Source organism: Achromobacter sp. 413638 (assembly GCF_043119405.1).
Taxonomy (GTDB): Bacteria; Pseudomonadota; Gammaproteobacteria; order Burkholderiales; family Burkholderiaceae_B; genus Achromobacter.
Map to the genome: position 1 here is coordinate 1 of NZ_JBICCO010000011.1, position 55,877 is coordinate 55,877.

The following is a 55,877-nucleotide window of genomic DNA, read 5'->3' on the forward strand; positions in this document are numbered from 1 at the left end:
CCAGGCGTTCCAGCACGGCCACCGACGCATCCCAATCGATGCAGCCGTCGGTGATGCTCTGGCCGTAGACCAGCGGCGTGCCCGGCACCATGTCCTGACGGCCGCCCAGCAGATGGCTTTCGATCATCATGCCGACCAGGCGCGCGTCGCCCGCTTCCATCTGGCGCGCCACGTCTTCCGCGACCAGCGGCTGATTCTCGGGCTTCTTGCTGCTGTTGGCGTGGCTGGCGTCGATCATGATGCGCTGGGCCAGGCCGGACTTGGCCATGTCCTGGCAGGCGGCGTCGACGCTGGCCGCGTCGTAGTTGGGCGTCTTGCCGCCGCGCAGAATCACGTGGCAGTCCTCGTTGCCGGCCGTCGAGACGATGGCGGAATGGCCGCCCTTGGTCACCGACAGGAAATGATGCGGCTGCGAGGCGGCCTTGATCGCGTCCACGGCGATCTTCACATTGCCGTCCGTGCCGTTCTTGAACCCGACCGGACACGACAGTCCCGAAGCGAGTTCGCGGTGCACCTGGCTTTCGGTGGTGCGAGCGCCAATGGCGCCCCAGGACACCAGGTCGGCGATGTACTGCGGCGTGATCATGTCCAGGAATTCGCAGCCGGCCGGCAGGCCCAACGTGTTGATGTCCAGCAGCAGCTCGCGCGCCACGCGCACGCCCTTGTTGATGTCGAAGCTGCCGTCCAGCTCGGGATCGTTGATCAGCCCCTTCCAGCCCACCGTGGTGCGCGGCTTCTCGAAGTACACGCGCATGACGATTTCCAGGTCGGCGCTCAGGCGGTCGCGCACGGGCTTCAGGCGCTTGGCGTACTCGATGGCGGCGCGCGTATCGTGGATCGAGCAGGGGCCGATCACGACGATCATGCGGTCGTCCATGCCGTGCAGGATGCGGTGCATGGCCTGCCGGGCGGCGAACACGGTGTCGGACGCCTCCTTGGTGCAGGCGAATTCGCGCATGACGTGCGCCGGCGGATTCAGCTCCTTGATTTCTCGGATGCGAAGGTCATCGGTATTGTGTGACACGGTACTGCTCCTGGGTTGCCCGCCAGGGGATGGTTCCCTCTGGATGTCCCCCACGGGACGATTCCCGAGGGGGGGTTCCGGACCTGGCGGCGCAAAAAAAGCCGCCAGTTCGCTGGCGGCTTTTTCGGGGGATTCTTTCCAAACTTCAGATTGAGCGCGTCCCTTCCTCCGCCAGCGGCTTCAGAAAACCATAAAAATAAAAGTAAAAGGCGGGGGACGCGAATTTCATGGGAAACGACTCTAGCACAATTTTTTTTCACCGTCACGCGGGTTTATCGGGACGGAACCGCCCGCCATGACGACAATCAAGCGGCGCGGCAACGCGCGGCGGGACCAGGCGCGCGCCCTGCCCCGCCGGCCCGATCCGGCTCAGGCCGTGCCGCCCACCGTCAGGCCTTCCATGCGGACCGTGGGCATGCCCACGCCCACCGGCACGCTCTGGCCATCCTTGCCGCAGGTGCCGACGCCCGAGTCCAGCTTCATGTCGTTGCCGATCAGCGTGACGCGGTTCATGGCGTCCGGACCGTTGCCGATCAGGGTGGCGCCCTTGACCGGATAGGTGATCTTGCCGTTCTCGATCATGTAGGCCTCGGAGGCCGAGAACACGAACTTGCCGTTGGTGATATCGACCTGGCCGCCGCCGAAATTCACCGCGTACAGGCCGCGCTTGACCGAGGACACGATTTCCTCGGGCGGGGTCTCGCCCGCCAGCATGTAAGTATTGGTCATGCGCGGCATGGGCAGGTGCGCGAAGGACTCGCGGCGGCCGTTGCCGGTGGCGGCGGTCTTCATCAGGCGCGCGTTCAGCGTGTCCTGCATATAGCCGCGCAGGATGCCGTCCTCGATCAGCACATTGCGCTGGGTGGCGTTGCCCTCGTCGTCGATGTTGAGCGAGCCGCGACGGTCGGGGATGGTGCCGTCGTCGATCACGGTCACGCCCTTGGAGGCGACGCGCTCGCCAATGCGGCCCGAGAACACGCTGGAACCCTTGCGGTTGAAATCGCCTTCCAGGCCATGGCCCACGGCCTCATGCAGCAGGATGCCGGGCCAGCCGGATCCCAGCACCACGGTCATCTCGCCAGCCGGCGCCGGGCGCGCTTCCAGGTTGACCAGCGCCTCATGCACGGCGCGTTCCACGTAGCCTTGCAGCATCTCGTCGGTGAAATAGGCCAGGCCCAGGCGGCCGCCGCCGCCGGCATGGCCCATTTCGCGGCGTCCGTTGCGCTCGGCGATGACGGTCAGGGACAGGCGCACCAGCGGACGCACGTCGGCGGCCAGGCGGCCGTCGCTGCCCGCCACCAGCACCACGTCATACTCGGCGCCCAGGCCGGCCATGACCTGGATCACATGGGGATCGCGCGCCCGCGCCATGCGTTCGATGCGTTCCAGCAGCGCGACCTTTTCGGGAGCGCTGAGGGTCGCGACCGGATCGATATCGGCATACAGGCTGCGGCCGTGTTCGGCTTCGACCTGGGCCGCGACCTTGACCTTGCCGGCGCCACGGCGGGCAATGCCGCGCACCGCGTGCGCCGACGACAGCAGCGCATCGGCCGACAGCGAATCGGAATAGGCGAAGGCGGTTTTCTCGCCGCTCACGGCGCGCACGCCCACGCCCTGGCTGATGGAAAAACTGCCGGTCTTGACGATGCCCTCTTCCAGGCTCCAGCCTTCGCTGCGGGTGTATTGGAAATACAGGTCGGCGTAATCGACCTTGTGCGTGAAGATCTCGCCCAGCGCGCGCGCCATATCCGCCTCGGTCAGCCCCCAGGGGTCGAGCAGCAGCGATTTGGCGGTGGCCAGGGAAGCAATAGCGGGGTCGGTGATTTTCATGTGTCTCTGGGTTCTTCCGGGGCGCCGGCGCGCGTCTGCGCAATGGCGCTCAAGCCTCTATCGTAACGCCGAGTCGCGCCTCGCGTCGCGCATGCGCGATGCTTGCCACAAGGACGGCGATTCAATTGCGCAAATGGGCGGAAAAGCCCGCGACAGCGCCGGGCTGGCCCCGTATTTCCCTATCCAGTTAAGCAATTCCGCGCGGCAATTCCGCGCGCGCTTATTTATCCGCCGCGGAACCGGACGGCGACGGATATTTTGCCGGCGCGCACGCCATGCAATCTTCTTACATGTATAAATTTATTTACAAAGTCGTCTGACAAGCTTTCATGAAGTTGCCATATGCGAGAGACCGATCAACAGGCGTGCACCCTTTTCCTTTCGCTTTGCCCAAAGCGAAAATGCCTGGCTCAAATGCGGCGCGCGTCCTCGAATAGCACTCGGCCAAGACAGCCGTGCGCCGGACATACTTGACGCGGCAAAAGAAGAACGGATGACGCCCCCCGCCAAAACCCTATTCATATCAAGGGATTACAAAACCGGGACCGCGCAACATCTGTGCATCACATGAAACAAACAAGAGCCATTGCCACGACTCGGCCCGCCGATTGACACGCCGATTGAATCAAAGTACGCTGTCTTTCAATTCGTCCTAGATTTGAGAATGGTATTCCCAATACTTGTTCCAAGCCGAAACCCGCACGGCTGAAGGCATCCGGACGCTTTTGATACAAAGTAATCAGTCTGAAAACCGGGAAATGTGTACGTAATTTGGGTATTATGCGGGGCATAACAAATAACAAGTCTTCGCCGGCGAATAAAGCAGTTCCATAATCAGGAATAAATCATGGCCCGAGAAACCTACGCAGCACTGCAAGCAAAGATCGAGAAGGAAATCAACAAGCTCCAAAAGAAGGCTGAAGTCCTGCAAACGAAGCGCCGCAAGCCGGTGATTTCGTCGATCATCACGTCGATGCGCGAGTACGACATTACCCCCGAAGAAATCGCCGCCGCCTATGGCGCTGGCGCGAAGCCCGCTCGTGGAGCCGCCCGCCGCAAGACCGGCGCCGCGGCCCGCCCCGCCAACGCCGCCAAACGCGCCGTTGCGCCCAAGTACCGTCATCCCCAAACCGGGGAGACCTGGAGCGGTCGAGGCAAGGCCCCCCGTTGGCTCGCCGCGGAAGAAGCCGCCGGCGCGGCACGCGAGAGTTTTCTCATCAAAGAATAAGAAAACCTATTCTTTAGTATGAAATAAAAATCGGCGCACCAAGATGGTGCGCCGATTTTTTATTTTCAGTATTTACTGTCGATGCCCGCTTTATCGCACCGGGAATTGAATCTCGCGTTCAGCGCCGTTATTGCCAGGGAAATTGTCGAATATCGCGCGGACCAGATATGGCATGGTGCGCAGCAGATTGTCGCCCTCGCTCAGCACATAGGCGGTTGAACGATAGACCTCGGCGCCGCCCCGCTGGACGTCCCGGATCTGCAGGCTCAGGGAGTTGCGCTGCACGACCATGGGCACGTCCACCCAATCCGGGCCCCAATAACCGAAACCGCCGCCCCAAGGACGCGGACCGTAATAGCCGCCATGGCCGTAGCCATAACCGCCGTAGAAACCCGGATCATACGGACGGCGGACCATGACCTGGGTCTGCGACGTGCCATATGTGAATGACACATCGAAACGCGGTTTGGCGCCGGCTTGCGCCTCGACCAGGCCGGTGGCGCCGATACCGGCTCGGACCATGTCCTGGAACGACTGGTATTCGAGATTATTGGTTTGCGAGGCGTCGGCCGGCACGAACTGGTACGACTGCCCCTCGACGCCGGCGGGCCATTGCTGGAATGAGGTCACCCGCGCCGCCACGGTCGGGGCCGCGCAGCCGCTCAGGAGCATGGCCCCCGACACGGCGAAAAGGCCGGCCAGGCGGCCCATGTTGAAAATCGATGTCCCGGACATTTGCAGCTCCTCTACGCACTACGGCGCCATGATACTGACATTGGACTATGGCAGACGCCGAAAGTTTGCGGAGTCAGGCCTTGCCGAGGCAGCCCATGCCGGCCGCCGCCCCTTGGGGCATGCCCAGCCACTACAATAGGCGCTTGTTCACAAAGGACTGGGATCCCATGCGCACTGACACGCCCGTAACCGTATACCGCAAGGATTATCAGCCCTACCCCTACGATATTCCGGAAGTCTCGCTGGGCTTCGACCTGGCGCCCGAATCGACCGAAGTGCGTTGCGTGATGCAGGTGCGGCGCAAGCCCGGCGCCAGCGCCGACGCGGCCCTGGTGCTGGACGGAGAAGAGCTGGAACTCGTGTCGGTAGGCGTGGATGGCAGCCCGCTGCCCGCCGACCGCTATCATCTGGCCGAGCACAGCCTGGCGCTGTACGGCCTGCCCGAAACGGCCACGGTCGAGATCGTCAGCCGCTGCAAGCCGGCCGCCAACTCCACGCTGATGGGCCTGTACGTATCGGGCGGCAACTTCTTCACCCAGTGCGAGGCCGAGGGCTTTCGCCGCATCACCTGGTTCGCCGACCGCCCCGACGTGATGTCGCGCTACCGCGTGACGCTGCGGGCCACGGCCGATTACCCCGTGCTGCTGTCCAACGGCAACCTGCTGGCCTCGCGCCAGCTGGCCGACGGCCGCAACGAAGTCGAATGGGAAGACCCCTTCCCCAAGCCCTGCTACCTGTTCGCGCTGGTCGCGGGCAAGCTCACGCACCGCGAAACCACCGTGCGCACCGCCAGCGGCCGCGACGTGTTGCTGCAGGTCTACAGCGATCCCGGCTCGGAAGACAAGACCGAATGGGCCCTGGATTCGCTGGTGCGCGCGCTGCGCTGGGACGAGACCCGCTTCGGACTGGAGCTGGACCTGGACCGCTTCATGGTCGTGGCCGTGCACGACTTCAACATGGGGGCGATGGAGAACAAGGGCCTGAACATCTTCAACGCGGCCTATGTGCTGGCCGACTCCCAGACCGCCACCGACGCCAACTATGAAGGCATCGAATCGGTCATCGGCCACGAGTATTTCCATAACTGGACCGGCAACCGCGTCACCTGCCGCGACTGGTTCCAGCTCAGCCTGAAGGAAGGCCTGACCGTCTTCCGCGACCAGGAATTCAGCGCCGACATGATGGCGCAGGGCATGGACGAGGCCGCCGCCGCCAGCGCCCGCGCGGTCAAGCGCATCGACGACGTGGTGGCGCTGCGCGCCGCCCAGTTCCCCGAAGACGCCGGTCCCATGGCCCACCCGATCCGCCCGGAAAGCTACCAGGAGATCGGCAACTTCTACACCGCCACCGTGTACGAAAAGGGCGCCGAGGTCATCCGCATGCAGCACACGCTGTTGGGCGAGGCGGGCTTTCGCGCCGGCATGGATGAGTACTTCCGCCGCCATGACGGCCAGGCCGTGACCTGCGACGACTTCGTCGCCGCCATGGAATCGGTCTACGTGCGCCAGCATCCCGGCCGCGACCTGTCGGTGTTCCGCCGCTGGTACCGTCAGGCCGGCACGCCGCGCGTGACGGTCAGGCTGGAACACGACGCCGCCGCGCAACGCTGCACGGTCACGCTGAGCCAGGAATGCGCGCCCGTCGGCGTCGAAAAGAAGGCTGGCGCGGACTACGTCAAGGCGCCGTACCACATTCCCTTCGCTATCGGGCTGCTCGACGCCCAGGGCCGCGCCCTGCCGCTCAAGCACGACGGCAAGGTGTCGGATACCGCGCTGCTGGAGCTGACCACGCAAAGCCAGCAATGGACCTTCGACGGCATCGCCGAGCCGCCCGTGCCGTCGCTGCTGCGCGACTTTTCCGCGCCGGTGATCGTCGAGTACGACTGGACCGACGCCGAGCTGGCCCTGCTCTCGGCCCATGACGCCAACCCCTTCGCGCGCTGGGAAGCCGGCCAGGAACTGGCCACGCGCCAGATCCTGGCGCTGGCCGAGGCGCGCCAGGCCGGCCGCACGCTGCATGCCGACCCCGCCTTCATCGACGCCTGGCGCGCGCTGCTGACCGATCCCGCGATCGACGCCGCGTTCCGCGCCCGCGCGCTGGCCCTGCCCTCGGAAAAAACGCTGGCCGAACGCATGGCCGCCGTCGATCCCCCGGCGCTGTCGGTGGCCCGCGACTTCCTGCGCGCCGAACTGGGCCGCCAGCTGGCCGCCGAATTCCGCGCCGCCTTCGACGCCAACCAGACGCCGGGCGAATACAGTCCCGCGCCCGAACCCGCCGGCAAGCGCGCGCTGAAGAACCTGGCGCTGGCGCACCTGATGGCCGCCGGCGACCAGGACGCCCAGCGCCTGGCCGAACAGCAGTACGCGTCGGCCGACAACATGACCGACAGCATGGCCGCGCTATCCGCGCTGATCAACTACGGCCAGGGCGACTATCCGCAGCAGGCGCTGGCCGCCTTCTACGACAAGTGGCGGGACAACCCGCTGGTGATCGACAAGTGGTTCGCGCTGCAGGCCACGGCCCGCTCGACCACGGTGCAGAACGCGCGCGAGCTGATGGCGCATCCCGCCTTCACCTTGCGCAACCCGAACCGCGCCCGCGCGCTGGTGTTCCAGTTCTGCCTGAACAACGCCCGCGGCATGCACCACCCGGACGGCTCGGGCTACGCGTTCTGGGCCGATCAGGTGCTGGCGCTGGACGCGCTCAACCCGGAGATCGCCGCCCGCCTGGCGCGCGCGCTGGACAACTGGTCGCGCTACGTGCCGGCGCTGCGCGCGCCCATGAAGGAAGCATTGCAACGCGTGCGCGCGCAGGACGGCCTGTCGCGCAACGTGCAGGAAATCGTATCCAAAGCCTTGGAATTCGCAGCATAGGGAGACCCTCTTGAAACGCAAAACCCTTACCCAATACCTGGTGGAGCAGCAGCGCTCCGCCCAGGCCCTCGCGCCCGAGGTGCGCCTGCTCATCGAAGTGGTGGCGCGCGCCTGCAAGGCCATCAGCCACGCGGTCAGCAAGGGCGCGCTCGGCGGCGTGCTGGGCAGCCTGGACAGCGAGAACGTCCAGGGCGAAGTGCAGAAGAAACTGGACGTGCTGTCCAACGAGATCCTGCTTGAAGCCAATGAATGGGGCGGCCACCTCGCGGCCATGGCCTCGGAAGAGATGGAAACCATCCATCCGATCCCGAACCGCTACCCCAAGGGCGAATACCTGCTGCTGTTCGATCCGCTGGACGGCTCGTCGAACATCGACGTGAACGTGTCGATCGGCACCATCTTCTCGGTGCTGCGCGCCCCGCACCACGTGGCCGGCGCCCCGGTGACCGAAGCGGACTTCCTGCAGCCCGGCAAACAGCAGGTCGCGGCCGGCTACGCCGTCTACGGCCCGCAGACCATGCTGGTGCTGACCATCGGCAACGGCGTGGTCGGCTTCACGCTGGACCGCGAGATGGGTTCCTGGGTGCTGACGCACGAGGACATCTGCGTGCCCGAGGACACCAAGGAATTCGCGATCAACATGTCGAACATGCGCCACTGGGCCCCGCCGGTCAAGCGCTACATCGACGACTGTCTGGCCGGCAAGACCGGTCCGCTGGGCAAGGACTACAACATGCGCTGGATCGCCTCGATGGTGGCCGACGTGCATCGCATCCTGACCCGTGGCGGCATCTTCATGTATCCCTGGGACGCGCGCGAGCCCGGCAAGGCTGGCAAGCTGCGCCTGATGTACGAGGCCAACCCGATGAGCTTCCTGATCGAGCAGGCCGGCGGCGCGTCGATCAACGGCACGCAGCGCATCCTCGACATTCAGCCCGACCAGCTGCACCAGCGCGTGAGCGTGATCCTGGGCTCGAAGAACGAAGTCGAGCGCGTCGGCCGCTACCACGCCGAGGACGCGGCGCAGGGCTGAGCGCCTGACGACCGTCCGCGCGCGTCGCCTCGCCCATGCATCCCGTGCGGCGCGACGCGAAAATGACTAAGCCCCGGCCTGGCCGGGGCTTGGTCATTGGGGCTGCGTCATCGAGGCCGGCTCGGCAAGGCCTGGCCATCGAGGCGCGAATCGCGCCCTTGCCTACTTCACTTCTTCGATCGACTTCACGTCGTCCTTGTTGATCTGTACCTTGCGGCCGTCCTTCTCATACTCATAAGTGCCCGACTTCTTGTCGTATTCGGGCTTGTCGGACGTCACGGTCGAGCTGCCGTCTCGCTGATTGATCACCGAGGGCGTGGAGCAGCCGGCCAACACCGCGAATCCGGTCATCGCCAGAGCCAGGGCCATATTCTTGATTTTCATGAGCGTGTTCTCCGAGAATGGCAAGAGCATTCACTCTACCGTCCCGAACACGCTCAGCCGGTGACGGGATGTGGCGAAAATGCATACGAACGTAATATCCGTTCGACGCCCCGGGACCGCCGCATCGCCCGGCCTTTTCCCAGGGGAAACACCGAAAAAAACCCCTCGCGGGACGCGCCCGTGAGGGGTTTTCAAGGACTTACATGCCGCAAGCAGCCATTACAGGGCTGGCGGCATCCGGCATCACATCTTGGCGTGGGCCTCGAGGTAGCGCCGCACGGCGGCCGCGTCGCAGTCCATGACCTCGACGCGCTGCGGCAGCGATTCCAGATCCGCCAGATTGCCTGGCGGCACGGCCGGACGGCCCAGCGCTTCCTCGATGGTCTCGGAGAACTTGGCCGGCAAGGCGGTTTCCAGCACCAGCATGGGCACGCCCGGCTCGACGAACTCGCGCGCGACCTTGACGCCGTCGGCGGTGTGCGGATCGACCAGCACGCCGGACTCGTCGTACACCGAACGGATGGTGGCCAGGCGGTCGGCGTGAGTGCTGGCGCCCGACACGAAGCCGTAGCGCGATTCGAACTCGGGCTTGAGCGCCGACAGGTCGAAGGCGCCGTCGCGCGCCAGGCCGGCCCACAGCGCCTGCACGCGGGCCGGGTCGCGGCCCACCAGATCGAACACGAAGCGCTCGAAGTTGGATGCGCGCGAAATGTCCATGGACGGGCTGGACGTGGCGTAGGTCTGCTCGGCCGGACGCGGACGGTAGACGCCGGTGCGGAAGAACTCTTCCAGCACGTTGTTCTCGTTCGTGGCCAGCACCAGCCGGCGCACCGGCAACCCCATGCTGCGGGCGATGTGGCCCGACAGGATGTTGCCGAAGTTACCCGAGGGCACCGCGAACGAGACCTGGTCGCCAGCCTTGGACGTGGCGCGCAGCCAGCCGTGGAAGTAGTACACCACCTGGGCGGCGATGCGCGCCCAGTTGATGGAGTTCACGGCGCCCAGGCGGTAGCGCGTCTTGAAGTCCAGGTCGCCGGCCAGGGCCTTGACGATGTCCTGGGCCTGGTCGAACACGCCGCGCACGGCGATGTTGTGGATGTTCTCGTCCTGCAGCGAATACATCTGCGCGCGCTGGAAGGCGCTCATGCGGCCGTGCGGCGACAGCATGAACACCGACACGCCGCGCTTGCCGCGCAGCGCGTACTCGGCCGCCGAACCGGTGTCGCCGGAGGTCGCGCCCAGGATGTTCAGCGTGGCGCCGCGCTTGCCCAGCACGTATTCGAAGACCTGGCCCAGGAACTGCATGGCCATGTCCTTGAACGCCAGCGTCGGGCCCTCGGACAGGCCCAGCAGCGACAGGCCGCCGGCCAGCGGGCGCAGCGGCACGATGTCCTCGCTGCTGAACACCTGCGTGTTGTAGGCCGCGCGCGTCAGGCGGCGCAGGTCCTCGGCCGGGATATCGGTGGCGAACAGCGACAGCACCTCGAACGCCAGATCGGCATACGACAGGCCGCGCCAGGACTCCAGCGTCTGCGCCGACACCTGCGGCAGTTGCTCGGGCACGGCCAGCCCGCCGTCCGGCGCCAGGCCTTCGAGCAGGATGTCCGAGAATTCCAGCGCGGCCATGCCGCCACGTGTGGAGATATATTTCATATCAGTGCTCCATGGCGTTGCCGCGCCAACCGCAACGGTTGCCGCCCCATCGGGATGCCGCGGAGCCGGCTTTGCCGGTCCGCAGGCATGCCCCCTTGAGGGGGAAGCGCGTAGCGCTTCGGGGGTGGGCCTGTCTCTTCATGCCAGGTGCTCCACGCGCAGGCGGGTCACTTTCGAACGCACGAACGGCAGCGACTCGATGCGTTCGATGGCCTGGTTGACATTGCCTTCCAGCGCCTCGTGCGTCAGGAAGATGATGTCGGCGCCGCCGATGCTGGACGGCTGCTGGATCATCGAACCGATCGAGATCGAACGGTCGGCCAGCAGGCGCGCGATGTCGGCCAGCACGCCCGGCTGGTCGTCCACGCGCAGGCGCAGGTAGTACGAGGTGCTGACCTGCTCGATCGGCAGGATCGGCGTGTCGGACATGGCGTCGGGCTGGAAGGCCAGATGCGGCACGCGGTTGCCCGGGTCGGCCGTATGCAGGCGGGTCACGTCGACCAGGTCGGCCACCACGGCCGAGGCGGTGGGCTCTTCGCCCGCGCCCTGACCGTAGTACAGCGTCGGGCCCACGGCGTCGCCCTTGACCAGCACGGCGTTCATCGCGCCCTCGACATTGGCCAGCAGGCGCTCGGCCGGCACCAGCGCGGGGTGCACGCGCAGCTCGATGCCCTCGGCGCGGCGCTTGGTGATGCCCAGCAGCTTGATGCGGTAGCCCAGGCGCTCGGCCAGCTCGATGTCCTCGGCGGCCAGCTGCGAGATGCCTTCGATGTAGGCGCGATCGAACTGCACCGGCACGCCGAAGGCCAGCGAGGCCAGCAGGGTCAGCTTGTGCGCCGCGTCCACGCCCTCGACGTCGAAGGTCGGGTCGGCCTCGGCATAGCCCAGGCGCTGCGCCTCGGCCAGCACGTCGGCGAAGGGCAGGCCGCGCGTGCGCATCTCGGACAGGATGAAATTGGTGGTGCCGTTGATGATGCCGGCGACCCACTGGATGCGGTTGGCGGTCAGGCCTTCGCGGATGGCCTTGATGATGGGGATGCCGCCGGCCACGGCGGCCTCGAAGGCCACCATCACGCCGCGCTCGTGCGCGGCGGCGAAGATCTCGTTGCCATGCTTGGCCAGCAGCGCCTTGTTGGCGGTGACCACGTGCTTGCCGTTGGCGATGGCCTCGAGCACCAGCTCGCGGGCCAGCGTGTCGCCGCCGATCAGCTCGACCACGATGTCGATGGCCGGGTCGCGCACCAGCGCGTGCACATCGGTATCCACCGGCAGCGTGTCGCCCACGCGCGAGCGCGCCTTGGCCACGTCGCGCACGGCGGCGCGGGTCACTTCAATGCGGCGGCCGGCGCGGCGCGCGATTTCCTCGGCGTTGCGCGACAGCACCGTCCAGGTGCCGCCACCGACCACGCCCAGGCCCAGCAGGCCGACTCTCATGGGATTCATCGCGGCGCCCTCGGCGGGCGGGCGTTGAGGGGAATTCATTGTATTTCTCCAATATGCTGCGTCATGGCCACCGTCACCGGCGTCGCTGCGCTGGGCCGCGCGGAGCCGGCTTTGCCGGTCCGCCGCGGCGCCCCCTGGGGGGAAGCGCGCAGCGCTTCGGGGGGAGCCTCTATTTCAGCAGTCCGTCTTTACGGAACATGTCCTTGATGCCGCGCACCGCCTGGCGGGTGCGCTGCTCGTTTTCGATAAGAGCGAAGCGCACGTATTCGTCGCCGTACTCGCCGAAGCCGATCCCGGGGGAAACGGCCACCTTCGCATCCGACAGGACACGCTTGGAGAATTCCAAAGAACCCATCGCCCTGTAGGGTTCGGGGATCTGCGCCCAGATGTACATGGACGCCTTGGGAATCTCCACATTCCAACCTGCTTCATGCAGACCGCGCGCGAGCACGTCGCGACGGCTTTGGTATTGGGCCACGATCTCGCTGACGCAATCCTGCGGGCCGTCCAGCGCGGCGATGGACGCCACCTGGATCGGCGTGAACGTGCCGTAGTCGTGATAGCTCTTGATGCGCGCCAGCGCGCCGACCAGCTCGCGGTTGCCGACCATGTAGCCGATGCGCCAGCCCGCCATGTTGTAGCTCTTGCTCATCGTGAAGAACTCGACGGCGACATCGCGCGCGCCGGGCACCTGCATGATGGACGGCGCCACGTAGCCGTCGAAGGTGATGTCGGCGTAGGCCAGGTCATGCACGACCAGGATGTCGTGTTCCTTGGCCAGCGCCACCACGCGCTCGAAGAACGACAGGTCCACGCACTGCGCGGTGGGGTTGCTGGGAAAGCCCAGCACCATCATCTTGGGCTTGGGAATGGACTCGCGCACGGCGCGCTCCAGTTCCTCGAAGAAATCCACGCCCGGCGTCATGCGCACCGAACGGATGTTGGCGCCGGCGATGACCGCGCCGTAGATGTGGATGGGGTAGCTGGGATTGGGCACCAGCACGGTGTCGCCACGGTCCAGCGTGGCCAGCATCAGGTGGGCCAGGCCTTCCTTGGAGCCGATGGTGACGATGGCCTCGGAATCCGGATCCAGCTCGACCGCGTAGCGGCGCTGGTACCAGTCACAGATGGCCTTGCGCAGGCGCGGGATGCCCTTGGACACCGAGTAGCCGTGCGTGGTCGGGCGGGTGGACGCTTCCACCAGCTTGTCGACGATGTGCTTGGGGGTCGCGCCGTCCGGATTGCCCATGGACATGTCGATGATGTCTTCGCCGCGCCGCCGGGCCGCCATCTTGAGCTCGCCGGTAATGTTGAAAACGTACGGGGGCAGGCGCTCAATGCGGGAGAACTTCCTCATGATGGGAATCCTTAGGGGGCGAGGGGGCGAAAAAATCCAGGGCGCGGATGCGCTCGGGTGAAAACGGGACCGCAGGCCGCGCGCGGACACGATTGCAGCGCAGCAAAACCCTGTAATCTAGCGCAAGCGCGCCCAGGCGGCAAATGGCGAAAAAACGGGGCCTGCTCCCCCGTTTTTCCCAGGGAAACCGCCGGCCCCGGCCGACCCTTCCCGATCCGGTCCGGCGACCGTGGATACCCTGCAACATGCCGTCATTCCGATGCGCTATCATCGGGTACACCAAGCCGGAGTTTTTATTGAAGCTGCATACCGATCCTGCGACGGCCGCCCTGAATACCGTCACCGCTTACGGTGATGGCTACATCGAGGTCAACCAGGTACGTTTTTCCTCCTCGGTCGCTTTCGGACCCGAAGGCGAAGTCACCACCTGGCCCGTGCAGTCGCCGGCCGACATCACCTCAGCCCTGCTGCGCCAGGCCGCCGGAATGGTCGAGCCCGTGCGCGACCCGCTGGCCTTCCTGGACGAACCCGAAGCCGCCCCCGGCCGCCCGGCCAACGCGCCCGAGGTGCTGCTGGTGGGCACGGGCGCGCGCCAGCGCTTCCTGCGTCCCGAGGTCTTGCGTCCCCTGTTGGCCATCGGCGTGGGCGTGGAAGTGATGGACACCCACGCGGCCTCGCGCACCTACAACATCCTGATGGCGGAGGGCCGGCGCGTGGTCGTCGCCCTCATCCCCCCGAACGGAGATTCCCCCGAATGACGCCGAGCATAGGCAAACCCGCCCCGCTGTTCACGGCCGAGAGCACCATCGGCCCGATCAGCCTGGAGCAGTGCCAGGGCCGCGCCGTGGTCCTGTACTTCTACCCCAAGGACAACACCCCTGGCTGCACCACTGAAAGCCAGGATTTCCGCGACCTGCACGCCGAGTTCCTGTCGGCCAGCGCGGTCGTGGTCGGCATCTCGCGCGATTCGCTGAAGTCGCACGAGAATTTCAAGGCCAAGTACGAGCTTCCTTTCCCGTTGATCTCCGACGCCGACGAAACCGTCTGCAACCTGTACGGCGTCATCAAGCAGAAGAACATGTACGGCAAGCAGGTGCGCGGCATCGAGCGCAGCACCTTTCTGATCGACGCCTATGGCGTGCTGGTGCAGGAGTGGCGCGGGGTGAAGGTCCCGGGCCACGCCAAGGAAGTCCTGCAAGCCGCCAAAAGCATCGGTTAGCCGTGCGAGCAAGACCCGTCAGGCGCCATAGCCAGCCGGCCCACACTGGAGAGTGACTCATATGCCGCTTCCGAAGTTGCCTACCCGCCCCGCAGCTATCCTGACCTTCCCCTCGGGCGAGAACGCCCGGGCGCAGGGCCGCAGCACCAAGACCGCCGCTGCGCGGTCCAACACGCAAGCCGCCCTTGCCGAGGACGACGACGACCTGCTGGTCCAGCCCGAGCTGGACGGCATGGCCGCCCCGGCCGCCCGTGGCAAGTCCCAGATTCCCGCGCCCGCCCGCCAGGTGCCGCCGCCCGCCCCCGCGGCGCCGGCCGCCCGCGCCGAGCGCCCCGTCAAGGCCGCCCCGGCGCCGGCCAAGCGCGCCAAGGCGCGCGCGCAGAACGCGCCGCGCAAGCTGTTCGTGCTGGACACCAACGTGCTGCTGCACGATCCCAGCTCGCTGTTCCGCTTTGAAGAGCACGACATCTTCCTGCCGATGATGACGCTGGAAGAGCTGGACCACCAAAAGAAGGGCATGTCCGAAGTGGCGCGCAACGCGCGCCAGGTCAGCCGCTCGCTGGACGCGCTGGTGCAGGACGCCAAGCAGCTGGACGACGGCCTGGAGCTGTCGGCGCTGGGCAACAAGGACGCCACCGGCCGCCTGATGTTCCAGACCACGGCCATCCACAGCACCCTGCCCTCGGACCTGCCCATGGGCAAGGCCGACAACCAGATCCTGGGCGTGGTGCGGGCGCTGCAGGAGAAGTACCCGCAGCGCGAGGTCGTGCTGGTGTCGAAAGACATCAACATGCGCCTGAAGGCCCGCGCGCTGGGCATGGCGGCCGAGGACTACTACAACGACCACGTCCTGGAAGACTCGGACCTGATGTACTCGGGCGTGATGCAGCTGCCCGAGGACTTCTGGAACAAGCACGGCAAGAACGTCGAATCCTGGCAACAGGGCGGCACCACGTTCTACCGCATCCACGGCCCGCTGTGCGCGCAGTTCGTGGTCAACCAGTTCGTCTACTTCGAAGGCCAGATGCCGCTGTACGCGCAGGTGCGCGAGGTCAGCGGCAAGACGGCGGTGCTGGCCACGCTGCGCGACTACACCCACGGCAAGAACAATGTCTGGGGCATCACCGCGCGCAATCGCGAGCAGAACTTCGCCATGAACCTGCTGATGAACCCGGAATGCGACTTCGTGTCGCTGCTGGGCCAGGCGGGCACCGGCAAGACGCTGCTGGCGCTGGCGGCCGGCATCACCCAGGTGCTGGAGACCAAGCGCTACACCGAGATCATCATGACCCGCGTCACGGTGCCGGTGGGCGAGGACATCGGCTTCCTGCCGGGCACCGAAGAGGAAAAGATGCTGCCCTGGATGGGCGCCCTGGAAGACAACCTGGACGTGCTGAACATGGGCGAAGGCGAAGGCAACGGCGATTGGGGGCGGGCCGCCACCATGGACCTGATCCGCTCGCGCATCAAGGTCAAGTCGCTGAACTTCATGCGCGGCCGCACCTTCCTCAACAAGTACCTCATCATCGACGAGGCGCAGAACCTGACGCCCAAGCAGATGAAGACGCTCGTCACGCGCGCCGGTCCCGGCACCAAGGTGATCTGTCTGGGCAACATCGCCCAGATCGACACGCCCTACCTCACCGAGGGCAGCTCGGGCCTGACCTTCGTGGTCGACCGCTTCAAGGGCTGGCCGCACGCGGGCCACGTCACGCTGCAGCGCGGCGAGCGCTCGCGGCTGGCGGACTACGCGGGCGACGTGCTCTGACCTGGCGTTCCGTCTGGCAACAAAAAAGCCCCTTGATCCGCTCAAGGGGCTTTTTCTTTGAAGCCGCGTCCAGGAGAGCGGGCGCGGCGGCCGCCGGCTTACTTCTCGGCGGCGTTGGTGATGGCGTTGCCGGCCCGCGACACGTCCTTGCCCATGCCGGCCATGGTGTTGCACCCGGCGAGCACGAAACCGAACACCACGAAGGCGGTCAACACAATCTTCCCGCGCATGCTGGAACTCCTGATCAAGTGAAAGGGAAACGGCGCCCAGCTTAAACGATCTGCACGCGCAGTTCGCCCAGCCCCTCGATGCCGCCGGTGATGACATCGCCCTTGACGACGGCGCCCACGCCCTCGGGCGTGCCGGTGAAGATGATGTCGCCCGGCTGCAGCTCGAACAGGCCCGACAGGTAGGCGATGCTTTCCGGCACGTTCCAGATCATCTGCGAGATGTCGCTGGACTGCTTGCGCTGGCCGTTCACGTCCAGCCAGATGGCGCCCTTGTCCAGCGTGCCCACGGCGCTGCGCGGATGGATGGGGCCCAGCGGCGCGGACTGGTCGAAGGCCTTGCCCACTTCCCAGGGGCGGCCCTGCTTCTTCATTTCGCCCTGCAGGTCGCGGCGGGTCATGTCCAGGCCCAGCGCATAGCCCCAGACGCAGTCGTTGGCCTGCTCGACCGGAATATCGCGGCCGCCCTTGCCCAGCACCACGACCAGCTCCATCTCGTAGTGCAGGTTGGACGTCTTGGGCGGGTAAGGCATCTTGCCGGTTTCGCCGTCGGCCACGTTCAGCACGGCGTCAGCGGGCTTGCAGAAGAAGAACGGGTCTTCGCGGCCGGTGAAGCCCATTTCCTTGGCGTGCTCGGCGTAGTTGCGGCCGACGCAATAGACACGGCGCACCGGAAAGCGCGCGCTGCTGCCGACGACGGGAACCGAGGTCTGCGGGGAAGGAGGCAATACGTAGTCCATGCTGACTCAACCTATGACGAGCGCGCGGCCGGGTATCGGCGCGCGGATGACGGAACCTGAGGAAATGGCCGCCGCTCCGCTCTGGGGTTACAGCGGGGCGGCGCGCGAAACATCCGGAAGTTTATCCCTTTCCGGCCAGGGCGGAAGCGCTCATGCGGGCGTTTTGAACCCAGGGATATCCCCATCGAACACCACCAGCCGCGCGATGAAACCGGCCATGTAGGCCTTCATTTCCTGGTGCGCGGACGAGACCTGGTAGCGGTCGTGCGCCGCGCTGTCGGCAAACGCGGCGACCACCGCGTGCGTCAGCCCGTCGGCGCGCGAGGCCTCGTTGGCGCGGAAGGCATAGGCCGCGACGCCGTCGCATTCGGCCAGGATGCGGCGGCAATAGCCCTGCACCCGTTCGTGGAAGCCCGTGTCCGCGTCGGCGGACAGGCTCAGCATGACGACATGAAGAAACATCAGGACTCCTTTCTGGATCGGGTTGCGGCCAGCCACAGACGCGAGATCAGGCCCATGATGCCGTCGCGCAGCAGCAGCACGCACAGCACGAAGATGGCGCCCTGCACGATCAGCACCCAGGACCCCAGCGGCGCCAGGTAGTTCTGCAGGGACACGAAGGTGAAGGCGCCGGCCAGCGGGCCGAAGACGGTGCCGATGCCGCCCAGCAGCGCCATCAGCACCACTTCGCCGTTGGCGTGCCAGTGCACGTCGGTCAGCGAGGCCACGCCGAACACCAGCACCTTCAGGCCGCCGGCCAGCCCGGCCAGCGAGGCGGACAAGGTGAAGGCCAGCAGCTTGTAGCGCGACGTGGAATAGCCCAGCGAGCGCGCGCGCTGTTCGTTGTCGCGCACCGAGCGTATGACCTCGCCGAAGGGCGAGTTCAGCACCCGCAGCACGAAGGCGTAGCCCAGCGCGAACACGGCCAGCGTGAAGTAGTACATGGGCATGACGCCGTCCAGGTCCCAGATCCCGAACAGCTTGCCGCGCGGCACGCTTTGCAGGCCGTCCTCGCCGCCGGTGAAGCCGGCCTGCACGGCGATGAAGTACACCAGCTGCGACAGGGCCAGCGTGATCATGGCGAAGTAGATGCCCTGGCGGCGGATGGCGATGGCGCCGAAGGCCAGCCCCAGCAGCCCGCCAGTCAACGCCCCGGCCAGCAGTCCCAGCTCGGGCGTGGCGCCCAGCAGCTTCATGACGATGCCGGTGGCGTAGGCCGCCGCGCCGAAGAAGGCCGCGTGGCCGAAGGACAGCAGCCCCACATAGCCCACCAGCAGATTGAACGCCGCCGCGAACAGCGCGAAGCACAGCACCTTCATCAGGAACGTGGGGTACACGAACCAGGGCGCGGCCAGCGCCAGCACCGCCAGCGCCGCCATGGCCACGCGCATGGCGCGCCGGCCCAGCTGCACCGGTTCGCGCGTGGCCTCGGCGGCCAGCACGTTCTGCACCTGCAAGGGCTTGCCGAACAGGCCCGCCGGCTTGCACAGCAGCACCAGCACCATGATGATGAAGATCGCCAGGTTGGCGGCCTCGGGGTAGAACACCTTGGTCAGCCCCTCGATCACGCCCAGGCCGAAGCCGCTGACGATGGCGCCCATGATGGAGCCCATGCCGCCGATCACCACCACCGCGAACACGACCACCACCAGGTTCGAACCCATCATGGGACTGACCTGGTAGATGGGCGCCGCGATCACGCCGGCCACCGAGGCCAGCGCCACGCCCAGCGCATAGGTCAGCGTGATGAGCAAAGGCACGTTGATGCCGAACGAGCGCACCACCACCGGATTCTCGGTGGCCGCGCGCAGCATGGCGCCGATGCGGGTCTTTTCCATCAGCGCCCAGACCAGCAGGCACAGCGCCAGCGACACCAGCACGGCCCAGCCGCGATACCAGGGCAGGAACATGAAGCCCAGGTTGACGCCGCCGGACAGCGCCTTGGGGATGGTGTACGGCAGACCCGACACGCCATAGGCCTGCCGCAGTCCGCCTTCGATCAGCAGCGCGATGCCGAAGGTCAGCAGCAGCCCGTACAGATGATCCATGCGGTAGGTGCGCGAGATCAGCAGACGTTCCGTCACGACGGCGAAGACGGCCATGATGAGCGGCACCAGCACCAGCGCCGCCCAGTAGTTCACGCCCACGTAGTTCAGCAGCATCCAGGCCAGGAAGGCGCCCGCGGTGTACTGCGCGCCGTGGGCGAAGTTGATGATGTTCAGCAAGCCGAAGATCACCGCCAGGCCGATCGACAGCAAGGCGTAGAAGGAACCATTGATGAGGCCGAGCAGCAGCTGGCCGAAGAGTGCCGTGGACGGCACGCCGAATATTTCGAACACGGAAATCTCCCCTCAGACACCCAGGCGGCGCGTGATCCGCTCCGGATCATTGCGCGCCTCGTCGGCCGACATCTGGTCAACCACGCGGCCATGCTCCATCACGTAATGGCGGTCGGCCACCTTGGTCGCGAAGCGGAAGTTCTGCTCGACCAGCACGATGGTGAAGCCGCGCTGCTTGAGCGTGCGGATGGCCTGCCCGATCTGCTGCACGATGACCGGGGCCAGGCCCTCGGTCGGCTCGTCCAGCAGGATCAGCTGGGCGCCGGTGCGCAGGATGCGGGCGATGGCCAGCATCTGCTGCTCGCCGCCGGACAGGTTGCCGCCCGAGCTGGCGCTGCGTTCGCGCAGGTTCGGGAACAGCGCGTAGATCTCGTCCAGCGTCATGCCGCCGTCGGCCAGCCTCGGCGGCAGCATCAGGTTCTCGGTCACGTTCAGGCTGCGGAACACGGCCCGCTCTTCCGGGCAATACACCACGCCCAGGCGCGGGATGCGGTGCGGCGCCATGGCGATGGTTTCCTGATCGTTCAGGCGGATCGAGCCGCTGCGCTTGTCCAGGATGCCCATGATGGCGCGCAGCGTGGTGGTCTTGCCGGCGCCGTTGCGGCCCAGGATGGTGACCAGCTCGCCGCGCCTGACCTCGATGTCCACGCCGTGCAGCACATGCGATTCGCCGTACCAGGCGTTGAGCTTGTTGATGGACAGCATCAGTGCGCCTCCTCTTGCGCGCCCATGTAGGCGGTGATGACGCGCTCGTCGCGCGACACGGCGGCGTAGTCGCCCTGGGCCAGCACGGCGCCGCGCGCCAGCACGGTGATGGTGTCGGACAGGTCCGCGACCACGGACAGGTTGTGTTCCACCATGAGGATGCTGCGCTTGGCCGACACGCGCCGGATCAGCGCCGCGATGCGCGCCACGTCCTCCTGCCCCAGTCCGGCCATGGGCTCGTCCAGCAGCATGATCTCCGGGTCCAGCGCCAGCGTCATGGCGATCTCCAGCGCGCGCTTGCGGCCATAGGGCAGCAGCGCGGCGATGGTGTCGGCCTGGTCATCCAACCCGACGGCGGCCAGCAGTTCCAGCGCGCGCGCGTTGAAGCGGTCCACGCTGCGGCGGCTGCGCCAGAAGCGCATGCCATCGCCATGCTGGCGCATCAGCGCCACGCGCATGTTCTGCAGCACGGTCAGGCCCAGGAACACGGCCGAGATCTGGAACGAGCGCACGATGCCCAGCCGGGCGATCTGCTCGGGCGCCAGCGACGTGATGTCGCGGCCCCGGTAGCGGATCTCGCCCTCGTCCGGCGACAGGAACTTGGTCAGCAGGTTGAAACAGGTGGTCTTGCCGGCGCCGTTGGGGCCGATCAAGGCATGGATGGAGCCTTCCCGCAGGGCCAGCGACACGCCGTCGACGGCGCGAAAGCCGCCGAAGCGCTTGACCAGCCCCCGGGCGGACAGCACGTTTTGTTCGCTCATGGCGGCCTCCCCTACATGCGCGCCAGCAGGCCGCCGTCGATCGCCAGCACCTGGCCGTTGACGAAGGCCGCGCCCGGCGCGGCCAGGTACACCACCGCCGGCGCGATATCGTCCGGCTCGGCCCAGCGTCCGGCCGGCACCGCCGTGGACAGGAAGGCCTGGAACTGCGGATTGTCCTGCAGCCCCTGCGTGAAATCGGTGCGCACGAAACCCGGCGCCAGCGCGTTGCAGGTGACGCCGCTGCCGCCGTACTCCACGGCCAGCGCCCGCGCGAAGGCGGCGATGGCGCCCTTGGCCGTGGCGTAGGCGGCGATGTTGGGCATGGTGGCCTGACCGGCCACGGACGACATCAGCACGATGCGGCCGAAGCCGCGCCGGACCATGCCCGGCAGCGCCGCGCGGGCGCAGTTGAAGGCGCCGTTGACGTGCACGTTCTGCAGCGCCTGCCATTCGGCCGGCGTCATCTCGACCACGGGCTTGCGGTTCTGGTTGCCAGCGTTGCTGACCAGCACGTCGGGCGCCCATCCGGCCGCCTCCAGCTCGCGCAGCGCGGCCGCGACGGCCTCGCCGTCGGCCACGTCGAACGGCGCGCCGCGCGCCGGGATGCCCGCCGCGTTCAAGCGTTCGCAGGCCGCGTCGCAGGCCTGCGCGGACAGGTCGTTGACGACCACTTTCGCCCCGGCCCGGCCCAGCGCCTGGGCAATGGCGTACCCCAGTCCCCGCGCCGCGCCCGTCACCAGCGCCACGCGTCCCCCCAGCCCGAAAGCCTGGTCCAGATAATCATTCTTCAAGCCATGTCTCCTTGTATGGAGCCCACCCCCGAAGCGCTACGCGCTTCCCGCAGGGGACGCGGCAGCGGACCGGCAAGGCCGGCTCCGCGCTGCCCCGATGGGGCGGCGCCCCATACCTGTGACGCCGCTGCCCCGAGGATGAGCATTGTTCGCCGGATCTTTATTCCTGCCGTGTCCGGTCATGCCTGCCGTCTGTTCTTCGACAAATCGGCGTTGACATAAATCTCAATATACGCGACTATTTTTAAACACTCAATAACAAGATTTTTGGTTTATCTTCCATAACGAGTTCTGGCTAGGAGACAACATGGCCCTCGAAACCCCAGGCTGCCCGGCAGCCAACGCACTGCCGCCACTGGCCTCGCGCTTCCTGAATGTCGATGAATTGCCCTGGAAGCCCACGCAGGTCGAAGGCATCGACATGAAGGTGCTGATGCAGGACAAGGAAAGCGGCCTCTTGACCGCCCTGTTCCGCTGGCAGCCCGGCACCGAGCTGCCGCTGCACGAGCACGTCGAGGTCGAGCAGACCTATGTGCTGGAAGGCTCCATCGTGGACGCCGAGGGCGAGGTCAGCGCCGGCAACTACGTGTGGCGTCCGCGCGGCAATCGTCACGTGGCGCGCGCGCCGCGGGGCGCGCTGGTGCTGAGCTTCTTCCTGAAACCCAATCTGTTCATCGAGGGCTACGCCGGCCAGACGCTGGAGTAACCCTTGTTGTTCCGACCGTCCGGCACAGGGCGGCGGATCCGGCCATGGCCGGCCGGCGCGCGGGCTTGCCGCCATCGTTTTTTCACGACTGGCAAGACGCGCGACGGCCACAAGGCATCGCACCCCCAAGAGGAGACAACCATGAAGCAAGCATTCAAACAGACCCTGGCCGCCTGCGCGCTGGGCGCGCTGGCCTGGTCCGCCCAGGCCCAGGTCTCGGACGACGTGGTCAAGATCGGCGTGCTGGGCGACCAGTCCGGCATGATGGCCGACCTGTCCGGCAAGTACGGCGTCGAGGCCGTGAAGATGGCGGTCGAGGATTTCGGCGGCACCGTGCTGGGCAAGCCTATCGAAGTGATCTCGGCCGACCATCAGAACAAGGTGGACATCGGCGTGGCCACCGCCCGCCGCTGGTACGAGAACGACAAGGTCGACATGATCCTGGACGTGCCCAACTCCGCCATCGCGCTGGCGGTGCAGGACCTGACGCGGCAGATGAAGCGCGTGGTGATCTTCACCAGCGCCGGCTCGGCCGACCTGACCGGCAAGGCCTGCTCGCCCAACGGCATGCACTGGACCTACGACACCTATGCCTACGCCACAGGCGTGGCCAGCGGCGTCATGGACGACGGCGGCAAGAGCTGGTTCTTCATCACGTCCGACTATGCCTTCGGCCACTCGCTGGAACGCGACGCGATGGCGGTGGTCAAGAGCAAGGGCGGCCAGGTGCTGGGCAGCGTGCGCCACCCCATCGCCAACGCCGACTTCTCGTCCTTCCTGTTGCAGGCACAGGCGTCCAAGGCCCAGGTGATCGGCCTGGCCAACGGCAGCGGCGACACCATCAACAGCATCAAGCAGGCGTTCGAGTTCGGCATCATGGGCGGCAAGCAGCGCGTGGCCGCGCTGTTCATGAGCATCGTCGACGTGCGCAGCGTGGGGCTGGAATACGCGCAGGGGCTGAACCTGGTCGAGCCGTTCTACTGGGACCTGAACGACCAGACGCGCGTCTGGTCCGAGCGCTACTTCAAGCGCACCGGCCGCATGCCGTCGATGGTGCAGGCCAGCAACTACAGCGCCGCCATGCACTACCTGAACGCGGTCAAGGCGGCGGGCACGGACGCGTCCGAGGCCGTGCTCAAGAAGATGCACGACACACCCATCAACGACTTCATGACCGAGAACGGCCGCATCCGCGAGGACGGCCGCGTGATGCGCGACCTGTACCTGTTCAAGGTCAAGTCGCCGGCCGAGTCCAAGCGCGACTGGGACTACTACAACCTGGTGCGCAAGATCCCCGCCGAGCAGGCATTCCGTCCGCTGGCGCAGGGCAACTGCCCGCTGGTGAAGCAATGAGCGGGGGCGTCCCGCAACTGCTGGCCGGCAAGCGCGCCGTCGTCACGGGGGGCGCCAACCCCCGTGGCATCGGCGCGGCGATCGTCCGGCTCTTCATCGAGCATGGCGCGGCGGTGGCCGTGCTGGACCGCGACTATCCGGACGATGACGCCGGCGGCCCGCAAGGCGGCGGCCCCGTGACGCTGCATTGCGACGTATCCAGCGGCGCGTCCTGCGAGGCGGCGATGGCGCGGGCGCAAGAGGCGCTGGGCGGCATCGACGTGCTGGTGAACAACGCCGGCATCGTCGCCGCCACCCGCATCTGGGACCTGCCCGAAGACGAGTTTCGGCGCATGGTGGACGTGAACCTGACCGGCACCTACAACGTCACCCGCGCCGCCCTGCCCGCCCTGCTGGCCAGCGAGCGCAAGCCGGCCATCGTCAACCTGGGTTCCACCGCCGCGCTGCGCGGCGGGGGGCTTCTGGGCGGCTCGCATTACGCCGCGTCCAAGGGCGGGGTCATCAGTTTCACCAAGGCGCTGGCCCGCGAACTGGGCCCGCGCGGGGTGCGCGCGAACTGCGTCGCGCCCGGCATCATCGAGACGGACATGACGCTGGGCAAATTCGGCGAAAATTGGGAAACAGAACTCAAACAAGGCATTCCGCTGCAACGCTTCGGCTCGCCCGCCGAAGTCGCCCAGGCCATTCTCTTCCTGGCATCGGACCTGTCCTCGTATTCCACCGGCATCGTGGTCGACGTCAATGGCGGCTTCCACATTCACTAGGCGCGCGCAGCAATGAGCACTCCAGACCGCATGTTGTCCATCCTCGACCTGTTCCGCGACGACACCACCGCCGCCTTCCAGGAAGACGTCATGGAGCATCTGGAGTGCTCGCGCGCGACCGCCTACCGCTACCTGAAGTCGCTGACCGAAAGCGGGCTGCTGGCCCCCACCTCGGGCGGCGCCTATGTACTGGGCTCGCGCATCATCGAGCTGGACCGCCACCTGCGCCAGCACGATCCGCTGATGCGAGCGGCCCGCGACGTGATGCGCGCCGCCGGCGACGAACTGCACGCCAACCTGATGCTGTGCAGCTACTACGGCGACAAGGTCATGTGCGTGGACCGCTACTGGACCGACGACTCCATCGAATCGAGCTACGCGCGCGGCCGGCCCTTCCCGATGTTCCGAGGCGCCACGGCCAAGCCCATCCTGGCCAATCTGCCGCCCTACCAGCTGCGCAACCTGATGCTGTGGCACGCGGCCGAGATCCGCGAGGCCGGCCTGGGCGAGGACTGGGATGAATTCCGCGCCAACCTGAAGCAGCTGCGCGCCGCCGGCGTGTGCGTCTCGCACGGCGAGGTCGATCGTGGCCTGATGGGCATCGGCGCGGCGATCTTCAGCCCCGACCAGAAAGTGGTCGGCAGCCTGGTGTTCATCGCCTCGCAGGCGCGCACCACGGCGCAGCGGCTGGAAGCGCTCAAGACCCGCATCCAGGCGGCGGCCGCCCAGGTGTCCGAGAATCTGCTGGCCCCGCAAAGCAACGGCGCGGCGGCGATCGGCATCATGCCGTCGCGGCCGCGCCGCATGCGGACACGGACCGGCGCGACGCCGGCCCGGACCAAACCCTGATCAGGCCTTGTTGTGGCGTTCGGCGCTCTTGAGGATTTCCTCGTGAGCGGCCGCCACGCCCTTCCAGCCCTTGACCTTGACCCACTTGCCCTTTTCCAGGTCCTTGTAGTGCTCGAAGAAGTGCTGGATGCGGGAGATGTCTTCCGTCGGCAGATCTTCGTAGGACTTGATGTTGCGGTACGGCGGGTAGAGCTTTTCGATCGGCACGGCCAGCAGCTTGGCGTCGCCGCCCGACTCGTCGTCCATTTCCAGCACGCCGATGGCGCGGCAGCGCACCACGGCGCCGATCTGGATCGGGAACGGGGTCACGACCAGCACGTCGGCGGGGTCGCCGTCTTCCGACAGGGTCTGCGGGATGTAGCCGTAGTTGCACGGGTAATGCATGGCCGTCAGCATGAAGCGGTCAACGAAGATCGCGCCCGTTTCCTTGTCGACCTCGTACTTAACCGGGTCGGCGTTCATGGGGATTTCGATGATGACGTTGAAGTCTTCCGGCAGCTTCTTGCCAGGGGAGACGCGATCGAGGCTCATGGTTCAACCTTGTGAGTGTCTGAGGAAATGATCAATGCTCGCCGTCGTTCTTGAACGGCGGCTTGGTGTCGGGCACGGGAGCGGCCGGAGCGGCCGCGGGCTTGGCAGCCGCGGGCGGCGCCGGCGCGTACGTGGGCACCGGGTCCTCGAAAGCGGCCGCCGGCAGCGGCGCGCTGTCGAAATACTCGTCGAAGTCGCTGGTGCCGCCGGCGAGCGGCGCGTCTTCGGGCGCCAGCGCGCGGTCGTGCTGTTCCTTGCTGACGCGGGCGTCGGGATCCAGCACATAGTCGGCGACGGTCGCGGCGGGCGGCAGGGCCGCGTAGCCGGAGACCGGGCCGGTCTCGTCGTCCAGGTCGGCGAGGCCCACCGCATAGCCGCCCTCGGCGTCCACGCGGTAAGGATCGGAACCCGTGTCGGCGGCCGGCAGCGCGGCGTCGGTAGCCAGCACCGGCAGCGCCATGCTGGCGGCCGTCGCCAGGCGCCAGTGGCGCACGGCGTCGGCCGGACGCTCGAGGCGGTCGTACAGGCTGCCCAGCAGCGCGTGGGTCTGCGCGTCGTTGCGGCGGCTGACGCTGCGCAGCAGATAGCGCTCGGCCTGGCCCCACAGCTGGCCGTTCAGGCAGAGCATGCCCAGGGCCGTCAACAGCTCGGGATCGGTCGGACGCGATTGCAGCCAGGACTCGGCGCGCGCCAGACGACGGGACACCTGCGAGGCGTCGCAGCGGGCGTAGGCCGCGACCAGCGCGGGATTGAACTTCACGGCGACCGCCGCTTCCAGCACGCGGGCAGCCTCGGCCGCCTCGCCCGCCGCTTCGAAGGCGGCGGCGCCGGCCAGCGCGATCTCGGGCAGCAGGCGCTCTTCGGCCTTCAGGTCTTTCCAGATGGCGCGCCAGCCGTCGTTGGCGGCCGCGGCGCGCAACCGGGCGGCGCCGGAAGCGTCGATCAGTTGATCGGCCTCCTGGCGCGGCAAGGCATTGCGGCGCACCAGCGCGCGCGCCAGCGAGAACATCTGGTCGTGGTGATTCAGCGCCGCATGCGCGCGCAGCAGCAGGCGCATGGTGTGCAGGTGGCGGGCGCCGCCGTCGGCCAGCGGCGCCAGCACGGCCAGCGCGCGCTCGGCGCGGCCCTGGTCCAGCAGCATGTCGGCGGACACGGTGGCGGTGGCTTCCAGCAGGCCGGGGTCCGTGCCGGCGTGTTCCTGGGCGCTGGCCAGGAAGCGATCACGGCGATCGAACTCGCTCAAGCCGTGCGCCGCGCGCGCCGAGGACAAGGCGGCCAGCACGCGGCGCGTCTGCACCTTGGTCTGGTCGAGCAGGCGGGTCAGGTCTTTCTCGGCTTGCGAATAGCGGCCTTCCAGCAGGCTGATCCAGCCGCGCTCGAGCAGTTCGTGGTCGCGCGCCTGGGCGCGCTTGCCGCGCCAGACCCGCACGCGGTCGGGAATGGCCAGCAGCCAGGCCAGCACGCGCAGGCCCACGTACAGCACGACGAAAGCGGCGACGATCAGCAGCACGGCCAGCGTCAGCGACATCTCGATGCGCCACGGCCATACCAGCAGCAGCACATTGCCCGAATGCGAGCGCAGCACCACCGCCAGGGCAACGGCGACGACGGCGAGCAGCAGGGTCCAGAACCAGGTACGCATAGGCCTTAGTCCTGCCCGCTGGTCTTGAAGCCGGCGGCGCGCAGGGCGGCCACGGCGTTCAGGCTGTCGGCCACGTCGGGCATGCGCACGGCGATGTCGATCTGGGCCAGTTCGCGCGCCACGTTCTGGGCGGCGACGGTATCGGGCGAGCGGCCGTCGAAATACTTGGCCAGCGCGCCGCCGACATGGTCGAGTTCGCTCTTCCAGACGGCGGGCTGGCGCATCAGCATGGCCAGTTGCACGGTCAGGAGACGCTGGCGCAGCGTGCCGCGCAACTGGTCGGCCTGTTCGGGCGACAGCAGCAGCGCGGCGGGTTCGTCCACGCGCTGGATAGTGATCAGGCCGCCCAGCTCATGCGCCAGGGCCGAGCCGGCGCGGCCGGGCCAGGAGGCGATCTCGGCGCGCCAGCGCTGCCACCAGGGCGCGTCGGCGGGCAGGCCGGCCTGCGGATCGACGGCGGGCGCCGAGGCGGCCACGGGCTGGCCGGCGGGCACCACGGCTTGCGCGGCCACGTCCGGCACCAGCAGCGGCGCCTTGCTGATCAGCACGCTCAGGCGCTCGATGCGGGCGGCCTGGGCGGGAATGTCGACGGTGGAGACCGCGCGCAGGCGGTCCAGGTCGCCGTTGATGGCCTGTTGCAGGCTGGAGAAGCGCGGACGGTCGGCGCGCGCCAGGCGCGCCTGGGCGGTTTCCAGCGCGACGATGGCGTTGGAGACGTTGCCGGCCAGGCGCAGCTGCTGGTTGGCCAGCGTCAGCAGGCGTTCGACATCGTTGGCCAGCAGTTCGTCGCTGGCGCTGTCGTTGAAGTTCTGCCAGGCCTGCTGCAGCGCGTGGTACTGGCTCTGGGTCTCGCGCACCGTGTCTTCCAGCTCGCCCAGGCGACCAGCCTGGGCCTGCGCCAGGGCCAGCGCTTCGCGCGTGTCGCGGCGCGCCTGCGCCAGATCGGAGGACAGGGTGTCGATGCGCTGGGCGACTTCGCGCCCGGCGCTCATGAATTGCGTGCGTTGCTGCCACAGCGCGTAGCCCAGGCCGGCGGCCAGCGCGATGGCGATGGCCAGGGCGGTGAGCATGGGGCCGTTGCCGCGCTTGGCCGGACGGACGGCGGAGGCTGTGGAGCCGGCTGGCGCGGAACTGGCCGGAGCCGACGCGGGCGCGCCGGCGCCCTGGACGGCCGCCTGGGCGGCCGGATCGGTAGCGGGAGTCTTCTCTGTCATGACGCGATTGTATTCGGTGTTGGTCCGAAGCAACGAATCAAGCGGCAACAAATGCCTGGAAAATCGAGTCGTCGTTGGGCAAGCAGATTTTTACCATCGCCGCGCCGCTCTCGTCATGACCAGGGCGGCCGACGCGCCTGGCCAAGGACGGATGCGTCAGCACGAAACCGCAGCCTTCCCACCAGGCTTGCAGGCCGGCGGCCCGCAGATTGGCGAGCGCGGCGTCGGCGCCCTCCCCGCTGGTGATGAGCCAGGTGGCGGGAAGCCCGGCTTCGGCCCTGCGCTTGAGCGGCGCCAGCGATTGCGCCTCCCAGACCGCGGGCTGCCGGTCGTAGGCGGCGTGTCGCGCCACCCGCACACCCTGCGCGGCCAGGGTGTCGCCCAGCCAGTCGCGGCCCTGCGTGCCGCGCACCAGCAAGGTGCGCGCGGGCAGCGCGGGCAGTCCTTGCAGCACGGCCCACAGGGCTTCGGAATCGTGGCTGGGCGCGTCGGCCGGCGGATGCAGGACTGTTGTATTCGCGCCAAAGCCGGGCAGTTCGCGCAGGCCTTGCGCGCTGGCCGGGCCGACAGTGGCGGCGATCACGGCCGGGGGCCAGGAAAAGCCGCCGCGCGCGCGGGTCAGCTGGTCCAGGTACAGGCGCGCCGCGTTGCCGCTGACGAAGACCACCATGTCGTAGTCTTCCGGCATGGGCAGCCCCTCCAGGCAATCCAGCGGAAGGATCTCCAGCGCGGGCAGCACGCAGGCTTCCCAGCCGTGCGCCCGCAGGCGCGCGGCCAGGGCCTCGTTGCGCCCCGAGGGCCGCGTCAGCACCGCGAGCGGCGGCATGGCGGCGCTGGGGTCGGCCATCACGCGGGCCGGTCGTCTTGCAGCAGTTCTTGAAGGATGGCGGCCGCGCCCGCGTCCAGCAGTTCGCGGGCGGCCGCCACGCCGATCGCCTCGGCCTCGGCCGCCGGGCCGCTGCGCTCGGCGCGCACCATGCGCACGCCATCCGGCGAAGCCACCAGCGCGCGCAGCGACAGCGCATCGCCGTTCAGTTCGGCGAAGGCGGCCAGCGGCACCTGACAGGAGCCGCCAAGCTCGCGCGACACGGCGCGTTCGGCCAGCACGCAGGCGCGCGTGCCGGCGCTGACCAGCGGCGCCAGCCAGGCGCGCATGTCGTCGCGGTCGTCGCGGATCTCGATGCCGAGCGCGCCCTGGCCCGCCGCCGGCAGGCTGACGGCCGGATCGAGCAGGCTGCGGATGCGCCCGCCCAGACCCAGGCGTTCCAGGCCCGCGGCGGCCAGCACGATGGCGTCGTAGTCGCCGCGATCGAGCTTGCCGAGCCGGGTGTCGAGGTTGCCGCGCAGCGGCTTGACCGCCAGCTGCGGATGGCGCGCGCGGATCTGCGCCTCGCGGCGCAGGCTGGACGTGCCTACGACGGCGCCCGCCGGCAGCTCGGCCAGCGTGGCGTAGGTGTTGGAGACGAAGGCGTCGCGCGGGTCGGCGCGCTCGAGCACGGCGCACAGCTCGAACGGGGCCTGCAGATCGACCGGCACGTCCTTCAGGGAGTGCACGGCCAGATCGGCGCGGCCGTCGAGCAAGGCGGTTTCGAGTTCCTTGACGAACAGGCCCTTGCCGCCCACCTTGGACAGTGTGCGGTCCAGGATCTGGTCGCCCCGGGTCGTCAGGGTGAGGAGTTCAACCGCGCACGCCGGATACAGCGTGCGCAGCCGGTCGCGCACATGCTCGGCTTGCCACAGGGCAAGCCGGCTGGCGCGGGTCGCGATGACCAGGCGTTGCGGTTGGGACACGAGTCATCAAACGAAGTTGGAGACGATGACCGTCGCAACCACGCCGATGATGGCCAGCACGAACAGGCCCTGAAGCAGGCTCAGGCCCGATTCGGATTGCTGGGGGTCGACAGTCCTACGCAGACTCATGTGCGGATTCCTTGCTTGCGGTTTTGCGGCTGGCCAGCCAGCGGCCGAGGCCGACCACGACCAGCGCGCCGATGATTTCAGCCGCAATTTTAACCGCAGTCGGCTGCTCGCCGAATTGATTCACGACAACCACGTCCGTGATCAGCATGCCGCCGGCGATCCAGCCCAGCAGCGCGGCGCCGAAAGTGACGACCAGCGGATAGCGGTCGATGAGCTTGAGCACCAGGGTGCTGCCCCAGATGATGATGGGCACGCTGACGATCAGGCCGAACACGACCAGGCCGATCTGGTGGTCGGCGTGCGCGTTCTGGGCGGCGCCGGCGATGGCGATGACGTTGTCCAGGCTCATCACGAAATCCGCGATGATGATGGTCTTGACGGCGGCGGCGATGGAGGTGCCGCCCTTGATGTTGCCATGCGCGTCATCCTCGGGGACCAGCAGCTTGACGCCGATCCAGACCAGCAGCAGGCCGCCGACGACCTTCAGGAAGGGAACGGCCAGCAGCGTGAGGGCGAAGGCGATCAGCACGACGCGCAGGATGATGGCGCCCGCGGTGCCCCACAGGATGCCCTGCATGCGTTGCTTGGGTTCCAGGTTGCGGCACGCCAGCGCGATGACCACGGCGTTGTCGCCGCCGAGCAGGATGTCGATGAGGATGATCTGGAATACCGCTGCCCAACTCAGCGTCTGGAAAAACTCAAGCACTTTGAACCCCCGAAGGCATTATTTGCACACAAAAGAATAGCCGGTCCCGGTCCGGCTGAACCCGCCGCGTCGATCGCGCGGCGGGGAAATTCAAAACAACAGATTATTGTAATTCAGCTTTCAGTCAGCTTTCCGCCGAGCCAACATGATTTTGCCGATGGCCAGCACCAGCAGCGCCCCCAGCACGCCCGCCATCAGCTCGAAGCTGTGCTGCGTGACGCCCAGCGCGCTGTCGATGCGCGCCACGGGTTCCTGCAGCGCCGGGTCGCCAACCAGCAGCTCGCCCGCGATGAAGCCCAGCAGCGCGGCGCCCACCCAGACGATGACCGGGAAGCGCTCGATGACCTTGAGCAGCAGCGTGCTGCCGAAGATGACCAGCGGAATGCTGATGGCCAGGCCCAGCACCAGCAAGGTGGTGTCGCCCATGGCCGCGGCGGCCACGGCCACCACGTTGTCCAGGCTCATCACCAGGTCGGCGATCATGATGGTGCGGATCGCGGTCAGCAGATTGCCTTGCGCATGGCCGCCGCCCTCGTCCTCGCCTTCCGGCAACAGCAGCGAGACGCCGATGTAGACCAGCAGCAGCGCGCCGATCAGCTTGAGCCACGGCAACAGCAGCAGTTTCGCGGCGACCAGGGTCAGCACGATACGCATGATGATCGCGGCGGCCGAGCCGATCACGATCGCTTTTTTCTGCTGCTGCGCAGGCAGCGAGCGCGCGGCCAGCGCGATCACCACGGCGTTGTCGCCCGACAGCAGGATGTTGACCCAAATGATCTGGAGCAGCGCTATCCAGAATGCCGCTGAACTGAGTTCCATACCCTCTCTTTCCTAGACGTGATCCCCCTAGGACAAACCAAATGAATGGATGAATGTAGACAAACAGAGCGCACTGACCGTCTCGGCGCGAGCCCGACGGCATTCTTGCTGGGTACGCAAAGGATTTCTTTCATTATAGTTTCGTTCAGCTTTCCGTATGTTTGGACGAACGCGGTTTGAACGGGGGGATTTCCCTAGGCAGCGCATCCTTTCATGCGGCGAGCGAACGAAAAAAAGCCCGCCGAGGCGGGCTTTCTTTCTACGCGCGACTGTAAGAGGCTTACAGCACCGACTTGAGCAGCTTGCCCATTTCGGAGGGGTTGCGCGTGGTGCGGATGCCGCAGGCTTCCATGACTTCCAGCTTGGCGTCGGCGGTGTCGGCGCCGCCCGAGATCAGCGCGCCGGCGTGGCCCATGCGCTTTCCGGGAGGAGCGGTGACACCGGCGATGAAGCCGACGACCGGCTTCTTCATGTTGTCCTTGGCCCACTGAGCGGCGTTCACTTCGTCCGGGCCGCCGATTTCGCCGATCATGATGACGGCGTCGGTGTCGGGATCGTCATTGAACATCTTCAGCACGTCGACGTGCTTCAGGCCGTTGATGGGGTCGCCACCGATGCCCACGGCGCTGGATTGGCCCAGGCCCAGTTCGGTGACTTGCGCCACGGCTTCGTACGTCAGGGTGCCCGAGCGGCTGACGATGCCGATGCGGCCCTTGCGGTGGATGTGGCCCGGCATGATGCCGATCTTGATTTCGTCCGGGGTGATCAGGCCGGGGCAGTTCGGGCCCAGCAGCAGGGTCTTGCTGCCCTTGGCCTTCATGCGGTTCTTGACTTCCAGCATGTCACGGACCGGGATGCCTTCGGTGATGCAGATCACCAGATCCAGTTCGGCCTCGACGGCTTCCCAGATGGCGGCGGCGGCGCCCGCGGGCGGCACGTAGATGACGGACACGGTGGCGCCGGTGTCGGCCTTGGCGTCCTTGACCGACGCGAAGATCGGCACGCCTTCGAAGTCCTCGCCCGCCTTCTTCGGGTTCACGCCAGCCACGAAGGCGGCCTTGCCATTGGCGTACTCACGGCACATGCGGGTGTGGAACTGGCCCGTCTTGCCCGTGATGCCCTGGGTGATGACCTTGGTGTCCTTGTTGATCAGAATCGACATTTGCAAATCCTTGGAATTACTTTTACCGCCGGGCCGCCCCAAGGTAAAAAGCGCCCCCTTGGGGGGCAGCTAGCCACGAAGGGGCGCGGCGTGGGGGCAATATTTACTTGACGGCGGCTACGACGCGGGTGGCGGCTTCGGCCATCGTATCGGCGCTGATGATCGGCAGGCCGGATTCGGCCAGCATCTTCTTGCCGAGTTCTTCGTTGGTGCCCTTCATGCGCACGACCAGCGGCACGTTCAGGTTGACGGCCTTGCAAGCCGCGATCACGCCTTCGGCGATGACGTCGCAGCGCATGATGCCGCCGAAGATGTTGACCAAGATGGCCTTCACGCTCTTGTTCTTGAGCATGATCTTGAAGGCTTCCGTGACCTTCTCGGCCGTGGCGCCGCCGCCGACGTCCAGGAAGTTGGCCGGCTCGCCGCCGAACAGCTTGATGGTGTCCATGGTGGCCATGGCCAGGCCGGCGCCGTTCACCAGGCAGCCGATGTTGCCGTCGAGCTGGATGTAGGCCAGGTCGAACTTGCTGGCTTCGATTTCAGCGGGATCTTCTTCGTCCAGGTCGCGGTAGGCGACGATTTCCGGGTGGCGGAACAGGGCGTTCGAGTCGAAGTTGAACTTGGCGTCCAGGGCGATGATGTTGCCCTTGCTGTCGCGGTTCAGCGGGTTGATTTCGACCAGCGAGGCGTCGGTGTCCATGTAGCAGGTGTAGAGCTTCTGGAACACGTCCACGGCCTGGGCGGTCGAGTCGGCGGGCAGGCCGATCGCGTTGGCGATCTTGGTGGCCTGCTCGGCGGACAGGCCGGTCAGCGGGTCGATGTATTCGGTGATGATCTTCTCGGGCGTGGAGTGGGCCACTTCCTCGATGTCCATGCCGCCTTCGCTGGAGGCGATGAAGGCGACCTTCTGGGTGGCGCGGTCGGTGACCAGCGACACGTAGTATTCCTTCTGGATGTCGGCGCCGTCTTCGATGTACAGGCGACGCACCTTCTGGCCTTCCGGACCGGTCTGGTGCGTGATCAGCTGCATGCCCAGGATTTCCGAGGCCAGCTTGCGCACATCATCCAGCGAGCGCGCCAGCTTCACGCCGCCGCCCTTGCCCCGGCCGCCAGCGTGGATCTGCGCCTTGACGACCCAAACCGGTCCACCCAGCTTTTCAGCGGCAGCCACGGCCTCGTCGACGGAAAGAGCGGGAATACCGCGCGGCACGGGGACGCCAAATTGCTTCAGCAGTTCCTTGCCTTGATACTCGTGGATTTTCATGTGTTACCTGTCAGGACGTATGAGAAAAAGAAGGTGAATCGGAGGCCGAACCGGCGGATGCCTCAGCGCTATCCCCGGTGTACCACTTGGGATAGTGCTCAGCCACCACGGGGCCGTCGGTGCGCAGGGCATGACAGCCATCGAGTTGGAACGGACGCCGGTTGGGGTTGCTTTCCTGCCGCCGCTGGTTGGCCATGGTCTGGACCGCCGCGGTGGGAAGCACCTGCGACAGCTCGGTCATGTGCGTACAGCCCGCCACGTGCCCGAAACGCTCCTTGACCTGGCGGCGAAACCCCTTGAGCAGGTTCATGCCGATCAGATCAGTGTAAGCGGGTTCGATGGCCATGCAATGACCGCCGTAAGGGGCCGCGTCATAGACGGCCTGCGCCGCCACGATGGTGAAATCGCCATCGATGGTGATGCGCAGGTGCATGTGATGGATGGGGTCTCCGGCCTTGAACACTTCGCCGTCGCGCTTGGGAAAATCGTACGCCTTGACGTCGATCAGCTCGGCTTCCAGATCCCAGAGGCCGCCGTCGCGCGCATAGGACTGCACGCGTATGGAACGCGTGTGCAGCGGCTGGCGAGGGTAATCCGGCGGTGGCAAGGGCATGCTGGGGCCTGCGGGGCGAAGATGGCCGGCGCACGGCGTGGAAAAACTTGTGCGCGGCAACAAAACCTTCAAAGTATAGCGCAGGCGGCCCCCGCTCAAGCCCCCCCGCCCCCACTGACGGCAGGGGGAAACGGGGCCGCAAAGGCCCCGCCGCCAGGATCGGGGACAGGTTGCGGGCGACTCTGCCGGCCTCAGCGCCCCGTCCACGGGGTGGCCGGACTGCCCATCCAGGCCTGGCCGGCCGGGATGGTCTCGCCCTTGAGCACCAGCGTCAGCGGCCCCAGCACGGCGCCCTGCTCCACCCGCGTATCGTAAAGAATGGTGGTGCGGGGCCCGACGCTGACCCCGGCCCCGATCCGGACCTGGCCGATCTTCATGACCCGGTCCTCGAACAGATGCGTCTGCGGGCCGGACCAGGCGTGCAGCACGGCGTCGTCGCCGATGGCCACGCAGTCGTACTCGGTGACGTCGGTGGTGTCCATGAAGACGCGCTTGCCGATGCGCGCGCCCATGCAGCGCAGCGCCAGCGGCAGCCAGGGCGTGGCGCGCAGGAAATTGAAGAAGTTCGGCACCGCGATGGACTCGTACAGGCTGGTCACGGCCTCGCTCTTCCAGACGAAGGGCGTCCACATCGGCTCGGCGCGCGGCCGGTAGCGGCCGATCAGCGTCCATTTGAGCAGCACCAGGAACAGGAAGGCGCCGATGCCGTACAGCACGCCAGCCAGCATCAGCTCGTCGAAAGCGGCGACGAAGCCGTGCTTGACCGCCATCGGGATCACTTTCATCACCGTCAGATAGCCCACGGCGATGACCACCGCCAGCGGCAGGATCATGCGCATGCCCTCGACCGCGCCGCGCGCCAGCTTGCGGCCCAGGCTGGGGCGGAAGGTCAGGTGCTCGGGAAAGCCGGCGGTCTGCTCGCGCGCAGGCAGGGCCAGCGGCGGATTGCCCAGCCAGGTCTGGCCGCTGGCCATGCGGGCATTGGCTGGGGCGCGGCTCTGCACGCCGATCAGCACGTCGTCGGGCAGCTCGGAGCCGTCCGGCACGTAGGCGCCGTTGCCGACGAAGCTGCGGTTGCCGATCACCGTCGGGCGCATGGTCATCCAGCCCCGGTCGACTTCCTCGTCGCCCAGCATCACGCCGTCGGCGATGAAGCTGTCGCGGCCCAGCGTCAGCATGTCCGGCACGATGCCCATGGCGGTCGAGATCTCGGTGCCAGGGCCGACCTTGGCGCCCAGCAGGCGGTACCAGGTGCCGGCGTAGATCGAGGCGTACAGCCCGTGCAGCACGCTCAGGCTGGATTCCTGGATCTGGTTGGTCAGCCAGCGCCGCAGATAGATCTGGCCATAGACCGGCCAGCGTCCGCCGCTCAGGCGCGGCAGCAGCGCCCAGCGCAGCAGGGCCGACACCAGGATGGTCAGCATCAGCAGCAGCGCGCTGGCCGGCAGCGCCAGCAACAGGTAGCAGAGGAAGGCATAGGGCCAGGACGCGCGCGCGCCCATCAGGTCCAGCCAGCGCGCGTCGATCCAGTCGATCAGCACGAAGCTGGGGAACACCGGCATGAAGAACAGGCCGGCGATGGCCGCGCCGCCCAGCGCATAGGCCAGCATGTCCAGGCGCCGCCAGCGGCCGTGGCGCTCGGGCCGGGGCGGCAGCTCGGGAGCGCGCGCCTGTGGATCGTGGCGCGCGGGCGCGCCGCTCCAGATCTGCCCGGCGGGAATGCGCGCGCCGCGCGCCAGCGACGACAGGCCGTCCAGGCGCGCCTCGTCGCCCATCTCGACATCGCCTTGCAGCACCGCGTAGGAACCGATGTATGCATTGGCGCCGACGCGGATCGGCGACACCTCCCAGACGCCGCCGCGCACCTCGAAGTTCTCAAGGTTCACCGCCGCGCCGATGCTGGCGCCGTCGCCCACGGACAGCAGGTCCGGAGCCCGCACCGAGATGCGGCTGATGGCGGTGTCCTGCCCGATCCGCGCGCCCAGCGCGCGCAGGTACCAGGCCTGCAGCGGCGAGCCGGCCAGCAGGTGCGCCGGCGGAATGTCCATGATGCGGTCGACCAGCCACCAGCGATAGAACATCCAGCCATACAGCGGATAGCGGCCGGCCTTGAGCCGGCCCAGGATGCCCCACTTGCCAGCCACGGCCACGCCGAAGCTGAGCAGGTTGCAGGCCAGGTAGCTGCTGATCGACAGCGTCACCGCGAGCCAGACCGAATCGCCCTCGTCGCCGGTGAAGTAGTGATAGGTGAAGAACGGCGTCAGCCAGATCAGCATGCGCACGCCGATCAGGATGGGCAGCGCCGCCAGCTGCGCCAGGCCGCAAGCCCAGCGCCGCCACTCGGGCGCGCGTTCGGGCACCGCCTCGCGCGCCGCGCCGGCGCCGGCCACTGCCGCCTCGGCCGCCAGCGCGTCCAGCCGCCCCGCCAGCGCCGCCAGCGTGGAATGCTGGTACAGCTCGTGCATGGTCAGCGCGGAAAAATGCGGATGCTTGCGCAGCGAGGACACCAGCCGCGCGGCCAGCAGCGAATGGCCGCCCAGGTCACGGAAGAAATCGCTCGCCAGGCGCAACGGCTGGCCGGGGAACAGCGGACGCAGCGCCTCGAACAGCGCCTGCTCGCCGGCGGTGGCCGGCAGGTCATCCTCGCCGCTGGGTTCGGCGGCCGTGGCCAGCTCGCGCGCCTTGAGCGCCTTGCGGTCGATCTTGCCGGACGTCAGGCGCGGCACCTCGGCCACCAGTTCGAAACGCGCCGGGATCATATAAGCCGGCAGTTCCTGCGCCAGGCCCGCGCGCAGGGCATGCGGATCGGGCCGCGCCTCGCCCTCGGGCGCCAGGAAGGCCACCAGTTGCTCGATGCCGGCCAGATCGCGCAGCACGACGGCGGCCGCGCCCACGCCCGGCTGGCGATAGAGCGCCGCCTCGATCTCGCCCAGCTCGACGCGAAAGCCGCGCACCTTCACCTGGTCGTCGCTGCGGCCCAGGCACTGGATCTGGCCCTGCTCGTCGATGCGCGCCAGGTCGCCGCTGCGGTACATGCGCGTATCGTGCTCGCCGCGCGGACGCGGATTGGCCAGGAACTTCTCGGCCGTCAGCTCGGGCCGCCCCAGGTAGCCGCCCGCCACGCCCGGCCCGGTGATGCACAGCTCGCCCACCTGCCCTTGCGGCAGCACCGCGCCGTCCTCGCCGCGTATCAGCATGCCGTAGTTGGGCAGCGGCGTGCCGATGGTGACGGGCTGACCGGGCAGCAGCTCGGCCAGGCTGACCGACACCGTGGTCTCGGTGGGGCCGTAGGTGTTGTACATGCGCCGGCCCGGCGCGGCCCAGCGCGCCGCCAGGAACTCCGGGCACATCTCGCCGCCCAGGTTGATGATGCGCAGGCTGGGCACGTCGCGGCTGAACAGGGCCAGCAGCGTGGGCACGGCGTGCAGCACCGTCACGCCCTCGCGCGCCAGCGCCTCGGGCAGTCCTTCGGGGTCGGTGGTCAGCATCTTGGGCGCGACCCAGAGCGAGGCGCCGACCAGGTAGCTGATCCAGATTTCCTCGAACGACATGTCGAAGGCCACCGAAAAGCCCTGGTAGACCTTGTCGCCGTGGCGCACGCCCAGCACTTCGTTCTCGCTGCGCAGGAAGTGGCAGATGCTGGCCTGGGTGATGGGCACGCCCTTGGGCTTGCCGGTGGAACCGGAGGTGTAGATGACGTAGGCCGGATGCTCGGGCAGCAGCCCCGCACGCCGGCGCAGCGGCGCCGAATCGGCCGCCGGCTGCGACAGCTGCCAGGGCGTACAGGTGGAGATGCCGTCGAGCTGGACCTCGCCGCCGGCGACGATGTACTGCGCGCCGGCGTCCTGCAGGCAGGCCTGCATGCGCTCGGGCGGGGTATCGGATTCGAACGGCAGCCAGGCCGCGCCGGCCTTGGCGATGGCGGCCTGCATCAGCAGCAGTTCGTCCCCGCGCGGCAGGCACAGGCCGACGATATCGCCCGGCCGCACGCCCGCCTCGATCAGGTGGTGCGCGGCCAGGTCGGCGCGCCGGCCCAGCGTTTCGTAGGTGATGGACTGATCCTGCCAATGGATGGCGACGGCGTCGGGATGACGCAGGATCGTGGCTTCGAGAATATCCGGCAGCGTTTCCGCGATCAGCAGATCCGGCCGGTCAGAGCCATGGAGAATCATAGGTAAGGCGACAATCCGGCAAAGGGGATTTTTCGCTTATTGACCCATACCAGCGGAATTCGTTCAAGGGCCGCGCACAAAAACATCGCAAAGAGGTCGCGCGCGTTGTGCCTATGCCGCGCGGGCGTCCGCGCGCCGGCGGCTTCACGCCAATTTCACGCGGGCATACCCCGAAAAACAAAAACCCGCGCATGCATCGCATGCGCGGGCCAAACCGGGGACGGGCGTTGCCGGACGCGCCGGCCGTCGGCTTGTTCAGGCGGCTTCGCGCAGTGCGCGGGCGGCCTGCACCATGCCGATCAGCGCGGCCTCGGTCTCGGGCCACGCGCGGGTCTTCAGACCGCAGTCAGGGTTGACCCACAGCCGCTCCTTGGGCAGGCGCGCGGCCGCCTTCTGCATCAGGCCGACCATCCAGTCGACTTCAGGCACGTTGGGCGAGTGGATGTCGTATACGCCCGGGCCGATGTCGTTCGGATAGCGGAAGTCCTCGAAAGCCTTGAGCAGTTCCATGTTGGAACGCGAGGTCTCGATGGTGATGACGTCGGCATCCATGGCGGCGATGGATTCGATGATGTCGTTGAACTCCGAATAGCACATATGCGTGTGGATCTGCGTCTCGTCGCGCACGCCGGCGGTCGACAGGCGGAAGCAGTCCACGGCCCAGTCCAGATAGGCCTGCCAGTCGGCGCGGCGCAGCGGCAGGCCTTCGCGGATGGCGGGCTCGTCGATCTGGATCACGCTGATGCCGGCGGCTTCCAGGTCCACCACTTCGTCGCGCAGCGCCAGCGCCAGCTGGCGGCAGGTCTGTTCGCGCGGCTGGTCGTCGCGCACGAAGGACCACTGCAGGATCGTGACCGGTCCGGTCAACATGCCCTTGACCGGCTTGTCGGTCAGCGACTGGGCGTAGGACGACCAGCCCACCGTCATCGGCGCGGGGCGGGCCACGTCGCCGAAGATGACCGGCGGCTTGACGCAGCGCGAGCCGTAGCTCTGCACCCAGCCATTCCTGGTGAAGGCGAAGCCGGCCAGCAGCTCGCCGAAGTACTCCACCATGTCGTTGCGCTCGGGTTCGCCGTGCACCAGCACGTCCAGGCCGACCTTTTCCTGGAAGCGGATGACTTCCTCGATTTCCTTGCGGATCGCGGCCTCGTAGGCCGAGTCGGTCAGCGCGCCGGATTTCCAGTCGCGGCGCAGCGCGCGGATTTCGGCGGTCTGCGGAAAGGAACCGATGGTGGTGGTGGGATAGGCGGGCAGGCCCAGCTCTTCCTGCTGGCGCGCGATGCGGCCGGCGAAGGGGGCGCGGTCGCGCGACACGCCGCCGGCGGCGGCCATGCGGGCGGCCACGGCCGGGTTGTGAATGCGGGTCGAGGAACGGCGCGCGGCCAGCGCGGCGCGCTGCCTGCCCAGCGCGTCCTGGGTGGCGGCGTCGGTGGCGCCATCCAGGGCGCGGCCCAGCAGGTTCAGTTCCTGCAGCTTTTGCGCGGCGAAGGACAGCCAGCTCTTCAACTCGGCATCGAGTTCGGTTTCATTGTCCAGGTCCACAGGCACGTGCAGCAGCGAGCACGACGGCGCCAGCCACAGGCGCTCGCCCAGCTGCTTTTTGATCGGCGCCAGCATCGCGGCGGCGGCATCCAGGTCGGTACGCCAGATGTTGCGGCCGTTGATCACGCCCGCCGACAGCACCTGGTCGGCGCGCAGGCCGGCAACGACCTCGGCCAGCTGTTCCGGCGCGCGCACCAGGTCCACGTGCAGGCCGGCCACAGGCAGGGCCAGCGCGGTGGGCAGGTTGTCCTTCAGACCGTCGAAGTAGGTCGCGACCAGCAGCTTCAGCGGGCTGGACGACAGCGCGGCGTAAACCTGCTTGAACGCGTCGCGCCAGGCTTGCGGCAGGTCCAGCGCCAGGATGGGCTCGTCGATCTGCGCCCATTGCACGCCCTGCTGGGCGCAGCGGGCCAGCACGGCCTGGTAGACCGGCAGCAGGTTTTCCAGCAGCTTGAGCTTGCCGGTGTCGGCGGCGCCGTCGGCATAGGCATCGCCCTTGCCCAGGTACAGCCAGGTCAGCGGCCCCGGGATCACGGGCTTGACGGCCAGGCCCAGCGCCTGTGCTTCCTTGATCTGCTCGAACAGCGATTCGCGGGCGACGCGGAAGGTCTGGCCCGGCGTCAGCTCGGGGACGATGTAGTGGTAGTTGGTGTCGAACCACTTGGTCATTTCGCAGGCGGCGGCGGGCTTGCCGCTGGGCGCGCGGCCGCGGCCCATGCGGAACAGCGTGTCCAGCGACACGGATTCGTTGTCCTTCTGGCCGAAGCGCGCGGGCACGGCGCCCAGCAGCGTGGTCCATTCCAGGATCTGGTCATACCAGGCGAAATCGCCGACCGGCACGAAGGCCAGGCCGTTGGCGGCCTGCAGCTGCCAGTGGCGGGCGCGCAACTCGCGGCCGGTCTGTTCCAGTGCTTCGGCGGTCTGCTTGCCGGCCCAGTAGGCCTCGACCGCGCGCTTCAGTTCACGATGGGCGCCAATGCGGGGGAACCCCAGATTATGAATAGTCGTCATGTCGATAAGGTCCGAAGACAAAATTTGTTCAAGTGACGGCTATTCTGGCGCACAATCAATTTGAGTCAAAATCAATGTCTACATTCATAATATGAGAGAATCTCATAAAATATAAGCACATGAGCCTTCCGTGGGATAGCCCGTTCCGGCGCCCGTCCGCCCGTCTCCCGCGCATTCTTTCCGCGCCCTTTTTTGGTCTGAACGCCCCCCATGCTGGAAATTCGTCACCTGGAAACCCTGACCGCCATCCGCGATGGCGGCAGCCTGCAGGAAGCCGCCGAACGGCTGCACCTGACCCAATCCGCCCTGTCGCACCAGCTGCGCGACCTGGAAACCCGGCTGGGCACGCCGCTGCTGAACCGCCGCACCCGCCCTGCCCGCCTGACCACCGCCGGTTTGCGCGTGCTGGCGCTGGCCGACGAAGTGCTGCCGCGCATGCGCGCCACTGAACGGGAATTGCAGCGCCTGGCGGCGGGCCGCAGCGGTCGGCTGCACCTGGCCATCGATTGCCACTCCTGCTTCCAGTGGCTGATGCCGGCGCTGGACGCCTTCCGCGCGCAATGGCCGGACGTGGCGCTGGACCTGTCGGCGGCGTTCTCCTTCGCGCCGCTGCCCGCGCTGGTGCGCGGCGACCTGGACCTGGTCATCACCTCCGATCCGCAGCCGCTGGACGCGGTCGACTACCTGCCCCTGTTCAAGTACGAACTGGTGCTGGCGGTATCGGAATCCAATCCCCTGGCCGGCAGCAAGTTCGTCATGCCGGACCAGCTGGCGGACCAGACGCTGATCACCTACCCGGTGGACAAGCAGCGCCTGGACGTCTTCACCGCGTTCCTGGACCCGGCCGACGTGGAGCCGGCCGCGATACGCAAGGCCGAACTCACCCCCATCATCGCGCAGCTGGTCGCCAGCAACCGCGGCGTGGCGGCGCTGCCGAACTGGGCGCTGACGGAATACATGAACCAGGGCTGGCTGCGGCAGTGCCGGCTGGGGCCGCAGGGGGTATGGCGCACGCTCTACGCCACGGTGCGCAGCGAGGACACAGACGCCTCGTACATCGATGAATTCCTGACCATCACGCGCGACGTCTGCTTCAAGACGCTGAGCGGGATCAAGTCGGCGAAATAGGCGCGGAGGCGGCGATGGCCCGCGCGAGCGGGCCGTCAGGGTCGCAATGGTTGCGCGCAATACGCCTGGCGCCTGTGGCCGGAAACTTGGCGCTTGGGACCTGGCGTTTGGGGCCTGGCGTTTGCGGTCCTGGCCCGACTCGCCGGCCAGGTCTACTCTTCGTCGCCCGCGCCGCCCAATATGCGGCGGATGACATCCTGCGCGAAGCCGCGGCTGGCCAGGAAGCGCGCCTGCTTGGCATAGGCCGCGCGGTCGGCCGGCTTTTCGCCGAAGCGCTTGCGCCAGACCTCCAGCGCGCGCTCGTGCTCGGTGGACCGAAGCTGGTCGCGCAATTCGGCCACCTGGCCGTCGTCCACGCCATGCTGGCGCAGCTCCTGCACGATGCGCGCCGCCCCCTGGCGCGACGCGCGCCGATGCACGAGGCTCTGCGCGAAACGCTCGGTGGACAGCCAGCCTTCCTTTTCCAGCGCGTCCAGCACCGCCTCGATCTCGGCCGGATCCTCGGCATGAGGCGCCAGCTTGCGGGCCAGTTCGGCGCGCGCATGCTCGCGGCGCGACAGATAGCCCACGGCGCGCATCTTCAGCGACGGCCCCTTGCGCTCGGGCTTGCCGCCATCGGCCTGCGCACCGCCCTCCTTCCTGTCGCGGCCCGTCCGATCGCTGTCCGGTCCATCGTCGTCCCGCACATCGTCGCGGGCGCCCTCGCGATCCGCCCGGGTCCGGCGCGCGCCGGCGCGGACGCGCTGCTCGGACGTGCGCTGCCATTCGTCCGGCGCGGCGGCGGGCTCGGCGGCGCGGCGCGCGTCGGAGCTGCGGCGCAGGCCTTGCGGCTTGGCCACGGTCTCGAACTCGTCATCCAGCTTGGCGCGCAGATGCTCGGAGGATTTGGCGGAAGGTTTCCAGCTCATGGCATGAAGTGTAGACAGGAAAACGACAACGGCAGGTTCCCGAACCAGGAACCTGCCGTCGCCCGACTGCCGTACACGCCCGACGCCCGCTCGCGCGAGCCCGGGCGCAACGAGGACGCTCAGTCTTCGCTGGCGTCTTCGGCCGTGGGCACGAACTCGGCGGCGCGGCTGACCACGCCCTGGTTCTCGCGCACGCGGTTTTCGATCTCGATCGCCAGCTCGCGGTGCTCTTTCAGGTATTCGCGGACATTGTCCTTGCCCTGGCCGATGCGGTTGCCGTTGTAGCTGTACCAGGCGCCGGACTTGTCCACCACGTTGGCGGCCACGCCCAGGTCGATGATTTCGCCTTCGCGCGAGATGCCGGCGCCGTACATGATGTCGAACTCGGCCTGCTTGAACGGCGGCGCGACCTTGTTCTTGACGACCTTGACGCGGGTTTCGTTGCCGACGACCTCATCGCCCTTCTTGATGGAGCCGATGCGGCGGATGTCCAGGCGCACCGAGGCGTAGAACTTGAGCGCGTTGCCGCCGGTGGTGGTTTCGGGGTTGCCGAACATCACGCCGATCTTCATGCGGATCTGGTTGATGAAGATGACCATGCAGTTGGTCTTCTTGATGGTGGCGGTCAACTTGCGCAGCGCCTGGCTCATCAGGCGGGCCTGCAGGCCGGGCAGCGAATCGCCCATTTCGCCTTCGATTTCGGCCTTCGGCACCAGCGCGGCGACGGAGTCGACGACGATCAGGTCGACCGAACCCGAGCGCACCAGCGCGTCGGTGATTTCCAGCGCCTGCTCGCCCGTGTCCGGCTGCGAGATCAGCAGGTCGGCCAGGTTCACGCCCAGCTTGGACGCATACTGCACGTCCAGCGCGTGTTCGGCGTCGACGAAGGCGCAGGTGCCGCCCAGCTTCTGCATTTCAGCGACCACCTGCAGCGTCAGCGTGGTCTTGCCCGACGATTCCGGACCATAGATCTCGACCACGCGGCCGCGCGGCAGGCCACCGACGCCCAGCGCGATGTCCAGACCCAGCGAACCCGTGGAAACCACCTGGATGTCGTGGGAGACTTCGTTGTCGCCGTAGCGCATGATCGAGCCCTTGCCGAACTGCTTTTCGATCTGCGAGAGCGCGGCGGCGAGCGCCTTGGCCTTTTCCGCGGCAGCGGCCTTGGTGGTTTTGTCGTCCATGTGAAGTCCTGTCTGTGTAACGTATCGGGTTGCGGGTCGGGTTGCGGTCGAGATTATGGCATCGGATTGTACTGTACAAAAAAACAGTGTGCCAGAGTTTTCCACGTATACCCTGAGTGGCAAGCGCCGCGCCCTGTGACAGAATTCCAGACGCCCCCGGTGATTCGTCCCCATTGCGCCGCCGGACCGCCCGCGACAGAAGAAAAAATCCGCGCGGGCGACAGGGCAGCAACCGGCATCGCGCGGGGGACGTACAACACTAGCAGCAGCCCATGCGTATCCTGATCGCCGAAGACGACAGTATCCTGGCAGACGGCCTGTCCCGCTCGCTCCGGCACAATGGCTACGCGGTCGACGCGGTGCGCGACGGCCTCGCGGCCGATTCCGCGCTGGCCGCCCAGGCCTTCGATCTGCTCATCCTGGACCTCGGCCTGCCCCATCTGGCGGGCCTGGAAGTGCTGCGGCGCCTGCGCGCGCGCAATTCCTCCCTGCCCGTCCTGATCCTGACCGCCGCCGACAGCATCGAGCAGCGCGTCAAGGGCCTGGACCTGGGCGCCGACGACTACATGGCCAAGCCCTTCGCGCTGTCCGAGCTGGAGGCGCGCGTGCGCGCGCTGACCCGCCGGGGCGCCGGCGGCGGCGCCACGCTGCTCAAGCATGGCCGCCTGGTGTTCGACCAGACCGGCCGCGTGGCGATGGTCGACGAGCAGACGCTGGACCTGTCCGCGCGCGAGGTCAGCCTGCTGGAAATCCTGCTCACGCGCAGCGGCCGCATGGTCAGCAAGACCCAGCTGGTCGATCACCTGTGCGAATGGGGCGAGGAAGTCAGCACCAACGCGATCGAGGTCTATGTGCACCGCCTGCGCAAGAAACTCGAGCCCAGCGGCGTGAAGATCGTGACCGTGCGCGGCCTGGGCTATTGCCTTGAACGGGACCAGGGTGCGGCCTACCTCGCCAGCTGATTCCCCGCAGCATCCCGAAAAGCTCAATCAAGAAGCACTGGATGTCATGCGGGCGGGGGCCAAGGGCCCCAGCTTCGCGCCGCCGCAACGGTCGCTGCTGGGCGAGATCCTGGACTGGATGCTGGCGCCGCTGTTCCTGCTGTGGCCCATGAGCGTGGCCATCACCTATGTGGTCGCCCAGAACATCGCCAACGTGCCTTACGACCGCGCGCTGGCCAACAATCTGCACGTGCTGACGCGCCAGGTCCACGCGCAGGACGGCCGCGCGACGCTGAAGATGACCGACGCCGCGCGCGAGGTGCTGCGCGCCGACGAGACCGACAGCGTGTTCTGGCTGGCGCTGGGCAGCCGCGGCGAGTACCTGGGGGGCGACCGCGCCCTGCCGCTGCCGGCCAGCGTGGGCCAGCCCAGCCCCGGCCAAGTGCTGTACGAGGACGACACGCTGCGCGGCTTCGGCGTGCGCATGGCCTACACCTGGGTCGACCTGAACCTGCCCGGCACGCAGCCGGCGCTGCTGATCGTGGCCGAGACGGTGGAAAAGCGCACCCAGCTCGCCAACGACATCATCAAGGGCGTGATCATCCCGCAGTTCGTGGTGCTGCCCGTGGCGGTGCTGCTGGTGTGGTTCGGGCTGTCGCGCGGCGTGGCGCCGCTGAACGCGCTGCAACAGCGGCTGCGCGCGCGCCGGCCCGACGACCTGTCGCCGATCGACGAGCGCGCCGCGCCGTCCGAGATCGCGCCGCTGCTGGCGGCCATGAACGACCTGCTGGACCGGCTGTCGTCCAACGTGCAGGCGCAGCGCCGCTTCGTGGCAGACGCCGCGCACCAGCTGAAGACGCCGCTGGCCGGGCTGCGCACGCAGGCCGAGCTGGCGCTGCGCGACGCCAGTCCCGAGGAAATGCAATCCAGCCTGCGCCAGCTGGTCACCGGATCGGAGCGCGCCACCCGCCTGGTGAACCAGCTGCTGCTGCTGGCGCGCGCCGAGAACCCCGCCGCCATCGGCCTGGCCCGCACCGACCTGAACGCCATCGCCTACGAGCAGGCCATGCACTGGGTGCCGCACGCGCTGTCGCTCAGCACCGACCTGGGCTTCGAGGGCGCCGAGACGCCGGTCGAGATCAACGGCAACCCGCTGCTGCTGGCCGAGCTGCTGAACAACCTGGTGGACAACGCGCTGCGCTACACGCCGCGCGGCGGCCATATCACGGTGCGGGTGCAGAGCCTGGGCGAGCAAGGCGTGCTTGAGGTCGAGGACTCGGGCCCCGGCATCGCGCCGGAAGAACGCGAGCGGGTCTTCGACCGCTTCTACCGCGTGCTGGGCACGCTGTCCGACGGCAGCGGCCTGGGCCTGGCGATCGTGCGCGAGATCGCGCAGACCCACCAGGCCACGGTCGTCATCAGCGACCATCCAAGCCCCTATTCCGACCTGCCGGGCACCCGCATCCGCGTCGCCTTCCCGCTGTACGCGGAACCGGACCCGTCCGCCGACGCCTAGCGCGTCGCTGCGCGGATATGCCCGCGCATGCATCCCTTCCAATGGCCGCGGCGGCTTGCCGAAAGCCCAAAACAGCGCGACGCCCGCTCCTTTGGTTCCTAAGTGCTATCCCTAGCCTCCCTATGAGGCGGTTTCTTTTTGTTGCAAATTTAAGCCTCAGGTAAGGGTTACGTCAGAACCGAGTCAGTCTCGTTCCCTACCTTGCGTATAGCTCGATGTCGGCCTTGCCGGCGGAGGGTCAGGCACGGCGGAGAAACCGCCGGCGAAAAAACGAGGAGACATCATGAGCACAACCACTATGGCAGGCCGCGGTCCCTCCGCGGATCCGCGCCCGATGACCAAGGATGAACGCCGCGTCATCTTCGCGTCCTCGCTGGGCACGGTTTTCGAATGGTATGACTTCTATCTGTATGGCTCGCTCGCGGCCATCATCGCGCAACACTTCTTCTCCGGCGTGAACCCCACCGCGGGCTTCATCTTCGCCCTGCTGGCGTTCGCGGCGGGCTTCGCCGTGCGTCCGTTCGGCGCGCTGGTGTTCGGCCGCCTGGGCGACCTGGTCGGCCGCAAGTACACGTTCCTGGTCACCATCGTGATCATGGGCCTGTCCACCTTCCTGGTGGGCGTGCTGCCCAGCTACGCCAGCATCGGCCTGGCTGCTCCCGCGATCCTGATCGCGCTGCGCCTGCTGCAGGGCCTGGCGCTGGGCGGCGAGTACGGCGGCGCGGCCACCTATGTGGCCGAGCACGCGCCGCACGGCCGTCGCGGCTTCTACACGTCGTGGATCCAGACCACCGCCACGCTGGGCCTGTTCCTGTCGCTGCTGGTGATCCTGGGCATCCGCACGTTCATGGGCGAAGACGACTTCAAGGCCTGGGGCTGGCGCATTCCGTTCCTGATCTCGGTGGTGCTGCTGGGCATCTCGGTGTGGATCCGGATGCAGCTCAATGAATCGCCGACCTTCAAGCGCATGAAGGAAGAAGGCAAGGGCTCGAAGGCGCCGATCGCCGAATCGTTCGGCCAGTGGAAGAACCTGAAGGTGGTGCTGCTGGCGCTGCTGGGCCTGACCGCCGGCCAGGCCGTGGTCTGGTACACGGGCCAGTTCTACGCGCTGTTCTTCCTGACGCAGACGCTGAAGGTCGACGCCAACACCGCCAACATCATGATCGCCGTGGCGCTGCTGATCGGCACCCCGTTCTTCGTCGTGTTCGGCGCGCTGTCGGACAAGATCGGCCGCAAGCCCATCATCATGGCCGGCTGCCTGATCGCCGCGCTGACCTACTTCCCGATCTTCCAGGGTCTGACCCACTTCGCCAACCCGGCGCTGGAAAAGGCCCAGGCCTCGGCCCCGGTGACGGTGATCGCGGATCCGGCGACCTGCTCGTTCCAGTTCAACCCCGTGGGCACGGCCTCGTTCACCAGCTCCTGCGACGTGGTCAAGTCCTTCATGGCCCGCAACTCGGTGAACTACAAGAACGAAGCGGCGCCCGCCGGCTCGGTCGCCAAGGTCAAGATCGGCAGCGACGAGTTCGCCTCGTTCGACGGCAAGACGCTGGCGCCGGCCGAGTTCAAGGCCAAGGCCGCCGAGCTGGACAAGGCCCTGACCACCGCGATCCGCACGCACGGCTATCCCGCCAAGGCGGATCCGGCCCAGAGCAACAACGTCATGGTCGTGCTGCTGCTGACCATCCTGGTGATCTACGTGACCATGGTGTACGGCCCGATCGCGGCCATGCTGGTGGAAATGTTCCCGACCCGCATCCGCTACACCTCGATGAGCCTGCCGTACCACATCGGCAACGGCTGGTTCGGCGGCTTCCTGCCCCCGGTCGCCTTCGCCGTGGTCGCCGCCACCGGCAACATCTACGATGGCTTGTGGTACCCGATCATCATCGCCGTGATGACGCTGGTCATCGGCACGCTGTTCGTGCGCGAGACCAAGGACAACGACATCAACGAGTAAACCATCCATCCCCCGCCGGGCGGGACTGCTGCGCCTGCCCGGCCTTTCACAAAGCTCCCTCGGGAGCTTTTTTTTTGCCCTGTCCGCGTCGAACCGCCAAGGCCTGCCGGCGCGCGCCGGACCCGCGCCGGCAGACACGTCGCGGGACGGGCCCCTTCGCCATGCCGCGCATGGAATTCTGTGTTCCGCGCGCGCCCTGTTCGATTCAGGACGCTGTCAGACCCCTGCCCTTAGACTGGCGCCTCAGATTACGGCCTTGCGCCAAATCACCTGGCGATTGATCCCCCTGCCAGACGATTTGCAGGGCTGCTGCTCTGACACCAATGTCGCGTTCCCCGCGAGCCTTTTATGACGCGGCATTGCGTGCTCCCGTACCGGCCCGGCCTGCATAGCGCCGGGCCGCTTTTTTTTTGCGCGCGCGAACAGGCCCGCGCAAGCGCGGGCCTTCGGGAAATGCCTTGGCGTCGGATCAGCGGCGCATGCCCACGCCGACCGCCAGCACGCCGACCACGATGGCGGCGATGCCCGCCCAGGACGGAATGGCCACGGACTTCTCCGTTTCCGCGGTGGCCTTGACCGAGCCGATCTGCAGCACGGTCTCTTCGGACTTGTAGTTGAAGCCCTTGTACGCCAGCGCGGCCACGCCCAGCACGATCAGCACTGCGCCAATGATTGTCGACAATTTCATGCCATTCTCCTTGTGTCGATGAGCGTTGCGGCGGACGTTACCGCATGCGCTCCGGGCTGTCAGTGACAGATCGTGTCGCGTCGCGCGCGCGCAGCGCAAGGTCGATCCGGGTGGGCCGGGTCGTATAGAATCAACCCTTTTGGCCGACGCACATGTGGTTCAAGAACCTTAAGATCTACCGCCTTTCCTCGCCGTGGACGCTCGTGGGCGAGCAGCTGGAAGAAACGCTCGCGCGGCATGCCTATCAGGCCAGCGGCAGCGCCGGCGCCAACAATCTCGAAATGCAGAGCCTGGGCTGGGTGCCGCCGCGCGAGAACGGCGGACTGGCGCACGTGGTGGGCGGGCAGATCCTGCTGACGCTGCGCGCCGAGAAGAAGCTGCTGCCCGGCACCGTGGTCAACCAGGTCGCCAAGGCGCGCGCCCAGGAAATCGAAGAGCAGCAAGGCTACAAGCCGGGCCGCAAGCAGATGAAGGAAATCAAGGAGCGCGTCACCGACGAGCTGCTGCCGCGCGCCTTCAGCGTGTACCGCGACACCCGCGTCTGGATCGACCCGCAGAACCACTGGCTGGTGATCGACGCGGCCGCTTCCGCCAAGGCCGATGAAGTGATCGGGCTGCTGGCCAAGTGCATCGACCCGTTCCCGCTGGAAAACCTGTACGTGGCCCAGTCGCCCGCCTCGGCCATGACCGGCTGGCTGGCCGAGGACGAGGCGCCGTCCAACTTCACCATCGACCAGGACACCGAGCTGCGCTCGTCCGGCGAAAGCGGCGCGGCGATCCGATACGTCAAGCACTCCATCGACGCCGACGACGTGCGCCGCCACATCCAGTCCGGCAAGCAGTGCACGCGCCTGGCCATGACCTGGGCCGACCGCATCTCCTTCGTGCTGACCGAGAACCTGGACGTCAAGCGCGTCGCGCCGCTGGACGTGCTCAAGGAAGGCAACGAAGCCATCGCCGCGAACGACGACGAGAAGTTCGATTCCGACATGATGCTGATGACGGGCGAGCTGGCCAAGCTGATGGCCGAGCTGGTCGAGGCGCTGGGCGGCGAAAAGCGCGTCTGAGCGCCGCATCCCGGGACAGCCCGGGATGACCGAAGCCTGAATGCCAAAACCCCCGGGAAGCTGGATTCCGATCCAGCCTTCCGGGGGTTCTGCATTGTGCGATCCGACATTCGGCGCGCGCCGGAACAGCGTGGCCGCCAAGGTCTGGGCCCACGGCGGCCCAGGGGGCGCGGCGGCCCCCGCCGTTCAGGCCGCGACGGCCTGGTCGCGTCCGGCCTGCTTGGCGCGGTACAGCGCCTTGTCGGCCCGCTCGATCAGGTAGGCGTAGTCGGGATGGCCGTCGAACGAGGCCACGCCGATGCTGGCCGTGATCTTCAGATTGGCGGCCTCCGACACCGAGAAGGCGTGGCGGCGGATTTCCGCGCCCAGCTTTTGCGCGACCAGCATCGCGGCCTCCAGCCCCGTGTCCACCAGCACCACCAGGAATTCCTCGCCGCCGTAGCGGAACACGAAGTCGCTGGAACGACAGGCCTGGTGCACGACCTCGGCGAACTGGCGCAGCACCTGATCGCCGCCGCTGTGCCCATACTGATCGTTGATGGACTTGAAGTGGTCGATGTCCAGCAGCAGCACGGAAAACGCGGAATGCTGACGCGTGGCGATGGCGATCTCGCGGCCGATGACCGAGGGCAGGAAGCGCCGGTTCAACACGTTGGTGAGCGGATCGCTGCCGCTCTCGATTTCCGCCACCATGTCGAACAGACCGTTGAGCAGGTGCTTGATGCGCGCCACCAGTTCCTGCAGCTCGCGCACCAGGTCCGGCATGGCGCCCGGTCCCTCGGCGCCGCGCATCAGTCCGGGCAGCACCACATCATCCAGTCGCGCCACCGCTTCCATGATCTGCCGCAGCGCGGGCGCGCTTTCGAACAGCACGCCGCCCTTGTGGTGCAGCCACAGGCCGAACTCCGAGGCCGCCAGGCGCGGCAGCACCTGCTCCGGCGCGCGGTAGTGCAGGCCGATCAGCACGGCCTGGCTCCATTCGAGCAGCGCGGCGCGCTGCCGCTCGCGCTCGGTGGAGATGTTCTGCCCCAGCGCGAACAGCCGGTAGGCCTCGTCGTTGCGCGCGCCGCGGTTGACGTCGCGCATGAAGGCGCGGCTCATCTGCTCGATCGCCAGGTCGAACAGATTGCAGACATACTGCGTTGCCACCGACGCGGCCATGCCGTCCAGGTCGCTGGCGCGCAGGCGCAGCGCGATCTCGTTCTTCAGGATGCGCGCGCCGGCCATCACCAGATGGATGGGGATGTGCACGCGCGCGTGGACCTCGCCGACCTTTTTCTGCGCCGCCATCAGCGCCGCGATATCGCCCTGGTCGCGCACGCAGAGCAGGCCCTTGAGCCAGCCCTTCATGGCGCTGCTCAGGCGGGTCGAGACGATCTCGTGCGACAGGCGCGGCCCCGCCTCGGCATCGGACAACAGCGTGGAATAGAAGGCGTCGACCAGCGCGGTGGCGCTGTCGGACACCACGGCGGCGACCTGCCCCCGGGTGTAGGCGTCCACGGACTGGTAGACCGCCTGCCAGGCCTGCGCATTCGATGCGCTCAGATAGCAGGCTTGGCCGGCAACGGCGGGAGTGACGGGGATTGCGCTGCTGCTCGAAGACATAGGGGACCATCCGACCGGATCAGGGCCGCTAGCCCCGAAGCGCGCCCGGCAGCGGCGCGCGACACAAACTCGCCGCGGGGACATCCCGACGGCAAAACCAGCGCGGATTATGCTTCAAATCGCCCGGGGCGGGCCGCAAGCGCGGCCGCCTTGTGGGGAAATCGGAACGGCGCGGATCAGTCCAGGCCGTGGAAGGCCGAGTCGTCGGGACCGATGTGGGTGGGATGCTGCCACGTCACGTCGCGCATCGAGTGCTGCACCAGCCCTTCCACGCCCAGCAGCACCGCGAAGATCGCCATGCGGATGGGGATGCCGTTGTCGGTCTGGCGGAAGATCGCCAGGCGCGGATCGTGGTTCAGGTCCACGCTCAGGTCGTTGGCGCCGGGACGGCTGTCGCGCGGCAGCGGGTGCATCACGATGGTGTCCGGACCGCAGTATTCATCGATGATGGCGCGGTTGATCTGGAAGTCGGGCGTGTAGCCTTCGTTCTCTTCGTTGGCGAAGCGCTCTTTCTGCACGCGCGTGGCGTAGATCACGTCGGCGCCCGCCAGGCCCTCGCCCAGCGAACTCTTCTGCTCGATGACGTTGCCGTTGCGGCTGGCCTGTTCGATGATGTAGGACGGCATCTCCAGGCCGCGCGGCGACACCAGCGAGAACTTCACGCCCTTGTACAGGGCCAGCAGCTTGATCAGCGAGTGCACGGTGCGGCCATATTTCAGGTCGCCGACCATGGCGATGTGGGCGCCGTCCAGCAGCTTGCCCAGGCGCGAGAACTCGGTGAGGATTGTGTACAGGTCCAGCAGCGCCTGGCTGGGGTGTTCGCCAGGACCGTCGCCGCCGTTGACCACCGGAATGTTGGTGGCGCGCGCGAATTCGGCCACCGAGCCCTGGTCGGGATGACGGATCACCATCGCGTCGACATAGCCGCTCATGACGCGGCTGGTGTCGTAGATGGATTCGCCCTTGGCCATGGACGAGAACGTGAAGCCGGTGGTGTCGCAGACCGAGCCACCCAGGCGGCAGAAGGCCGAGCCGAAGCTGACGCGGGTACGGGTGCTGGCCTCGAAGAACAGGTTGCCCAGCACCGCGCCCTCGAGCACGCGCGAGATCTTCTGGCGACGCGCGATGGGCTGCATCATGTCGGCCACGCGGAACAGGTCTTCCACCGATTCGCGGGTGAACTGGTCCACCGATACCAGCTGATGCTTGCCTTCGACGGCGATGCGGTCACGCAGCGGACCGTCTTGTACGCTTTGCGTATATTTTTCCAGCAGCACGCCGTTCTGCACGATTTCGCTGACGAAGCGCTGCACCACTTCCGGCATGGCGCGGAATTCCTGCGAACCCTCGGGCAGCAGCCAGGTATCCAGCGCCCGGCGCTTGACGCCGATGCGGGTGGCGAAGACGTCGCGCGTCAGGTTCAGGCGTCGCATGGCGTCGCGCAGGAAAGCTTGCTGGGAGATGGTCATGACAGGCCCCGAGGAAGAGGATTTATATACGCACTGCGCATATTATTCTCAACGCAAGTGCAAGTCCAACACTTTTGCGCACACGGGTTTACCCGTGTTTTTTCCTAGGCGCCGGTGTAGCCCGTCGTCACCGAGGCATCGGCCGTGGCGGCGGAACCGGCGGCCAGCCAGCAGGCGGCGCAGAAGCACAGCGCGCTCACGACATAGAAAAGCACGGCCAGCGCCTGGGCCGGCCAGTGCCGCCGGCCGGGCCGCAGGGTGTCGCCCTGTCGCAACAGGCTGGCCTGCGCCAGCCAGCCGAACAGCAGACCGCCGCAGGCGCCCAGGAAACCCGCCAGGTACAGCGCCAGCGGCGCCTGCAGATCGGGCGCGGCCACGTCCGAGCCGATCACGCCCAGCATGAAGAACACCAGCACCAGCGCCGCGCCGCCGTTAATCCAGGCCAGCAGGCGGAACGCGCCGGCGAACAGCGCGAACGCCATCGCGCCTGCCCGACCCTGCCCCGAGCGCGGCTCCATGATCAGCCGCCCTGGCGGCAGGCCGGCGTCGCGCTCTCGATCGAGGCGCGGGCGGCGGCGATCTCGGCCTTGTCCCAGCGGCCTTCGCCGACCACGGTGATCGTCACCTTGGCCTTGCTCGGGCTTTCGGCTTCGGACGTGATCAGTTCCAGCACCTTGGCCTGCTCGCCCACCTTGTAGACCTGCACCTCGTCGGGCGCGCCCTTCTCGCCCAGCTTGGGCTTCCAGGCATAGGCGACGTTGTAGGGATGGGCGACGTTCACGTGGCAGGCGCGCACGTACTCGCCCGCGCGTCGGAACGCGGCCTGCGAATTCGTGTCGACGATGAAGGTTTCGTGCAGCGCGGTTTCGGCCTCGTACACGCCGGTGCTCGCGCACCCGCCCAGCGACGCCGCCAGCATCGCGCCCACCATCCATACAGACTTGCGCATCATCGTTCCCGTTTCAGACTTTCGGATTCCCGCGATTATGCCAGCCCCGCATTCGTGACCGGCCGGGCACGACATGCGGCGCCC

At 67.2% G+C, this 55,877-nt stretch carries 49 protein-coding genes; 15 read left to right on the forward strand and 34 right to left on the reverse strand.

Annotation, left to right across the window (positions count from 1 at the left end; genetic code table 11):
- Positions 1-1,024: 3-deoxy-7-phosphoheptulonate synthase AroG (aroG, locus tag ACEU5R_RS06695; protein ID WP_392409582.1), on the reverse strand; the 1,024-nt coding region annotated here is incomplete at its 3' end.
- A 369-nt stretch (positions 1,025-1,393) separates the two neighbouring features.
- A complete protein-coding gene (tldD, locus tag ACEU5R_RS06700; protein WP_103273495.1) occupies positions 1,394-2,854 on the reverse strand; it encodes a metalloprotease TldD in 1,461 nt (486 codons plus the stop codon).
- Positions 2,855-3,701: 847 nt separating this feature from the next.
- On the opposite strand from tldD, the gene ACEU5R_RS06705 reads away from it, so the two are divergent.
- Positions 3,702-4,082 (forward strand): H-NS histone family protein, encoded by a 381-nt coding sequence (locus ACEU5R_RS06705; RefSeq protein WP_392409583.1) that lies wholly within the window; start codon positions 3,702-3,704, stop codon positions 4,080-4,082.
- Between the two features lie 90 nt (positions 4,083-4,172).
- Here ACEU5R_RS06705 and ACEU5R_RS06710 read toward each other — a convergent pair whose 3' ends face one another.
- On the reverse strand, positions 4,173-4,817 hold the full coding sequence (locus tag ACEU5R_RS06710; RefSeq protein ID WP_392409584.1) for a DUF4136 domain-containing protein: 645 nt from the start codon (positions 4,815-4,817) through the stop codon (positions 4,173-4,175).
- 167 nt (positions 4,818-4,984) lie between these two features.
- Here ACEU5R_RS06710 and pepN point away from each other — a divergent pair, with 167 nt between their 5' ends.
- Together pepN and ACEU5R_RS06720 are read left to right on the forward strand one after the other, a co-directional pair.
- On the forward strand, positions 4,985-7,690 hold the full coding sequence (gene pepN, locus ACEU5R_RS06715; RefSeq protein WP_392409585.1) for an aminopeptidase N: 2,706 nt from the start codon (positions 4,985-4,987) through the stop codon (positions 7,688-7,690).
- Between the two features lie 10 nt (positions 7,691-7,700).
- On the forward strand, positions 7,701-8,723 hold the full coding sequence (locus ACEU5R_RS06720; protein ID WP_103273491.1) for a class 1 fructose-bisphosphatase: 1,023 nt from the start codon (positions 7,701-7,703) through the stop codon (positions 8,721-8,723).
- A gap of 162 nt (positions 8,724-8,885) precedes the next feature.
- On the opposite strand, the gene ACEU5R_RS06725 is transcribed toward ACEU5R_RS06720, so the two are convergent.
- From ACEU5R_RS06725 to alaC, 4 genes are all read right to left on the reverse strand, one after another.
- Entirely contained in the window at positions 8,886-9,107 is a 222-nt protein-coding gene (locus ACEU5R_RS06725; RefSeq protein WP_103273490.1) for a YgdI/YgdR family lipoprotein, read from the reverse strand.
- A 243-nt stretch (positions 9,108-9,350) separates the two neighbouring features.
- The gene (gene thrC / locus ACEU5R_RS06730; protein WP_103273489.1) at positions 9,351-10,760 is read right to left on the reverse strand and encodes a threonine synthase; all 1,410 of its coding nucleotides are present in this window, start codon (positions 10,758-10,760) and stop codon (positions 9,351-9,353) included.
- Positions 10,761-10,898: 138 nt separating this feature from the next.
- Positions 10,899-12,203, reverse strand: coding sequence for a homoserine dehydrogenase (locus ACEU5R_RS06735; RefSeq protein ID WP_392409649.1), 1,305 nt, complete (start codon positions 12,201-12,203; stop codon positions 10,899-10,901).
- A 169-nt stretch (positions 12,204-12,372) separates the two neighbouring features.
- Entirely contained in the window at positions 12,373-13,560 is a 1,188-nt protein-coding gene (gene alaC / locus ACEU5R_RS06740) for an alanine transaminase (protein ID WP_103273487.1), read from the reverse strand.
- Positions 13,561-13,856: 296 nt separating this feature from the next.
- Here alaC and ACEU5R_RS06745 point away from each other — a divergent pair, with 296 nt between their 5' ends.
- The 3 genes from ACEU5R_RS06745 (at position 13,857) to ACEU5R_RS06755 (ending at position 16,547) form a co-directional block, all read left to right on the forward strand.
- Positions 13,857-14,318 (forward strand): Mth938-like domain-containing protein, encoded by a 462-nt coding sequence (locus tag ACEU5R_RS06745; RefSeq protein ID WP_392409586.1) that lies wholly within the window; start codon positions 13,857-13,859, stop codon positions 14,316-14,318.
- Positions 14,315-14,779, forward strand: a complete 465-nt coding sequence (locus tag ACEU5R_RS06750) for a peroxiredoxin (protein ID WP_103273485.1) — start codon at positions 14,315-14,317, stop codon at positions 14,777-14,779. Before ACEU5R_RS06745 ends, ACEU5R_RS06750 begins: the two co-directional genes overlap by 4 nt.
- Before the next feature lie 61 nt (positions 14,780-14,840).
- Positions 14,841-16,547, forward strand: a complete 1,707-nt coding sequence (locus ACEU5R_RS06755) for a PhoH family protein (protein ID WP_392409588.1) — start codon at positions 14,841-14,843, stop codon at positions 16,545-16,547.
- 98 nt (positions 16,548-16,645) lie between these two features.
- Here ACEU5R_RS06755 and ACEU5R_RS06760 read toward each other — a convergent pair whose 3' ends face one another.
- The 7 genes from ACEU5R_RS06760 to ACEU5R_RS06790 form a co-directional block, all read right to left on the reverse strand.
- A complete protein-coding gene (locus ACEU5R_RS06760; RefSeq protein WP_103273483.1) occupies positions 16,646-16,777 on the reverse strand; it encodes an entericidin A/B family lipoprotein in 132 nt (43 codons plus the stop codon).
- A 41-nt stretch (positions 16,778-16,818) separates the two neighbouring features.
- Complete coding sequence (locus ACEU5R_RS06765; RefSeq protein WP_103273482.1) at positions 16,819-17,514, reverse strand: fumarylacetoacetate hydrolase family protein; 696 nt, start codon at positions 17,512-17,514, stop codon at positions 16,819-16,821.
- A gap of 150 nt (positions 17,515-17,664) precedes the next feature.
- Positions 17,665-17,976 carry a Dabb family protein gene (locus tag ACEU5R_RS06770; RefSeq protein ID WP_392409590.1) on the reverse strand — a complete coding sequence of 104 codons (312 nt, stop codon included), beginning with the start codon at positions 17,974-17,976 and terminating at the stop codon, positions 17,665-17,667.
- A complete protein-coding gene (locus ACEU5R_RS06775) occupies positions 17,976-19,853 on the reverse strand; it encodes an ABC transporter permease (RefSeq protein WP_103273480.1) in 1,878 nt (625 codons plus the stop codon). The genes ACEU5R_RS06770 and ACEU5R_RS06775 overlap by 1 nt, the downstream gene beginning before the upstream one ends.
- 12 nt (positions 19,854-19,865) lie before the next feature.
- Positions 19,866-20,558, reverse strand: a complete 693-nt coding sequence (locus ACEU5R_RS06780; RefSeq protein WP_103273479.1) for an ABC transporter ATP-binding protein — start codon at positions 20,556-20,558, stop codon at positions 19,866-19,868.
- Entirely contained in the window at positions 20,558-21,319 is a 762-nt protein-coding gene (locus tag ACEU5R_RS06785; RefSeq protein ID WP_103273478.1) for an ABC transporter ATP-binding protein, read from the reverse strand. The genes ACEU5R_RS06780 and ACEU5R_RS06785 overlap by 1 nt, the downstream gene beginning before the upstream one ends.
- An 11-nt stretch (positions 21,320-21,330) precedes the next feature.
- A complete protein-coding gene (locus ACEU5R_RS06790) occupies positions 21,331-22,110 on the reverse strand; it encodes an SDR family NAD(P)-dependent oxidoreductase (protein WP_392409591.1) in 780 nt (259 codons plus the stop codon).
- 307 nt (positions 22,111-22,417) lie between these two features.
- Between ACEU5R_RS06790 and ACEU5R_RS06795 the strand changes: the two genes are divergently transcribed.
- The 4 genes from ACEU5R_RS06795 to ACEU5R_RS06810 all read left to right on the forward strand — a co-directional run bounded on the left by ACEU5R_RS06795 (position 22,418) and on the right by ACEU5R_RS06810 (position 25,782).
- Positions 22,418-22,816: a cupin domain-containing protein gene (locus tag ACEU5R_RS06795; protein WP_103273476.1), complete on the forward strand. Its 399-nt coding sequence runs from the start codon at positions 22,418-22,420 to the stop codon at positions 22,814-22,816.
- A gap of 141 nt (positions 22,817-22,957) precedes the next feature.
- Entirely contained in the window at positions 22,958-24,169 is a 1,212-nt protein-coding gene (locus ACEU5R_RS06800; RefSeq protein WP_392409592.1) for an ABC transporter substrate-binding protein, read from the forward strand.
- Entirely contained in the window at positions 24,166-24,933 is a 768-nt protein-coding gene (locus ACEU5R_RS06805; RefSeq protein ID WP_103273474.1) for an SDR family NAD(P)-dependent oxidoreductase, read from the forward strand. Before ACEU5R_RS06800 ends, ACEU5R_RS06805 begins: the two co-directional genes overlap by 4 nt.
- Positions 24,934-24,945: 12 nt before the next feature.
- On the forward strand, positions 24,946-25,782 hold the full coding sequence (locus ACEU5R_RS06810) for an IclR family transcriptional regulator (protein WP_212319042.1): 837 nt from the start codon (positions 24,946-24,948) through the stop codon (positions 25,780-25,782).
- On the opposite strand, the gene ppa is transcribed toward ACEU5R_RS06810, so the two are convergent.
- The 13 genes from ppa to metE form a co-directional block, all read right to left on the reverse strand.
- Positions 25,783-26,313, reverse strand: coding sequence for an inorganic diphosphatase (gene ppa, locus ACEU5R_RS06815; protein WP_103273472.1), 531 nt, complete (start codon positions 26,311-26,313; stop codon positions 25,783-25,785).
- A gap of 31 nt (positions 26,314-26,344) precedes the next feature.
- Entirely contained in the window at positions 26,345-27,955 is a 1,611-nt protein-coding gene (locus tag ACEU5R_RS06820) for a heme biosynthesis HemY N-terminal domain-containing protein (protein WP_392409593.1), read from the reverse strand.
- A gap of 5 nt (positions 27,956-27,960) precedes the next feature.
- Complete coding sequence (locus tag ACEU5R_RS06825) at positions 27,961-29,169, reverse strand: uroporphyrinogen-III C-methyltransferase (protein WP_392409594.1); 1,209 nt, start codon at positions 29,167-29,169, stop codon at positions 27,961-27,963.
- A gap of 37 nt (positions 29,170-29,206) precedes the next feature.
- Entirely contained in the window at positions 29,207-30,016 is an 810-nt protein-coding gene (locus ACEU5R_RS06830) for a uroporphyrinogen-III synthase (protein ID WP_392409595.1), read from the reverse strand.
- Complete coding sequence (gene hemC, locus ACEU5R_RS06835) at positions 30,016-30,960, reverse strand: hydroxymethylbilane synthase (RefSeq protein ID WP_103273469.1); 945 nt, start codon at positions 30,958-30,960, stop codon at positions 30,016-30,018. Before hemC ends, ACEU5R_RS06830 begins: the two co-directional genes overlap by 1 nt.
- A 6-nt stretch (positions 30,961-30,966) precedes the next feature.
- Entirely contained in the window at positions 30,967-31,089 is a 123-nt protein-coding gene (locus ACEU5R_RS06840; protein WP_255414623.1) for a hypothetical protein, read from the reverse strand.
- A complete protein-coding gene (locus tag ACEU5R_RS06845) occupies positions 31,076-31,795 on the reverse strand; it encodes a TerC family protein (RefSeq protein ID WP_103273468.1) in 720 nt (239 codons plus the stop codon). Before ACEU5R_RS06845 ends, ACEU5R_RS06840 begins: the two co-directional genes overlap by 14 nt.
- Positions 31,796-31,915: 120 nt before the next feature.
- Complete coding sequence (locus ACEU5R_RS06850; protein WP_103273467.1) at positions 31,916-32,614, reverse strand: TerC family protein; 699 nt, start codon at positions 32,612-32,614, stop codon at positions 31,916-31,918.
- A gap of 280 nt (positions 32,615-32,894) precedes the next feature.
- On the reverse strand, positions 32,895-33,776 hold the full coding sequence (gene sucD, locus ACEU5R_RS06855) for a succinate--CoA ligase subunit alpha (RefSeq protein WP_006388410.1): 882 nt from the start codon (positions 33,774-33,776) through the stop codon (positions 32,895-32,897).
- A gap of 103 nt (positions 33,777-33,879) precedes the next feature.
- A complete protein-coding gene (gene sucC, locus ACEU5R_RS06860; RefSeq protein WP_103273466.1) occupies positions 33,880-35,040 on the reverse strand; it encodes an ADP-forming succinate--CoA ligase subunit beta in 1,161 nt (386 codons plus the stop codon).
- Between the two features lie 10 nt (positions 35,041-35,050).
- A complete protein-coding gene (locus ACEU5R_RS06865) occupies positions 35,051-35,653 on the reverse strand; it encodes a DUF2889 domain-containing protein (RefSeq protein ID WP_103273465.1) in 603 nt (200 codons plus the stop codon).
- 191 nt (positions 35,654-35,844) lie between these two features.
- Complete coding sequence (locus ACEU5R_RS06870) at positions 35,845-39,825, reverse strand: Pls/PosA family non-ribosomal peptide synthetase (RefSeq protein WP_392409596.1); 3,981 nt, start codon at positions 39,823-39,825, stop codon at positions 35,845-35,847.
- Between the two features lie 255 nt (positions 39,826-40,080).
- Complete coding sequence (metE, locus tag ACEU5R_RS06875; protein WP_392409597.1) at positions 40,081-42,378, reverse strand: 5-methyltetrahydropteroyltriglutamate--homocysteine S-methyltransferase; 2,298 nt, start codon at positions 42,376-42,378, stop codon at positions 40,081-40,083.
- 210 nt (positions 42,379-42,588) lie between these two features.
- Here metE and ACEU5R_RS06880 point away from each other — a divergent pair, with 210 nt between their 5' ends.
- The gene (locus ACEU5R_RS06880; RefSeq protein WP_103273462.1) at positions 42,589-43,506 is read left to right on the forward strand and encodes a LysR family transcriptional regulator; all 918 of its coding nucleotides are present in this window, start codon (positions 42,589-42,591) and stop codon (positions 43,504-43,506) included.
- 152 nt (positions 43,507-43,658) lie between these two features.
- On the opposite strand, the gene recX is transcribed toward ACEU5R_RS06880, so the two are convergent.
- Entirely contained in the window at positions 43,659-44,414 is a 756-nt protein-coding gene (gene recX / locus ACEU5R_RS06885) for a recombination regulator RecX (protein WP_392409598.1), read from the reverse strand.
- Between the two features lie 119 nt (positions 44,415-44,533).
- A complete protein-coding gene (gene recA, locus ACEU5R_RS06890; protein WP_103273460.1) occupies positions 44,534-45,598 on the reverse strand; it encodes a recombinase RecA in 1,065 nt (354 codons plus the stop codon).
- A 272-nt stretch (positions 45,599-45,870) separates the two neighbouring features.
- Between recA and ACEU5R_RS06895 the strand changes: the two genes are divergently transcribed.
- From ACEU5R_RS06895 to ACEU5R_RS06905, 3 genes are all read left to right on the forward strand, one after another.
- Positions 45,871-46,560 (forward strand): response regulator transcription factor, encoded by a 690-nt coding sequence (locus ACEU5R_RS06895; protein WP_103273459.1) that lies wholly within the window; start codon positions 45,871-45,873, stop codon positions 46,558-46,560.
- Positions 46,561-46,678: 118 nt separating this feature from the next.
- A complete protein-coding gene (locus ACEU5R_RS06900; protein ID WP_392409651.1) occupies positions 46,679-48,055 on the forward strand; it encodes a sensor histidine kinase N-terminal domain-containing protein in 1,377 nt (458 codons plus the stop codon).
- 298 nt (positions 48,056-48,353) lie between these two features.
- Positions 48,354-50,015, forward strand: coding sequence for an MFS transporter (locus tag ACEU5R_RS06905; RefSeq protein ID WP_392409653.1), 1,662 nt, complete (start codon positions 48,354-48,356; stop codon positions 50,013-50,015).
- 469 nt (positions 50,016-50,484) lie between these two features.
- On the opposite strand, the gene ACEU5R_RS06910 is transcribed toward ACEU5R_RS06905, so the two are convergent.
- Positions 50,485-50,703: a hypothetical protein gene (locus tag ACEU5R_RS06910; protein ID WP_103273457.1), complete on the reverse strand. Its 219-nt coding sequence runs from the start codon at positions 50,701-50,703 to the stop codon at positions 50,485-50,487.
- A 152-nt stretch (positions 50,704-50,855) separates the two neighbouring features.
- On the opposite strand from ACEU5R_RS06910, the gene ACEU5R_RS06915 reads away from it, so the two are divergent.
- On the forward strand, positions 50,856-51,770 hold the full coding sequence (locus ACEU5R_RS06915; protein WP_103273456.1) for a recombination-associated protein RdgC: 915 nt from the start codon (positions 50,856-50,858) through the stop codon (positions 51,768-51,770).
- 186 nt (positions 51,771-51,956) lie between these two features.
- Here the strand turns inward: ACEU5R_RS06915 and ACEU5R_RS06920 are convergent, their stop codons facing one another.
- The 4 genes from ACEU5R_RS06920 to ACEU5R_RS06935 form a co-directional block, all read right to left on the reverse strand.
- Positions 51,957-53,375: a diguanylate cyclase gene (locus tag ACEU5R_RS06920; protein WP_392409600.1), complete on the reverse strand. Its 1,419-nt coding sequence runs from the start codon at positions 53,373-53,375 to the stop codon at positions 51,957-51,959.
- Between the two features lie 176 nt (positions 53,376-53,551).
- Positions 53,552-54,844, reverse strand: a complete 1,293-nt coding sequence (locus ACEU5R_RS06925) for an aspartate carbamoyltransferase (RefSeq protein WP_103273454.1) — start codon at positions 54,842-54,844, stop codon at positions 53,552-53,554.
- Between the two features lie 104 nt (positions 54,845-54,948).
- Positions 54,949-55,362, reverse strand: a complete 414-nt coding sequence (locus ACEU5R_RS06930; protein ID WP_392409601.1) for a hypothetical protein — start codon at positions 55,360-55,362, stop codon at positions 54,949-54,951.
- Positions 55,363-55,364: 2 nt separating this feature from the next.
- The gene (locus ACEU5R_RS06935) at positions 55,365-55,793 is read right to left on the reverse strand and encodes a BPTD_2524 family lipoprotein (protein ID WP_103276379.1); all 429 of its coding nucleotides are present in this window, start codon (positions 55,791-55,793) and stop codon (positions 55,365-55,367) included.
- Between the last annotated feature and the right edge of the window lie 84 nt (positions 55,794-55,877).

What these genes read in the sequence shown, in the direction of transcription:
- ACEU5R_RS06935 (WP_103276379.1), bottom strand. Translation starts at nt 55,793, where the DNA reads ATGCGCAAGTCTGTATGGATGGTGGGCGCGATGCTGGCGGCGTCGCTG.
- recA (WP_103273460.1), bottom strand. Translation starts at nt 45,598, where the DNA reads ATGGACGACAAAACCACCAAGGCCGCTGCCGCGGAAAAGGCCAAGGCG.
- ACEU5R_RS06810 (WP_212319042.1), top strand. Translation starts at nt 24,946, where the DNA reads ATGAGCACTCCAGACCGCATGTTGTCCATCCTCGACCTGTTCCGCGAC.
- ACEU5R_RS06710 (WP_392409584.1), bottom strand. Translation starts at nt 4,817, where the DNA reads ATGTCCGGGACATCGATTTTCAACATGGGCCGCCTGGCCGGCCTTTTC.
- ACEU5R_RS06895 (WP_103273459.1), top strand. Translation starts at nt 45,871, where the DNA reads ATGCGTATCCTGATCGCCGAAGACGACAGTATCCTGGCAGACGGCCTG.
- ACEU5R_RS06795 (WP_103273476.1), top strand. Translation starts at nt 22,418, where the DNA reads ATGGCCCTCGAAACCCCAGGCTGCCCGGCAGCCAACGCACTGCCGCCA.
- ACEU5R_RS06805 (WP_103273474.1), top strand. Translation starts at nt 24,166, where the DNA reads ATGAGCGGGGGCGTCCCGCAACTGCTGGCCGGCAAGCGCGCCGTCGTC.
- sucC (WP_103273466.1), bottom strand. Translation starts at nt 35,040, where the DNA reads ATGAAAATCCACGAGTATCAAGGCAAGGAACTGCTGAAGCAATTTGGC.
- ACEU5R_RS06735 (WP_392409649.1), bottom strand. Translation starts at nt 12,203, where the DNA reads ATGAATCCCATGAGAGTCGGCCTGCTGGGCCTGGGCGTGGTCGGTGGC.
- ACEU5R_RS06905 (WP_392409653.1), top strand. Translation starts at nt 48,354, where the DNA reads ATGGCAGGCCGCGGTCCCTCCGCGGATCCGCGCCCGATGACCAAGGAT.
- sucD (WP_006388410.1), bottom strand. Translation starts at nt 33,776, where the DNA reads ATGTCGATTCTGATCAACAAGGACACCAAGGTCATCACCCAGGGCATC.
- metE (WP_392409597.1), bottom strand. Translation starts at nt 42,378, where the DNA reads ATGACGACTATTCATAATCTGGGGTTCCCCCGCATTGGCGCCCATCGT.
- recX (WP_392409598.1), bottom strand. Translation starts at nt 44,414, where the DNA reads ATGAGCTGGAAACCTTCCGCCAAATCCTCCGAGCATCTGCGCGCCAAG.
- ACEU5R_RS06915 (WP_103273456.1), top strand. Translation starts at nt 50,856, where the DNA reads ATGTGGTTCAAGAACCTTAAGATCTACCGCCTTTCCTCGCCGTGGACG.
- ppa (WP_103273472.1), bottom strand. Translation starts at nt 26,313, where the DNA reads ATGAGCCTCGATCGCGTCTCCCCTGGCAAGAAGCTGCCGGAAGACTTC.
- ACEU5R_RS06785 (WP_103273478.1), bottom strand. Translation starts at nt 21,319, where the DNA reads ATGAGCGAACAAAACGTGCTGTCCGCCCGGGGGCTGGTCAAGCGCTTC.
- thrC (WP_103273489.1), bottom strand. Translation starts at nt 10,760, where the DNA reads ATGAAATATATCTCCACACGTGGCGGCATGGCCGCGCTGGAATTCTCG.
- ACEU5R_RS06750 (WP_103273485.1), top strand. Translation starts at nt 14,315, where the DNA reads ATGACGCCGAGCATAGGCAAACCCGCCCCGCTGTTCACGGCCGAGAGC.
- ACEU5R_RS06770 (WP_392409590.1), bottom strand. Translation starts at nt 17,976, where the DNA reads ATGTTTCTTCATGTCGTCATGCTGAGCCTGTCCGCCGACGCGGACACG.
- ACEU5R_RS06760 (WP_103273483.1), bottom strand. Translation starts at nt 16,777, where the DNA reads ATGCGCGGGAAGATTGTGTTGACCGCCTTCGTGGTGTTCGGTTTCGTG.
- ACEU5R_RS06920 (WP_392409600.1), bottom strand. Translation starts at nt 53,375, where the DNA reads ATGTCTTCGAGCAGCAGCGCAATCCCCGTCACTCCCGCCGTTGCCGGC.
- ACEU5R_RS06850 (WP_103273467.1), bottom strand. Translation starts at nt 32,614, where the DNA reads ATGGAACTCAGTTCAGCGGCATTCTGGATAGCGCTGCTCCAGATCATT.
- ACEU5R_RS06870 (WP_392409596.1), bottom strand. Translation starts at nt 39,825, where the DNA reads ATGATTCTCCATGGCTCTGACCGGCCGGATCTGCTGATCGCGGAAACG.
- tldD (WP_103273495.1), bottom strand. Translation starts at nt 2,854, where the DNA reads ATGAAAATCACCGACCCCGCTATTGCTTCCCTGGCCACCGCCAAATCG.
- alaC (WP_103273487.1), bottom strand. Translation starts at nt 13,560, where the DNA reads ATGAGGAAGTTCTCCCGCATTGAGCGCCTGCCCCCGTACGTTTTCAAC.
- ACEU5R_RS06880 (WP_103273462.1), top strand. Translation starts at nt 42,589, where the DNA reads ATGCTGGAAATTCGTCACCTGGAAACCCTGACCGCCATCCGCGATGGC.
- ACEU5R_RS06910 (WP_103273457.1), bottom strand. Translation starts at nt 50,703, where the DNA reads ATGAAATTGTCGACAATCATTGGCGCAGTGCTGATCGTGCTGGGCGTG.
- ACEU5R_RS06925 (WP_103273454.1), bottom strand. Translation starts at nt 54,844, where the DNA reads ATGACCATCTCCCAGCAAGCTTTCCTGCGCGACGCCATGCGACGCCTG.
- ACEU5R_RS06800 (WP_392409592.1), top strand. Translation starts at nt 22,958, where the DNA reads ATGAAGCAAGCATTCAAACAGACCCTGGCCGCCTGCGCGCTGGGCGCG.
- ACEU5R_RS06900 (WP_392409651.1), top strand. Translation starts at nt 46,679, where the DNA reads ATGCTGGCGCCGCTGTTCCTGCTGTGGCCCATGAGCGTGGCCATCACC.
- ACEU5R_RS06825 (WP_392409594.1), bottom strand. Translation starts at nt 29,169, where the DNA reads ATGACAGAGAAGACTCCCGCTACCGATCCGGCCGCCCAGGCGGCCGTC.
- ACEU5R_RS06840 (WP_255414623.1), bottom strand. Translation starts at nt 31,089, where the DNA reads ATGAGTCTGCGTAGGACTGTCGACCCCCAGCAATCCGAATCGGGCCTG.
- ACEU5R_RS06755 (WP_392409588.1), top strand. Translation starts at nt 14,841, where the DNA reads ATGCCGCTTCCGAAGTTGCCTACCCGCCCCGCAGCTATCCTGACCTTC.
- ACEU5R_RS06780 (WP_103273479.1), bottom strand. Translation starts at nt 20,558, where the DNA reads ATGCTGTCCATCAACAAGCTCAACGCCTGGTACGGCGAATCGCATGTG.
- ACEU5R_RS06765 (WP_103273482.1), bottom strand. Translation starts at nt 17,514, where the DNA reads ATGGACTACGTATTGCCTCCTTCCCCGCAGACCTCGGTTCCCGTCGTC.
- ACEU5R_RS06865 (WP_103273465.1), bottom strand. Translation starts at nt 35,653, where the DNA reads ATGCCCTTGCCACCGCCGGATTACCCTCGCCAGCCGCTGCACACGCGT.
- ACEU5R_RS06820 (WP_392409593.1), bottom strand. Translation starts at nt 27,955, where the DNA reads ATGCGTACCTGGTTCTGGACCCTGCTGCTCGCCGTCGTCGCCGTTGCC.
- ACEU5R_RS06930 (WP_392409601.1), bottom strand. Translation starts at nt 55,362, where the DNA reads ATGGAGCCGCGCTCGGGGCAGGGTCGGGCAGGCGCGATGGCGTTCGCG.
- ACEU5R_RS06705 (WP_392409583.1), top strand. Translation starts at nt 3,702, where the DNA reads ATGGCCCGAGAAACCTACGCAGCACTGCAAGCAAAGATCGAGAAGGAA.
- pepN (WP_392409585.1), top strand. Translation starts at nt 4,985, where the DNA reads ATGCGCACTGACACGCCCGTAACCGTATACCGCAAGGATTATCAGCCC.
- ACEU5R_RS06725 (WP_103273490.1), bottom strand. Translation starts at nt 9,107, where the DNA reads ATGAAAATCAAGAATATGGCCCTGGCTCTGGCGATGACCGGATTCGCG.
- ACEU5R_RS06830 (WP_392409595.1), bottom strand. Translation starts at nt 30,016, where the DNA reads ATGGCCGACCCCAGCGCCGCCATGCCGCCGCTCGCGGTGCTGACGCGG.